General features: G+C 60.0%; 49 protein-coding genes. 26 read left to right on the forward strand and 23 right to left on the reverse strand.

From position 1 onward, the window contains the following. Window positions 1-13: 13 nt before the first annotated feature. From HX790_RS08415 to sctC, 4 genes are all read right to left on the reverse strand, one after another. Complete coding sequence (locus HX790_RS08415; protein ID WP_017134772.1) at window positions 14-1,033, reverse strand: quinone-dependent dihydroorotate dehydrogenase; 1,020 nt, start codon at window positions 1,031-1,033, stop codon at window positions 14-16. 85 nt (window positions 1,034-1,118) lie between these two features. Then, window positions 1,119-1,574, reverse strand: a complete 456-nt coding sequence (locus tag HX790_RS08420) for a transglycosylase SLT domain-containing protein (RefSeq protein ID WP_099548806.1) — start codon at window positions 1,572-1,574, stop codon at window positions 1,119-1,121. Further along, window positions 1,567-1,968 carry a winged helix-turn-helix domain-containing protein gene (locus HX790_RS08425; protein ID WP_017134770.1) on the reverse strand — a complete coding sequence of 134 codons (402 nt, stop codon included), beginning with the start codon at window positions 1,966-1,968 and terminating at the stop codon, window positions 1,567-1,569. The genes HX790_RS08420 and HX790_RS08425 overlap by 8 nt, the downstream gene beginning before the upstream one ends. 206 nt (window positions 1,969-2,174) lie before the next feature. After that, window positions 2,175-3,632, reverse strand: a complete 1,458-nt coding sequence (gene sctC / locus HX790_RS08430; protein ID WP_099548804.1) for a type III secretion system outer membrane ring subunit SctC — start codon at window positions 3,630-3,632, stop codon at window positions 2,175-2,177. 288 nt (window positions 3,633-3,920) lie between these two features. Here sctC and HX790_RS08435 point away from each other — a divergent pair, with 288 nt between their 5' ends. The 8 genes from HX790_RS08435 (at window position 3,921) to cobA (ending at window position 15,263) form a co-directional block, all read left to right on the forward strand. Continuing rightward, the gene (locus HX790_RS08435) at window positions 3,921-5,147 is read left to right on the forward strand and encodes a CmpA/NrtA family ABC transporter substrate-binding protein (RefSeq protein ID WP_099548803.1); all 1,227 of its coding nucleotides are present in this window, start codon (window positions 3,921-3,923) and stop codon (window positions 5,145-5,147) included. Window positions 5,148-5,160: 13 nt separating this feature from the next. Then, window positions 5,161-5,736, forward strand: coding sequence for an ANTAR domain-containing response regulator (locus tag HX790_RS08440; RefSeq protein WP_053257467.1), 576 nt, complete (start codon window positions 5,161-5,163; stop codon window positions 5,734-5,736). Between the two features lie 183 nt (window positions 5,737-5,919). After that, entirely contained in the window at window positions 5,920-7,131 is a 1,212-nt protein-coding gene (locus tag HX790_RS08445) for a NarK/NasA family nitrate transporter (protein WP_058422064.1), read from the forward strand. Continuing rightward, entirely contained in the window at window positions 7,131-8,801 is a 1,671-nt protein-coding gene (locus HX790_RS08450) for a bifunctional protein-serine/threonine kinase/phosphatase (RefSeq protein ID WP_176991505.1), read from the forward strand. The genes HX790_RS08445 and HX790_RS08450 overlap by 1 nt, the downstream gene beginning before the upstream one ends. A 232-nt stretch (window positions 8,802-9,033) precedes the next feature. After that, on the forward strand, window positions 9,034-11,487 hold the full coding sequence (nirB, locus tag HX790_RS08455) for a nitrite reductase large subunit NirB (RefSeq protein ID WP_017134765.1): 2,454 nt from the start codon (window positions 9,034-9,036) through the stop codon (window positions 11,485-11,487). Further along, complete coding sequence (nirD, locus tag HX790_RS08460) at window positions 11,484-11,801, forward strand: nitrite reductase small subunit NirD (RefSeq protein WP_017134764.1); 318 nt, start codon at window positions 11,484-11,486, stop codon at window positions 11,799-11,801. The genes nirB and nirD overlap by 4 nt, the downstream gene beginning before the upstream one ends. Continuing rightward, complete coding sequence (locus HX790_RS08465) at window positions 11,801-14,509, forward strand: nitrate reductase (RefSeq protein WP_176991428.1); 2,709 nt, start codon at window positions 11,801-11,803, stop codon at window positions 14,507-14,509. Before nirD ends, HX790_RS08465 begins: the two co-directional genes overlap by 1 nt. A 10-nt stretch (window positions 14,510-14,519) precedes the next feature. Beyond that, on the forward strand, window positions 14,520-15,263 hold the full coding sequence (gene cobA, locus HX790_RS08470) for a uroporphyrinogen-III C-methyltransferase (RefSeq protein ID WP_169984969.1): 744 nt from the start codon (window positions 14,520-14,522) through the stop codon (window positions 15,261-15,263). Between the two features lie 60 nt (window positions 15,264-15,323). Here the strand turns inward: cobA and HX790_RS08475 are convergent, their stop codons facing one another. From HX790_RS08475 to ppsA, 8 genes are all read right to left on the reverse strand, one after another. Next, window positions 15,324-16,304: an OmpA family protein gene (locus HX790_RS08475; protein WP_017134761.1), complete on the reverse strand. Its 981-nt coding sequence runs from the start codon at window positions 16,302-16,304 to the stop codon at window positions 15,324-15,326. Window positions 16,305-16,411: 107 nt separating this feature from the next. Beyond that, window positions 16,412-17,002, reverse strand: coding sequence for an RNA polymerase sigma factor SigX (gene sigX, locus HX790_RS08480; RefSeq protein WP_017134760.1), 591 nt, complete (start codon window positions 17,000-17,002; stop codon window positions 16,412-16,414). 87 nt (window positions 17,003-17,089) lie between these two features. Next, complete coding sequence (locus HX790_RS08485; protein ID WP_003193288.1) at window positions 17,090-17,914, reverse strand: mechanosensitive ion channel domain-containing protein; 825 nt, start codon at window positions 17,912-17,914, stop codon at window positions 17,090-17,092. Window positions 17,915-17,916: 2 nt separating this feature from the next. Further along, a complete protein-coding gene (locus tag HX790_RS08490; RefSeq protein ID WP_005790375.1) occupies window positions 17,917-18,162 on the reverse strand; it encodes a hypothetical protein in 246 nt (81 codons plus the stop codon). An 86-nt stretch (window positions 18,163-18,248) separates the two neighbouring features. Beyond that, a complete protein-coding gene (locus HX790_RS08495) occupies window positions 18,249-19,244 on the reverse strand; it encodes a zinc transporter ZntB (RefSeq protein ID WP_138814349.1) in 996 nt (331 codons plus the stop codon). A gap of 25 nt (window positions 19,245-19,269) precedes the next feature. Further along, on the reverse strand, window positions 19,270-19,758 hold the full coding sequence (rraA, locus tag HX790_RS08500) for a ribonuclease E activity regulator RraA (protein ID WP_169985266.1): 489 nt from the start codon (window positions 19,756-19,758) through the stop codon (window positions 19,270-19,272). 234 nt (window positions 19,759-19,992) lie between these two features. Next, window positions 19,993-20,982, reverse strand: coding sequence for an alpha/beta fold hydrolase (locus HX790_RS08505; RefSeq protein WP_017134757.1), 990 nt, complete (start codon window positions 20,980-20,982; stop codon window positions 19,993-19,995). 106 nt (window positions 20,983-21,088) lie between these two features. Continuing rightward, window positions 21,089-23,464 carry a phosphoenolpyruvate synthase gene (gene ppsA / locus HX790_RS08510; RefSeq protein ID WP_017134756.1) on the reverse strand — a complete coding sequence of 792 codons (2,376 nt, stop codon included), beginning with the start codon at window positions 23,462-23,464 and terminating at the stop codon, window positions 21,089-21,091. Window positions 23,465-23,642: 178 nt separating this feature from the next. Between ppsA and HX790_RS08515 the strand changes: the two genes are divergently transcribed. Then, window positions 23,643-24,461 (forward strand): pyruvate, water dikinase regulatory protein, encoded by an 819-nt coding sequence (locus HX790_RS08515; RefSeq protein ID WP_003193298.1) that lies wholly within the window; start codon window positions 23,643-23,645, stop codon window positions 24,459-24,461. A gap of 178 nt (window positions 24,462-24,639) precedes the next feature. On the opposite strand, the gene HX790_RS08520 is transcribed toward HX790_RS08515, so the two are convergent. Next, on the reverse strand, window positions 24,640-26,064 hold the full coding sequence (locus tag HX790_RS08520; protein ID WP_099548997.1) for a PLP-dependent aminotransferase family protein: 1,425 nt from the start codon (window positions 26,062-26,064) through the stop codon (window positions 24,640-24,642). Window positions 26,065-26,224: 160 nt separating this feature from the next. Here HX790_RS08520 and HX790_RS08525 point away from each other — a divergent pair, with 160 nt between their 5' ends. From HX790_RS08525 to HX790_RS08545, 5 genes are read left to right on the forward strand one after another with little or no spacing between them, the layout of a single operon-like run. Beyond that, complete coding sequence (locus tag HX790_RS08525; protein ID WP_017134754.1) at window positions 26,225-27,118, forward strand: DMT family transporter; 894 nt, start codon at window positions 26,225-26,227, stop codon at window positions 27,116-27,118. Between the two features lie 35 nt (window positions 27,119-27,153). After that, the gene (gene moeB / locus HX790_RS08530) at window positions 27,154-29,016 is read left to right on the forward strand and encodes a molybdopterin-synthase adenylyltransferase MoeB (protein ID WP_099548797.1); all 1,863 of its coding nucleotides are present in this window, start codon (window positions 27,154-27,156) and stop codon (window positions 29,014-29,016) included. Window positions 29,017-29,031: 15 nt separating this feature from the next. Beyond that, window positions 29,032-29,946 (forward strand): PLP-dependent cysteine synthase family protein, encoded by a 915-nt coding sequence (locus HX790_RS08535; protein WP_017134752.1) that lies wholly within the window; start codon window positions 29,032-29,034, stop codon window positions 29,944-29,946. A gap of 37 nt (window positions 29,947-29,983) precedes the next feature. Beyond that, window positions 29,984-30,976, forward strand: a complete 993-nt coding sequence (locus tag HX790_RS08540; protein WP_017134751.1) for a serine O-acetyltransferase — start codon at window positions 29,984-29,986, stop codon at window positions 30,974-30,976. A 2-nt stretch (window positions 30,977-30,978) separates the two neighbouring features. Beyond that, window positions 30,979-31,710, forward strand: a complete 732-nt coding sequence (locus tag HX790_RS08545; protein ID WP_017134750.1) for an alanyl-tRNA editing protein — start codon at window positions 30,979-30,981, stop codon at window positions 31,708-31,710. A 62-nt stretch (window positions 31,711-31,772) separates the two neighbouring features. Here HX790_RS08545 and HX790_RS08550 read toward each other — a convergent pair whose 3' ends face one another. Continuing rightward, entirely contained in the window at window positions 31,773-32,621 is an 849-nt protein-coding gene (locus HX790_RS08550; RefSeq protein WP_017134749.1) for a hypothetical protein, read from the reverse strand. A 390-nt stretch (window positions 32,622-33,011) separates the two neighbouring features. Between HX790_RS08550 and HX790_RS08555 the strand changes: the two genes are divergently transcribed. Together HX790_RS08555 and HX790_RS08560 are read left to right on the forward strand one after the other, a co-directional pair. Further along, window positions 33,012-34,757, forward strand: a complete 1,746-nt coding sequence (locus HX790_RS08555; protein ID WP_017134748.1) for an ABC transporter permease subunit — start codon at window positions 33,012-33,014, stop codon at window positions 34,755-34,757. Between the two features lie 14 nt (window positions 34,758-34,771). Further along, the gene (locus HX790_RS08560) at window positions 34,772-36,094 is read left to right on the forward strand and encodes an AAA-associated domain-containing protein (protein WP_017134747.1); all 1,323 of its coding nucleotides are present in this window, start codon (window positions 34,772-34,774) and stop codon (window positions 36,092-36,094) included. 144 nt (window positions 36,095-36,238) lie between these two features. On the opposite strand, the gene prpD is transcribed toward HX790_RS08560, so the two are convergent. From prpD to HX790_RS08590, 6 genes are all read right to left on the reverse strand, one after another. Further along, window positions 36,239-37,723 (reverse strand): 2-methylcitrate dehydratase, encoded by a 1,485-nt coding sequence (gene prpD / locus HX790_RS08565; RefSeq protein ID WP_017134746.1) that lies wholly within the window; start codon window positions 37,721-37,723, stop codon window positions 36,239-36,241. A 200-nt stretch (window positions 37,724-37,923) separates the two neighbouring features. Continuing rightward, window positions 37,924-39,114 (reverse strand): 2-methylaconitate cis-trans isomerase PrpF, encoded by a 1,191-nt coding sequence (gene prpF, locus HX790_RS08570; protein ID WP_017134745.1) that lies wholly within the window; start codon window positions 39,112-39,114, stop codon window positions 37,924-37,926. A gap of 10 nt (window positions 39,115-39,124) precedes the next feature. Continuing rightward, on the reverse strand, window positions 39,125-41,719 hold the full coding sequence (acnD, locus tag HX790_RS08575; RefSeq protein WP_169984982.1) for a Fe/S-dependent 2-methylisocitrate dehydratase AcnD: 2,595 nt from the start codon (window positions 41,717-41,719) through the stop codon (window positions 39,125-39,127). A 183-nt stretch (window positions 41,720-41,902) separates the two neighbouring features. Continuing rightward, window positions 41,903-43,030 carry a 2-methylcitrate synthase gene (prpC, locus tag HX790_RS08580; RefSeq protein WP_017134743.1) on the reverse strand — a complete coding sequence of 376 codons (1,128 nt, stop codon included), beginning with the start codon at window positions 43,028-43,030 and terminating at the stop codon, window positions 41,903-41,905. 42 nt (window positions 43,031-43,072) lie between these two features. Next, on the reverse strand, window positions 43,073-43,966 hold the full coding sequence (gene prpB / locus HX790_RS08585; RefSeq protein ID WP_017134742.1) for a methylisocitrate lyase: 894 nt from the start codon (window positions 43,964-43,966) through the stop codon (window positions 43,073-43,075). After that, a complete protein-coding gene (locus tag HX790_RS08590) occupies window positions 43,963-44,676 on the reverse strand; it encodes a GntR family transcriptional regulator (RefSeq protein ID WP_017134741.1) in 714 nt (237 codons plus the stop codon). The genes prpB and HX790_RS08590 overlap by 4 nt, the downstream gene beginning before the upstream one ends. Window positions 44,677-44,948: 272 nt before the next feature. Here HX790_RS08590 and HX790_RS08595 point away from each other — a divergent pair, with 272 nt between their 5' ends. The 6 genes from HX790_RS08595 (at window position 44,949) to HX790_RS08620 (ending at window position 50,414) form a co-directional block, all read left to right on the forward strand. Then, complete coding sequence (locus tag HX790_RS08595; protein ID WP_017134740.1) at window positions 44,949-45,482, forward strand: ATP-dependent zinc protease; 534 nt, start codon at window positions 44,949-44,951, stop codon at window positions 45,480-45,482. Window positions 45,483-45,487: 5 nt separating this feature from the next. Then, window positions 45,488-47,020, forward strand: a complete 1,533-nt coding sequence (locus HX790_RS08600; RefSeq protein ID WP_017134739.1) for an inactive transglutaminase family protein — start codon at window positions 45,488-45,490, stop codon at window positions 47,018-47,020. Then, window positions 47,020-48,006 (forward strand): alpha-L-glutamate ligase-like protein, encoded by a 987-nt coding sequence (locus tag HX790_RS08605; protein ID WP_017134738.1) that lies wholly within the window; start codon window positions 47,020-47,022, stop codon window positions 48,004-48,006. Before HX790_RS08600 ends, HX790_RS08605 begins: the two co-directional genes overlap by 1 nt. Before the next feature lie 179 nt (window positions 48,007-48,185). Continuing rightward, on the forward strand, window positions 48,186-49,529 hold the full coding sequence (gene pabB, locus HX790_RS08610; RefSeq protein ID WP_017134737.1) for an aminodeoxychorismate synthase component I: 1,344 nt from the start codon (window positions 48,186-48,188) through the stop codon (window positions 49,527-49,529). 226 nt (window positions 49,530-49,755) lie between these two features. Beyond that, entirely contained in the window at window positions 49,756-50,058 is a 303-nt protein-coding gene (locus HX790_RS08615) for a type II toxin-antitoxin system HigB family toxin (protein ID WP_017134736.1), read from the forward strand. Then, window positions 50,058-50,414, forward strand: coding sequence for a type II toxin-antitoxin system HigA family antitoxin (locus HX790_RS08620; protein ID WP_017134735.1), 357 nt, complete (start codon window positions 50,058-50,060; stop codon window positions 50,412-50,414). The genes HX790_RS08615 and HX790_RS08620 overlap by 1 nt, the downstream gene beginning before the upstream one ends. A gap of 109 nt (window positions 50,415-50,523) precedes the next feature. Here the strand turns inward: HX790_RS08620 and thrH are convergent, their stop codons facing one another. Further along, window positions 50,524-51,141 (reverse strand): bifunctional phosphoserine phosphatase/homoserine phosphotransferase ThrH, encoded by a 618-nt coding sequence (gene thrH / locus HX790_RS08625; protein WP_017134734.1) that lies wholly within the window; start codon window positions 51,139-51,141, stop codon window positions 50,524-50,526. A 151-nt stretch (window positions 51,142-51,292) separates the two neighbouring features. Here thrH and HX790_RS08630 point away from each other — a divergent pair, with 151 nt between their 5' ends. From HX790_RS08630 to HX790_RS08640, 3 genes are all read left to right on the forward strand, one after another. Then, window positions 51,293-52,027, forward strand: a complete 735-nt coding sequence (locus tag HX790_RS08630) for a phosphoadenylyl-sulfate reductase (protein WP_017134733.1) — start codon at window positions 51,293-51,295, stop codon at window positions 52,025-52,027. A gap of 467 nt (window positions 52,028-52,494) precedes the next feature. After that, complete coding sequence (locus HX790_RS08635) at window positions 52,495-54,024, forward strand: NCS1 family nucleobase:cation symporter-1 (protein WP_017134732.1); 1,530 nt, start codon at window positions 52,495-52,497, stop codon at window positions 54,022-54,024. A 13-nt stretch (window positions 54,025-54,037) separates the two neighbouring features. Beyond that, window positions 54,038-54,760, forward strand: coding sequence for an aspartate/glutamate racemase family protein (locus tag HX790_RS08640; protein ID WP_099548786.1), 723 nt, complete (start codon window positions 54,038-54,040; stop codon window positions 54,758-54,760). 201 nt (window positions 54,761-54,961) lie between these two features. Here the strand turns inward: HX790_RS08640 and HX790_RS08645 are convergent, their stop codons facing one another. Continuing rightward, on the reverse strand, window positions 54,962-55,885 hold the full coding sequence (locus HX790_RS08645) for a LysR family transcriptional regulator (RefSeq protein ID WP_099548785.1): 924 nt from the start codon (window positions 55,883-55,885) through the stop codon (window positions 54,962-54,964). Between the two features lie 105 nt (window positions 55,886-55,990). Between HX790_RS08645 and HX790_RS08650 the strand changes: the two genes are divergently transcribed. Next, window positions 55,991-56,737 carry a 3-oxoacyl-ACP reductase family protein gene (locus HX790_RS08650; RefSeq protein ID WP_099548784.1) on the forward strand — a complete coding sequence of 249 codons (747 nt, stop codon included), beginning with the start codon at window positions 55,991-55,993 and terminating at the stop codon, window positions 56,735-56,737. A gap of 90 nt (window positions 56,738-56,827) precedes the next feature. Here HX790_RS08650 and HX790_RS08655 read toward each other — a convergent pair whose 3' ends face one another. Then, the gene (locus HX790_RS08655) at window positions 56,828-57,517 is read right to left on the reverse strand and encodes an HAD-IA family hydrolase (RefSeq protein WP_169984992.1); all 690 of its coding nucleotides are present in this window, start codon (window positions 57,515-57,517) and stop codon (window positions 56,828-56,830) included. Window positions 57,518-57,671: the final 154 nt, after the last annotated feature.

Raw genomic sequence — 57,671 nt, forward strand, 5'->3', positions numbered from 1 at the left:
ATTGGCTGATCTATCAGCGCAAAGCCGCGATGGCATCCACCGACTCGCGAATCAACGCCGGGCCTTTGTAGATAAAGCCGGAATAGAGTTGCACCAGGCTGGCGCCGGCAGCGATCTTCTCGGCTGCGTGCTTGCCTTCGGTGATGCCGCCCACGGCGATGATCGGCAAGCGCCCCGCCAGTTCAGCGGCCAGTACCTTGACGATATGGGTGCTCTGGTCCCGCACCGGCGCGCCCGACAGGCCGCCCGCTTCGTCACCATGCGCCAGCCCTTCAACGCCGACGCGGCTTAAGGTGGTGTTGGTAGCGATCACCGCATCCATGCCCGAATCCACCAGGGCCTGGGCGACCAGCACGGTTTCTTCATCGCTCATGTCCGGGGCAATCTTGATGGCCAACGGCACGCGCTTGCCATGGCGCACGGCCAGGTCTTCCTGGCGCTGGCGCAAGGCTTCGAGCAATTGCTTGAGGGAATCACCAAACTGCAGGCTGCGCAGGCCTGGCGTGTTGGGCGAACTGACGTTGACCGTGACGTAGCTGGCGTGGGCGTAGACCTTGTCCAGGCAGGTCAGGTAATCATCCACGGCGCGCTCGACCGGCGTGTCGAAGTTCTTGCCGATATTGATGCCGAGAATGCCTTTGTACTTCGCGGCTTGAACCCGCGACAGCAAGTTATCAACGCCCAGGTTGTTGAAGCCCATGCGATTGATGATTGCCTCGGCTTCGGGCAAACGGAAGATACGCGGCTTCGGGTTACCCGGTTGTGGCCGTGGCGTCACGGTGCCGATCTCGACAAAGCCGAAACCCAGTTGCGCAAAACCGTCGATGGCCGCGCCGTTCTTGTCCAGACCCGCAGCCAGCCCGACCGGGTTGGGAAAATCGAGCCCCATCACCGAAACCGGCATTTTTGCCGGTGCCTTGCATACCAGACCATTGAGCCCCAGGCGGCCACCGGCACCGATCAAGTCCAGGGACAGATCGTGGGAGGTTTCCGGGGAGAGTTTGAACAACAGCTGGCGGGCCAGGGTATACATGGGCGGGCTAGACTCGGATGGCGGCGAAAGGTGGCGCGATTATAGCCGGGGTGGCACGCCGGGTGCGAGGCGTGCCGTCCATTCGTCACTGGCGATGTGCAACCAACGCTTCATACTGCGCCCAGATTTTTTCTGCATAACGCAGGCGCAATGCCTCACGCTCGGGTGCCGGCCCGGCATTATAGGACCCCACGGCTGTCCAGTTGTAACCGAAGCGCTGGATGAAGTCGGCCAGGATCGAAGCCCCCACCTCGATCGATAAACACGGCTCAGTCAGCAACCTTTCCTCGGTAATCCCCTGCTTGGCCAGACGAGGCAAGTGCATGCTGTTGATCTGCATCAGGCCAATGTCTCGCGAACCATCGCTATTACCCGGGTTCATCGCGCCCGCGCGTGCGCCCGACTCCACCACAGCAATGGCTTTCAACAGCTCCGGCTCAATGTCATACCGGCCGGCGACTTCCTCCCAACAACTGGCCCAGGCCGGGTAGCTGCCCATCAGCAGGCACAGCAGCAAGCCTTTGCGCAAACGCTTAATCATGGTTCACCTGGCCACAGGCCGAACAGATGCGAGGCACACACGCCTGCCCGGGCAGCCGTTGGGTGTGTTGCCGAACGGTGACAGCACAGGTAAAGCGATACCCCCTGCCATAGATCGTCTTGATAAAGCCTTTGTCTTCTCTCAAGTGCTTGCGCAATTCATAGATACAACGGGTGAGCGACTCTTCCGCAACCTCGCCACGGGACCAGGCCTGCTCGAGTAAACGGTCCTTGGTCATCAGCACACCACCGGATGCCAACAGCAACCGCAGCACCTGCCACTCCTTGGGTGGCAGCTGAATATCCACACCCTCACCCGTTAACCGGCCATCAACATGCAAGGTCCATCCGGCAAAAAACCACGAGGCTGCCAGTTCTTCATTCGCGAGGGTCATATTCACCTCTGTACCTGATCTACTGACATTGATTACCTTGTTTCCAGAAACGGTCGATACGCCAACCCCGCGACTATAGAAAGTCGGCCCCTGAACAACGCTAGGGAAAAGCCCATGTAATCGAGGCTTTGTGTGCGTATCGCGTAGGACTTTTCGCCATTACCGGCAACGAACACTCAGGAAAGCGTTGATAGGCGTTCAGAAAGTTATTGGATGTCAGAGGTTTCGCGGTTTTCGCGCACAAATGCGCGTTGCACACGCTCATATTGACTTTGCGTCAGCGGCGGCGGCCCGATAGCACCCGCCAGCATCCGCGGCTCTGCACCAACCGCCCGGGCCTGGATCACAAACAGCCGTACCTCGGCGCGCCGACCGGAACCCACGCCGCCCTCACGTTCAAACGCGCCCAGCCACAGTCGCTTGCCCTGAGGCACGCGCACCACCGTGTTGATTCCCACCCGCCCTACTGCCCCGACCGAGCCTGGCTCGAGTTTGCTGTCCAGTTGACGGCCATCCTCAAGGGTCAGCTGCATTTCAATCTGATTCGCTGCCGCAAAGCGTGGTAGCACGCTGGCTTCGGTGCCATACCCAACGGGCTCCCACTTGCCGCTGTCAGCACCAGGCTTGGGCAGGTAAAAAGTATGCTTGTCCTGGAAAACCGCTGGAACATTCTCTTGGGTAAGCAGCACGGGGAACGCGGTGATCCTGGCTTTGCGTCGCCGCTCAAGAACACCGAGCTGTGCCATCAAACGGCTGTCATCCAAGGGCTCCAGCACCCGCGTCACGGAGGCTCCGGTGCCGGTTTCCTGAGCCCAGGCCACGCCCATCTTGTCGAGTTCTCTACGGTCTACATCGATCTGCCACAGCGACACTTCGATTGGTCGCTTGGGCTTGTCCAACTCCGCCACCAGTTCCTCTATCACCTTGACCTGATCAGGCTTGCCCTTGATCAGCAAGCTGTTGGAGTCCGGGTAGGCCATCACCAACAGGCTCTTGTCAGCCAGCAAACCCGGAGGGCGCTGCCTGGCATCCTTCTGCTCGATAGCCAGCAGGTTCTCGATCATCGTGGCCATGCCCGGTACATTGACCTTGTCGTCACCCATGACGTACTGACGGTCTGCCACATGGGTGTTGAACACCTGCACCACACCGAAGGCCTGTTTACCGACACGCACTTCGGTGCGCGGCCTGTCCATCAGTTGGGCCAGGTGCAACACCTGGTTCACATAATTAGGTGGCCCGGACACATAGAACGTGCGCGCGCCGCTCTCTCTGAGCGGATAACGTGATTCATCAAGCCCCGAACGGCGCATGAACCCGCGCAACCTGTCGACCGGAATGTGCCGCAGCGCAACCGCCGAGCTTTTTGCTTCGCTGGCGTCATACAGGTAAAGCACCTGCCCGTCGCTGTACCAGATCAGGCCCTGCTGCTCGGCGACGGTCGCAAGGGTCTGCTGCGCAGCCTCCAGATCGAAGGTGCCGCAAATGCGTTTACGCGCCGCTTCGCGGCTGACAACGACCGGCACCCCCAAAGAATGCGACAACGCACTGAAAAAGGTATGCAGGCTTTCATCCCGGGCTTCGTAGCTTGCGCCCCAGGCGCAGGCATTGGCCCACAGCAATGCACCGCACAGCAGCCAGCGGCATAGCCAGGGAGAGCTCATCGGTGGTAGCTCATCAGGGTCGGTGAATCGATAGGCAACTTGGGTGTTCCTGGCAGTCGGGCGCAAAGAAGCGGCCATACTGAAAGGCACTCGAGTTTCAATCTTGATGGAAAGGTGACGGCAGGTTCCGTCCGCCTCCCCGTGGCATGTGCCTTGCTACGGACTCTGCATCAAAGCTCGCGCCAACGTCGGAGCAGGCTTACAGACAAAGGCGTCGTTACCCGGCAATGGCTTGTACTGCCATGCGAAGGAGCGATGCTTTTTTTTTGACAGAAAAGGTAGGTGTTGATGAACGACTCGGTCGGCAACAGCCCGGTGAACACCCCACTGGCGTGGGTCAACGGCAGTGACGCCCCGGAAAAGAGCAGCCTGGACCTGGGTTTCATGGCACTCACCGACTGCGCTTCATTGGTGGTCGCCGCCACCCAGGGATTTGCCCAACCCTACGGCCTGACGCTGAACCTCAAGCGCCAATCCTCCTGGGCCAGCCTGCGCGACAAACTGGTCAGCGGTGAACTGGACGCCGCCCACAGCCTGTACGGGTTGATCTATGCCGTACACCTGGGCATTGGCGGCGTGGCGCCCACCGACATGGCGGTACTGATGGGGCTCAACCAGAACGGCCAGAGCATCAACCTGTCCCACGGCCTGCAACAGCAGGGCGTGACCACTCCTGAGGCACTCGACCGCCACGTGCACCAAAGCCGAACAAAGCTGACGTTCGCCCAGACATTTCCCACAGGCACCCACGCCATGTGGCTGTATTACTGGCTGGCGAGCCAAGGCATTCACCCGTTGCAAGATGTAGACAGTGTGGTGGTGCCGCCACCGCAGATGATCGCGCACCTGCAAGCCGGGCGCATCGACGGTTTTTGTGTCGGTGAGCCTTGGTGCGCCAGCGCGGTCAAGCAAAACCAGGGGTTCACCCTGGCCACTACCCAGTCGATCTGGCCAAACCACCCAGAAAAAGTGCTCGGCTGCACCCAGGCGTTCGTCGATCACTACCCAAACACCGCCCGCGTACTGGTTATGGCGATCCTCGAGGCCAGCCGTTTTATCGAACAAAGCCAGGAAAACCGCCGCTCCACCGCACAACTGCTCAGCGCTCGCGAGTACCTCGATGCCCCGCTCGACTGCATCGAACCCCGCTTGCTGGGGGCTTATGACGACGGCCTCGGCAACCAGTGGCAAGACCCGCACGCCCTGCGCTTTTTTGCTGATGGCGAGGTGAACCTGCCGTACCTCTGCGATGGCATGTGGTTCATGACCCAGTTTCGACGTTGGGGCCTGCTGCGCGAAGACCCGGACTACCTGGGCGTGGCTCGCCAGGTGCAGCAACTGGACCTGTATCGCCAGGCCGCGACTGCCGTTGGCGTCCCGGCCAACGCCCAAGACATGCGCAGCAGCCTGTTGATCGACGGCAAGATCTGGGACGGCTCCGACCCCGCCGCCTACGCCCGCAGCTTCCGCCTGCATGCCCTGGCGGACCTTACCAGCCGCCAGGCACTGCGCTGACAGGACCACGACTATGTTACGAATCCTGTTGATCAACGACACCCCGCGCAAGGTCGGGCGCCTCAAAGCCGCTTTGACCGAGGCCGGTTTCGAGGTGATCGATGAGTCCGGCTTGACCATCGACTTGCCGGCGCGCGTCGAAACGGTGCGCCCGGACGTGATCCTGATCGATACCGAGTCACCCGGTCGCGATGTGATGGAGCAAGTGGTGCTGGTCAGCCGCGACCAGCCGCGACCCATCGTGATGTTCACCGATGAGCACGACCCCAATGTGATGCGCCAGGCGATCAAGTCAGGGGTCAGCGCCTACATCGTCGAAGGCATTCAGGCCCAGCGCCTGCAGCCGATTCTCGACGTGGCCATGGCCCGCTTTGAAAGCGACCAGGCCTTGCGCGCCCAGCTCCAGGCCCGTGACCAACAGTTGGCCGAGCGCAAGCGCATCGAGTTGGCCAAGGGCATGCTGATGAAAATGAAGCACTGCAATGAGGAAGAGGCCTACACCCTGATGCGCCGCCAGGCCATGAGCCGCCAGCAGAAATTGATCCAGGTGGCCGAGCAGATCATCGCCATGAGTGAGCTGCTCGGCTGAACTGGCGCAGCTCTTGCTAAGCACTTATTACAGGTAGCCAACGGCGGTTGCCCCTTTTACGACAAAGACGTCGCCCATCCGGTTTGCACTCGCGAACTCGATGGCGGCGTTTTTTTTCGTTTTGGCCCCGGCGATTGGGGCCAACAGGCCTTCTGACAAGACCCCCAACCGTTGAGGTGCGTGATGAAATCAAGCTTCTGGAAATCCGGGCACACCCCGACCCTGTTTGCCGCGTTCCTGTATTTCGACCTGAGCTTCATGGTCTGGTACCTGCTGGGGCCACTGGCGGTGCAGATTGCCGCCGACCTGCACCTGACCACCCAGCAACGCGGCCTGGTGGTGGCCACGCCAATCCTGGCAGGCGCGGTGCTGCGCTTTTTGATGGGCATGCTGGCCGACAAGCTGTCACCCAAGACCGCCGGGCTGATCGGCCAGGTGATTGTGATCGCCGCCCTGTTCGGCGCCTGGAAACTCGGCATCCATAGCTACGAGCAAGCGCTGTTGCTGGGCGTGTTCCTGGGCATGGCCGGTGCATCCTTTGCAGTCGCCCTGCCCTTGGCCTCCCAGTGGTATCCGGCTGAGCACCAAGGCAAGGCCATGGGTATCGCCGGCGCCGGCAACTCCGGCACCGTGTTTGCCGCCTTGCTGGCGCCGGTACTGGCCGCCGCATTTGGCTGGAGCAATGTGTTCGGCTTCGCGCTGATCCCGCTGGTGCTGACACTGATCGTGTTCGCGTGGCTCGCGCGTAATGCGCCCGAGCGCCCGAAAGCCAAGTCCATGGCCGACTATTTCAAAGCCCTGGGCGACCGCGACAGCTGGTGGTTCATGTTCTTCTACAGCGTGACGTTCGGCGGCTTTATCGGCCTGGCCAGCGCCCTGCCCGGCTACTTCAACGACCAGTACGGCCTGAGCCCGGTGACCGCCGGCTACTACACCGCCGCCTGTGTGTTTGGCGGCAGCTTGATGCGCCCATTGGGCGGCGCGCTGGCCGACCGCTTCGGTGGGATTCGCACCCTGCTCGGCATGTACGGCGTGGCAGCGATTTGCATCGCCGCCGTGGGTTTCAACCTGCCAAGTTCCTACGCCGCACTGGCGCTTTTCGTCTGCACCATGCTCGGCCTCGGTGCAGGTAATGGCGCGGTGTTCCAACTGGTGCCCCAGCGTTTTCGCCGCGAAATAGGCGTGATGACCGGCCTGATCGGCATGGCGGGCGGCATTGGCGGCTTTGCCCTGGCGGCAGGCATGGGCGCGATCAAACAGAGCACCGGCAGTTATCAGCTGGCCTTGTGGTTATTTGCCAGCCTTGGCGTGTTGGCCTGGTTCGGCCTGCACGGCGTCAAGCGTCGCTGGAGAACCACGTGGGGCTCGGCCGCCGTGACCGCCGCACGCGTCTGATGAGCCTGCAACTGAGCGTCGCCCAGGCCAGCGCCATCGGCCCGCGGGCAGAAAACCAGGACGCCCTGCGGGTGGTCACGCCCATGCCGGAACTGGCCGCAAGCAAGGGTTACCTGTGCGCCATCGCCGATGGCGTCAGCCAATGCGCCGACGGTGGCCTGGCCGCCCGTTCAACCTTGCAGGCGCTGGCCCTGGACTACTACGCCACGCCGCAAACCTGGGGCGTGGCCCAGGCACTGGAGCGACTGTTACTGGCACAGAACCGCTGGTTGCAGGCCAACGGTGGTGGCCAGCCGCTGCTGACCACCCTCAGCGCCCTGGTATTTCGCGGCCAGCGCTTCACCCTGGCGCATGTGGGGGATTGCCGGGTGTATCGCTGGCTGGACGGCGAGTTGCAGCGCATCACGCAAGACCATGTGTGGGAACAACCGGGCATGCAGCATGTGCTCAAGCGCGCCCTCGGCCTGGATCAGCACCTGGTGCTGGACTTTCTCGACGGTGAACTGCGCGAAGGCGAGTGCTTCCTGCTGCTCAGCGATGGCGTGTGGGCCACGTTGGGCGACCACAGCATCAGCGCGATCCTGCGCGAACAAACCAATCTCGATGTGGCGGTGAACACGCTCGTCAGTGCCGCACACCTGGCCGCCAGCCAGGACAATGCCAGCGCGCTGCTGGTGCGTATCGACCAGCTAGGCGCCGCGACCCTGGGCGATGCGCTGGTGCAGTTGCAGCAATGGCCGCTGCCACCGCCCCTGAAGGCCGGGCAACGCTTTGAAGGCTGGCAGGTTGAAAGCCTGCTGGCGCAAAGCCGACAGTCATTGCTGTACCGCGTGCGCGATGCCCAGCAACAAGCTTGGCTGTTGAAAACCTTGCCGCTCAACCGCGACGATGACAACGACGCCGGCCAAGCCTTGCTGTCGGAAGAATGGTTTCTGCGACGAGTGGCCGGGCGCGCGTTTCCTGAAGTGCATGCGGCCAGTGGGCGTCAGCATTTGTACTACGTGATGCGTGAATATTCGGGGCAGACCCTCGCGCAGCTGTTCCAGCAACGAGGCCCGCTGCCCTTGGCGCAATGGCAGTCCATTGCCGAGCGTTTGCTGCGGGCAGTGGGCCTTCTGCATCGACGGCAGATCCTGCACCGTGACATCAAGCCGGAAAACCTGCTGCTGGGCGATGATGGCGAATTACGCGTGCTGGATTTCGGCCTGGCCTACTGCCCGGGGCTTTCCGAGGACCGCGCCCATTTGCTGCCCGGCACCCCAAGTTTTATCGCGCCCGAAGCCTTCAGTGGCGAACGTCCTACGCCGCAACAGGATTTATACAGTATCGGTGTCACGCTCTATTACCTGCTGACCGGGCATTACCCCTACGGTGAAATCGAAGCTTTCCAGCGGCCACGTTTCACCCAGCCCGTCAGCGCCAGTCGTTACCGCCCCGATTTACCGGACTGGTTGCCGTTGAGCCTGGAACGCGCTGTGGCCGCACAGCCCGCAGAACGTTATGAAACCGCCGAGGAATGGTTGCTGGTGCTGGAACAGGCCGACCGCCGTGAATTGAGCGTACGACCCAAACCGTTGCTGGAGCGCGAGCCGCTCAAGGTCTGGCAAACCCTGGCGACCGTCTCGCTGCTGGTCAATCTGGTGCTGCTGTACTGGCTGCTGCACCACTAGGGGGCGAATTCCCACGCAATATCGATGGGAATCCCAATAAAACGGGCGTCCGGCGACTTGGCACAACCGCTGCATTAGCTTCATCAACAACTCACATATAGCCGCCCCTTCAACGTCGAAGGGTCGAGCTTCCCGAGAGAACGGGACCGGACAAAGGTGTCCTCGCCAGGTAACTGGTGGGGGCGCCTTTTTTTGTTTGCGCACGATTTGTCGAGCCATTGCGGAGAACGACATGAAGAAACTCAAACTGGTGATGATCGGCAACGGCATGGCCGGGGTTCGCACCCTTGAAGAATTGCTCAAGCTGAGCAGCGACCTGTACGACATCACGGTGTTTGGCGCCGAGCCCCACACCAACTACAACCGCATCCTGCTGTCACCGGTGCTGGCCGGCGAGCAGACCTTCGAAGAGATCGTGCTCAACGACCTCGACTGGTACCTGGACAACCACATCAAGCTGTTGCTCAACCGCAAAGTGGTGCAGATCGACCGCGTAAGACGCATCGTCATCGCTGAGGACGGCAGCGAGGCCGAGTACGACCGTCTGTTGATTGCCACCGGCTCGACGCCTTTTATCCTGCCAATCCCCGGCAATACCTTGCAGGGTGTGATCGGCTACCGCGACATCGCCGACACCCAGGCCATGATCGACACCGCCAGGACCCACAAGCACGCGGTGGTCATCGGCGGCGGCCTGCTCGGCCTGGAAGCCGCCAACGGCCTGATGTTGCGTGGCATGCACGTGACCGTGGTGCACATCGGCGAATGGCTGCTGGAACGCCAGCTGGACAAGACCAGCGGCCAGTTGCTGCAAACCGAACTGGAAAGCCGTGGCCTGGTGTTTCGCCTGTGCGAGCAAACCCAGGCCCTGCACGACGCCGGCAATGGTCGTGTCGGCTCGGTGCAGTTCAAGAATGGCGACATCATCCCCGCCGACTTGGTGGTGATGGCCGCCGGCATCCGCCCCAACACCGAACTGGCAGAGAAATCCGGCATCCCCTGCAACCGAGGGATTCTGGTCAATGACACTCTGCAAACCTACGACCCGCGCATCTATGCCATCGGCGAGTGCGCCAGCCACCGTGGGATCGCCTACGGCCTGGTGGCGCCGCTGTTCGAACAGGCCAAGGTCTGCGCCAATCACCTGGCCCAGTTGGGCTTTGCCACTTACAAAGGCTCGGTGACCTCGACCAAGCTGAAGGTCACCGGTATCGACCTGTTTTCCGCCGGGGATTTCATGGGTGGCGAAGGCACTGAGACCATCACCCTCTCCGACCCGATTGGCGGCGTGTACAAGAAGCTGGTGATCAAGGACGACATCCTGGTTGGCGCGTGCCTGTACGGCGATACCGCCGACGGTGGTTGGTATTTCCGCCAGATCCGTGAGAACCACGCGATTGGCGAGATTCGTGATCACCTGATGTTTGGCGAAAATGCTTTAGGCGATGTCGGCCACCAAGGCCAGGACAAAGCCATGAGCATGGCAGACAACGCTGAAGTCTGCGGCTGCAACGGCGTGTGCAAAGGCACCATCGTCAAGGCGATTCAGGAACACGGGTTGTTCAGCGTTGACGATGTGAAGAAGCACACCAAAGCCGCCAGCTCCTGCGGATCCTGCGCCGGGCTGGTGGAACAGATCCTGATCAACACCGTGGGCGGCGCCGCCGACGTCAAACCCAAAAGCGAAAAAGCCATCTGCGGCTGCAGCGACCTCAACCATGGGCAAATCCGCCAGGCGATCCGCGACCAGCACCTGCTGACCATCGCCGGCACCATGAGCTACCTGAACTGGCGCACCCCCAACGGCTGCGCGACCTGCCGCCCGGCCCTGAACTATTACCTGATCTCCACCTGGCCCGGCGAGGCCAAGGACGACCCGCAATCGCGCCTGATCAACGAACGCGCCCACGCCAATATTCAGAAAGACGGCACCTACTCCGTAGTCCCACGGATGTGGGGCGGCGTGACCAATCCGTCGGAGTTGCGGCGCATTGCCGATGTGGCCGACAAGTACAACGTGCCAATGGTCAAGGTCACCGGTGGCCAGCGTATCGACCTGCTGGGCATCAAGAAACAGGATTTGCCCGGTGTGTGGAAGGACCTCGACATGCCCTCCGGCCACGCCTATGGCAAATCCATCCGCACCGTGAAGACCTGCGTAGGCAGCGAGTTCTGTCGCTTTGGCACGCAGAACTCCACGCAGTTGGGTATCGAGTTGGAGCACGACCTGTTCAATATGTGGTCGCCGCACAAGGTCAAGCTGGCGGTGTCCGGTTGCCCACGCAATTGCTCGGAAGCGGGCATCAAGGACGTCGGCATTATCGGCGTCGACTCCGGGTGGGAGATGTACATCGGCGGCAACGGCGGGATCAAGACCGAAGTCGCGGAGTTTTTCGTCAAGCTGAAAACTGCCGAAGAGGTGCGTGAATACAACGGCGCGTTCCTGCAGCTGTATCGCGAAGAGGCTTTCTACCTCGAGCGCACCGTGCATTACCTGCAACGGGTAGGCATGGAGCACATCAAGAAAGCCGTTCTGGAAGACCCGGCCCGGCGCCAGGCCCTCAACGAGCGCCTGCAATTCTCGCTGTCATTCGAACAAGACCCGTGGAAAGAACGCCTGGAACAGCCGCTGCTGAAAAAGGAATTCGAGGTCATCCCCGTCAAACAGCTGGAGGTGTCGGCATGAACTGGCTGGATATCTGCGCCCTCGATGAAATCAACGCCCTGGGCTCGCGCATCATCAATGGGCCAAAAGGCGATATTGCGATTTTTCGTACCAGTGACGATGAGGTTTTCGCTCTTGATGACCGCTGCCCACACAAAGGCGGGCCACTGTCCCAAGGCTTGATCTACGGCAAGCGCGTGGCCTGCCCGCTGCACAATTGGCAGATCGACCTGGCGTCGGGTGAAGCCCAGGCGCCGGACATCGGCTGCGCCCATCATCACCCCGCCCGCGTAGAAAACGGCCGGGTGATGCTGGCCCTGCGGGACGCCGGTTGATGAACCGCCAGACCACCGCGTCCACCTGCTGTTACTGCGGCGTGGGTTGCGGCGTGCTGATCGAGCATGACGGCGTGCAGATCCTGGGTGTGCAAGGCGACCCGAACCACCCGGCCAACTTCGGCAAGTTGTGCAGCAAGGGTTCGAGCCTGCACCTGACCGGCGACCTGACCGCCCGTGCCTTGTACCCGGAACTGCGCCTGGGCAAAGGCCTGTCCCGCGCCCGCACCGACTGGGACACCGCCCTGGACCACGCGGCCAACGTGTTCGCCGACACCCTTGCCGAACATGGACCGGACAGCGTGGCGTTTTACATCTCTGGCCAGTTGCTGACCGAGGACTACTACAGCTTCAACAAGCTGGCCCGCGCGCTGGTGGGCACCAACAATATCGATAGCAATTCGCGGCTGTGCATGTCTTCGGCAGTGGTCGGCTACAAGCGCAGCCTGGGCGCCGATGCGCCGCCGTGCAGCTATGAAGACCTGGAGGCAAGTGATTGCGTGATGATCGTCGGCAGCAACATGGCCTACGCCCATCCGGTATTGTTCCGACGTCTTGAGGAAGCCAAGGCGCGGCGCCCGCAGATGAAAGTGCTGGTGATCGACCCACGGCGCACAGACACTTGCGATTTGGCCGACCTGCACCTGGCGATCCTGCCGGGCACCGATGTGGCGCTGTTCCATGGGATCTTGCACCTGTTGCTGTGGGAAGACTGGATCGACCGCGACTTTATCCAGGCGCATACCGATGGGTTGCTCGAGTTGAAGCGACTGGTGCATGACTACACGCCGCAGATGGTCACGCAGTTGTGCGGCATCAGCGTCGAGCAGTTGCGCGTGTGTGCAGAGTGGGTCGGCACCTCCGGCAGTTTTCTCTCGCTGTGGTGCATGGGGCTCAACCAGTCCACCGCCGGCAGCGCCAAAAACAGTGCGCTGATCAACCTGCACCTGGCCACCGGCACCATTGGTCGGCCGGGTTGCGGGCCGTTTTCCCTGACCGGCCAACCGAATGCCATGGGCGGGCGCGAAACCGGCAGTTTGTCGAACCTGCTGCCGGGGCATCGCGAGGCGGCCAACCCTGAGCACAGGGCTGAAGTCGCGGCCTATTGGGGCGTTGAATCGTTGCCGGCGCCTAGCGGGCTGACGGCTATCGAACTGTTCGAACAGATCCAGGCCGGCAAGATCAAGGCCGTGTGGATTGCCTGTACCAACCCCGCGCAATCCTTGCCGGACCAGAACAGCGTGCGTGCGGCATTAGCGGCCTGCCCGTTCGTGGTGTTGCAGGAGGCTTTTCGCACCACCGAAACCGCCGCCTACGCCGACCTGCTGTTACCCGCCGCCAGTTGGGGCGAGAAAGAAGGCACGGTAACCAATTCCGAACGGCGGATTTCCCACGTACGCCGCGCCATCGACCCACCCGGGGAAGCACGGCCGGACTGGGCGATTACCGTGGATTTCGCACAGCGCCTTGAGCGACGCTTGCGTCCGGGGTTGCCGAGTTTGTTCGCCTTCGAGCAACCGGCGCAGATCTTTGATGAGTACAAGATGTTGACCCGTAACCGCGACCTTGACCTGTCGGGAATCAGCCATGCTCTGCTCGATCAGCTCGGCCCGCAGCAATGGCCATTTCCCGCGGGCGCACAAGCGGGCACGCCGCGCCTGTACACCGAGGGTGTGTTCCCGACAGACAGCGGCCGCGCGCACTTTATCGCCGACCCTTACCGCGCCGCCAAAGAACAACGTGACGCGCGCTTCCCACTGACCCTGATCACCGGGCGCCTGCGCGATCAATGGCACGGCATGAGCCGCACCGGCACAGCCGCGCAGTTGTTCGGGCACGTCAATGAAGCACTGCTGAGCCTGCACCCGGATGAGCTGCGTCGGCACCGTTTCAAAGAGGGCGATCTGGTCAGCCTGAAAAGCCGTCGTGGCAGCGTGATTATCGCCGTCAGCAGCGATGACAGCGTGCGCCCGGGCCAGGCATTCCTGCCGATGCATTGGGGTGATCGCTTTCTCAAGGGCGGTGTTAATGCCCTTACCCAGCCGGCGTTCGACCCCTTGTCGAAACAGCCCGAACTCAAACACAGCGGCGTGCGCCTGGAGCCAGTGCAACTGCCGTGGCAGCTGTTCGCGCTGATCGAAGGAAATGTGCAGCAACACTTTGACGCCCTACGCCCGCTGTGTGAGGGCTTTGCCTACGTCAGCTTGAGCCTGGCCGGGCGTGAACGGCCGGCTCTTCTGGTGCGCGCAGCCCATACCGAGGCGCCCGACTTGCAACTGTTAACCCGTATCGACGAACTGCTGGGCCTCAATGACGGCCCGGTCATGGCCTATGACGATCCGCGGCGTTCGATTGGCAAGCGGGTAAAAATCGAAAAAGGCCGCATCACCGCGCTGCGCCTGGCCGGCGAAACCCTGGCACGGCATTGGTTGCAGCGTTTGTGGCTGGAAGGCCGTGCCGACGATCAACTACGGCGCTGGCTGCTGGCGCCACTCAGTGCACCACCGGGCGGCGCGGCAGCCAGCAGTAAAATTTTGTGCAACTGCAAGAACGTCAGTGAAAGCGCGGTATGCGCCGGTATCGGCCGTGGCCTGGACCTGGCCGGGCTTAAGCAGGAACTGGGCTGCGGCACGCAGTGCGGCTCTTGTGTACCGGAAATCAAACGTCTTTTGGCCAGCACGTCGCTGCCAATCGCAATCAGTGTGTGAGGGGATAAACATGAGCGCAAAAGTCTGGCTGGTAGGCGCAGGCCCCGGTGATCCGGAGTTGTTAACCCTCAAGGCGGTACGCGCCCTGCACGCAGCCGATGTGGTGCTGATCGATGATTTGGTCAACCCGAGGGTGCTGGAGCACTGCCCGGACGCTCGGGTGATAACCGTGGGCAAGCGCGGCGGCTGCCGTTCGACACCCCAGGATTTTATCCACCGCCTGATGCTGCGCTATGCGCGCCAAGGCAAATGCGTGGTGCGACTTAAGGGCGGCGACCCGTGTATTTTCGGCCGGGGCGGCGAAGAAGCGCTGTGGTTGCGTGAACGCGGGGTTGAGGTGGAATTGGTCAACGGGATTACCGCGGGCCTGGCAGGTGCAACGAACTGCGATATTCCCCTGACGCTGCGCGGGGTCAGCCGCGGTGTGACGCTGGTCACTGCGCATACCCAGGACGACAGCAGCCTGAACTGGCGTGCCTTGGCCGAGGGCGGTACGACATTGGTGGTGTATATGGGCGTAGCGAAGCTGGAGGAGATTCGTCAGCAATTGCTGGAGGGCGCAATGGCAGCGGATATGCCGGTGGCGATGATCGAGAACGCCTCATTGCCTCAGCAACGCGAGTGCCGCAGCACTCTGGCGCACATGCATACCGATGCACAGGTATTTGCTCTGAAAAGCCCTGCAATCCTGGTGATCGGCAGTGTTGCTGGCGCAGGGCAAGCCGCCTCTATTACTGTGTCAGCCAGCGCCTGAGGTAAATTTCAGGCAAAAAAAAGCCCGGCCTAAGCCGGGCTTTTTTCTACCACTCAGTAATTACTGAGCTTGAGCTTCAACCGACGCTTCTACGCGACGGTTAACAGCGCGACCAGCTTCAGTTGCGTTGTCAGCAACTGGGCGGGATTCGCCGTAACCTACCGCGGTGATGCGGCTAGGAGCAACGCCGTCTTTAACCAGGACTTGCTTAACAGCGTCAGCACGACGCTGGGACAGCTTCTGGTTGTAAGCGTCTGGACCGATGGAGTCAGTGTGACCAGCAACTTCTACGTTGGTAGCTGGGTACTGAGCCATGAAGTCGGCCAGGTTTTTCACGTCGCCGTAGCTGTTAGGCTTAACAACCGACTTGTCGAAGTCGAACTTAACGTCCAGCTCAACACGAACAACCTGAGCAACTGGAGCTTCTGGCTCTGGAGTTGGCTCTGGAGCTGGTGCTGGGGTAGGAGCTGGAGCAGCTGCGCCAGCGTTACCGCCGAAGTTCACACCCAGGCCGACCAGTGCGGAGTAGTCCCACTTGCCGTTGTCCAGTGCGTAGTCAGCTTCAACACCGGCACGAGCGTACACGTTGTTGGTGAAGTAGTACTTCACGCCAGCGCCGGCGATAGCCAGGGTGGACTGGTCGCGACCGCTGTGGCCGTCAGCTTTGACGTTGCCACGGCTTTGGTGGCCGAAACCGCCTTCTACGTATGGACGCAGGCTGTCAACGCCAGCCTGGCCGAAGTGGTACTGAGCAGTCAGGCTGCTAGTGTCGCCACCGATCTTCTGGCTGCCAGTACCGTCGTTCGAACGGGTGTGGTTGGTTTTGTCGTAGGACAGGTTCAACGACAGGTCGTCGGTCAGGAAGTAACCAATGCGAGCGCCTGGGTTGAAGCCGTCTTCGATGTGCTTAACGCTATCGTTGTACTGCTTCTTGTAGAACAGCTCGCCTTCAACTGCGCCTTGGCCTTGTGCCAGTGCGCCGAAAGAAGTAGCGGCAATAATAGAACCAATGGCAAAGCCCAAGGTGTTTTTCAGTTTCATCCGTTAAATCCCCATCTGGTGATTGTAAAGCAGTCCCACAAACCGGGGGACAACTCGGCGACAAGTCTAACAGAACTTGCCTACACGTAAGAGATATTTGCCACGCACTAAGTTTCAGTCTCGCCCGCAAATTTCTCACGTAATTTATCAAGAGCACGCTTGTAACGCATTTTTGTAGCACTCAAACCCATGTGCATGATGTCAGCAATTTCCTGAAACTCCAGCTCTGCGACAAATCGTAGCACCAGAATTTCCCGGTCAATCGGATTCACATGCACCAACCAGCGATCAAGTCCTGCCTTTTCCTCGGGTACCGGCGCCTTTTCTTCAGACGCTTCCTCAAGGGGGTCCAGACTTAAAGCGTCCATCAAGCGACGCTTTCGCCGTTCCTTACGATACTGCGTGATGCACTCGTTGTACGTGATGCTATAGAGCCATGTCTTGAACTTCGATTTGCCCTCGAAGTTCTTCAGGCCGTACAGCACCTTGAGCATCACTTCCTGACAGACATCATCCGCATCTCTATCGTTCCCTAAATACCTTGAACAAACGTTGAACAGAGTGCGTTGATACCTGCGCATCAATTCTTCGTACGCGCGTGTTACGTGAAACAGCTCCGTGTGCGAGCGCGCGACCAACTCCTCATCAGAGAGCTCACGGGGGTCATAGCGCGTGGACAGCGTTTGGGCTTTATTCAAAACAAGTCGTGCCGACAGTCAGGTCAATGTCCGCTACAGCCCGGTCTCCCGGGTTTGCGGCGGCGTACATTAGCAGGATTTGCCGGGTTAGCGGCTACTGACCTGCTGCTCGAGGAGAATCCGATTGGACAGCGATACCAGCTCACCGTCATCGGTCAGCACCGTCGTCTTGACCGTGCCGATCTCCTCGATTTGCCCTTCGACCTCGCCCACACGCACCTGTTGCCCAACCTGATACAGCTCACGCACATAGATTCCCGCAAGAATCTGACCGGCAATTTCCCGGCTTCCCAAACCCATGGCCAGCGCAACTGCCAGACCAACGGTAATCAAAACAATCACAATCACGTGGTTTAGAAGGTCAGTTTTGACCTCCAGCTGGCTGATCGCGACGGAAATACTGATGATGATCACCAGCCCCTGGGCAATTCGCCCCAGGCCCGCAGCATAGTCCAACCCCACGCCTTCAGCAGCACCGCGCACCAGCCCGTTGGCCAGTTGCGCCAGTAAAACACCTACCAGCAACACCAGCGCGCCGCCGAAAACCTTCGGCAAATACAGCGCCAGCATGTCGAGCGTAGCTGAAACTCGCTCAAGTCCAAGGGATTGAGCCGCAGAAACCAGAAAAATAAGCAGAACGAACCAATAAACGATCTTACCGATGAGGGTTGAGATCGGCACTTGCAGCCCTGCACGGCCTAGCAGCTTGGTCAGGCCGGTGCCCGCCATCAAGCGATCCAGCCCCAATTTTGCGAGCAATTTGGACAGCAGGGTGTCGAGCAACTTGGCCACGACAAAGCCCAGCAACACCAAAACCAGAGCACCAAACAGGTTGGGAATGAAATTCGCCACCTTGGTCCACAATGCGGTCATCGCGGTGACCAGGCTCTGGGTCCAGAGATCAAGTTCCATATTCAATCAGCCTTATCAGCAGTGCGAGCAAGAGGTTTACGACGCGAAACCGGCGATACGTGGGCCGAACCATTGTTCAGGGCCATCATCAACGCCGGCAACCAACGACCCAGCAGACCGAACAGGTCACCCGCCCCTACCTGACGGTTGGCGGTTTTCAACACGCGGCCCAGGCATGCATCGTCATCACGGTTGGATGGCGACGCATTGAGCATGTCACGCAAAGACTGTTCGAACGGATCGTGCATAAAGACCTCTCGCAAGTGAGTTAAAAGACGAGGGTTAAATTCTTTGGGTCACATGTGCCCCTGCCTGTGTTCAGGTCATATTCAGGTCAAACCCAGCGCAATCGTCGAAATAGCCACCATTGCCCCAGTGCTACCGAGACCATCAACAAGCAGGCAATCACGAATCCATAGGGGCTGGCAGAGAACGGAATCCCGCCCACATTTATACCCAGCAAACCGGTCAGAAAACTCATCGGCAGGAAGATCCCGGTGATGATCCCGAAGCGGTACATGGTGCGATTCATGCGTACGCTCAAGCGCCGGTCTTCGGCCTCAAGTACCAGCCCCACGCGCTCCCGGGTCAGTTCGAGCTCTTCCAGGTAGCGCGTCAGGCTGTTGTTCAATTCGTTCCAGTAGTCAGCATCGTCATCACAAAACCACGCTAATTTGATCCGCGTCAGTTGGGCAAAAATATCCCGCTGCGGCGCCAGGAAACGCTTCAATCCGGCAGCCCGTCGACGGATCTGCAAGACGTTGCCGTGCTCCGGAGTATACCGTTCGTCGGCATCGAGTTTTTCTTCCTCTAAATCGACGACTTCGGACAGGTCGGTGACCAGATCCTGCACTTTATTGGTCAGGTACTGCGCCATATAAAGGATGAGTTCAGAAGCGGTTTTTGGCCCTTTGCCCTCAGCCAGTTGCACCAGCAGCTCATCGGTAGCCCGCAATGGGCGCAAGCGCAGGGAAATCACGCGACTGGCTGCCGCGAAAATACGCACCGAGACCATGTCTTCCGGCTCGGCGCCAGGGTTGAGGTTGACTCCGCGCAGAAACAACAGCAATTCGCTGTCCGGCAGCGGCAACAGGCGCGGTCGGGTGTTTTCCTCCAGCAACAAGTCGCAGGCAAATTCGCTCAAACCGCTGGATTTACGCAACCAGGTCTGGGTCTGTGGATGGCTGCGATCCCAATGCAGCCACAGGCTTTCCTGGGGCTGCAGCTGCAAATCATCGAGCTCAGTCCGGGCAATCGAACGCGCACCGCCTTTACCGTCCAGCACCAGGGCATGCACCAGCCCCCATTGCGCGTTTTCTTCCTCGAACATCCTCACCCCTTTCGGCTACTGCGGTTTATTCAGGCATTTTCAGCGGGCTTGGCGAAACGATCACGCCATTATTGTCGGCGTAGACGTACTCACCAGGGCGGAATGTCACGCCGGCAAACGTCACCACCACGTTCAGGTCGCCAATGCCGCGCTTGTCGGTCTTCATGGGGTGAGGCGCCAACGCCTGCACACCCAGGTCTGTCTGGGCGAGGACGTCGACATCACGCACGCAACCGTAGATCACCAACCCTTCCCAACCATTTTTTGCAGCTTTCTCGGCGATCATGTCGCCCAGCAGCGCGCGACGCAGGGAACCGCCGCCATCGACCACCAGCACTTTGCCGGCGCCTGGTTGGTCGGCCTGTTCCTTGACCAGCGAATTGTCTTCGAAGCACTTGATGGTGACGATTTCACCGCCAAAGGAGTCTCGGCCACCGAAATTACTGAACATCGGCTCAACTACCTGCACCAGCTCCGGGTAGGCGTCGCACAGATCGGGCGTCACGTAATGAATCATCGGGAAACTCCTGTCATCAAGGAAGAGGTCGAACATCCCACGGTGTACATCAGAAAAACGCGTCACAACGGCTGAAGTTTAAGCGCTCACCCCTCAGCGGCGGCCATGATCAGACCCACGCCATCGCAACGCAATAGCGACTGCGCGACTGAATATGACCAGAAGCGTTTGACGCGTCATATCTTAGCCGCAACCTCTCTGGAGTGAAACGCCCTTGGCAGAGCGGTTATGCTAAACCGTTGCAGCTACTTGGGGCTCTGCTGCGAATAAAGGTGTCAGTGGATCTTTCAGCCATTGCGCCATCAACGGCCACACTTCGGCCTGCGCGGCCTTGCTGACCAGCATCTCGACGTGCCCGAAATCCCCGCTGAAGCCTTGCTTGCGCCCCAGGCACAGGTATTGGCGGTGTTCAGAGCCAACTTGTTCGAACAACTTGCGACAAGCCCAGTCCGGGTCCTGTTGATCGCCAGCAGCGCTGACCGCCAGCAGCGGCACGTCGACATCGGCCAGGCCTTTCCACCAGTCCTGCTTGCCATCGCCAAAACGACCGAACAGGCCGTTCCAGCGCATGGCTTCGATCATCACGCCCGCCGGCTCGTCCTCGGGGCCGCGTTTGAGCCGTACACCGGATACTTCACCAAAGCGTTTCAAGAGCAAACGGCCGGTCCACTCCAGCGGCGGAATCTTCAACGGCCAGTGGGTGCGGCTGACCTGGCAGCCAAACAGGGCTACCGACGCCACGGCTGGCGCGCCAAGGTGCTGACCGCCCAAAGCCGCTGCCAAGGCAGTGCCGCCCAGGGAGTGGCCGATCCAGTGCGGGATTTGTGCGCTTTGCTCACGGACAAACGCGCCGATCGCCGGCAAATCGTAACGCGCATAATCGGCGACGCGGTTTCTGGCGTAATCCTGATTGCGCTTGGACAGGCCATGGCCGCGCATTTCCGGGATCCACACATCAAACCCCTGACGCGCCAGGTAAGCGCCCAGGCCGATACCTTTGGGCGAATACCAGAAGCGCCGATTGGAAAAACTGCCGTGCAATAAAATTACCGGCGTGCCCCGGTTTTCCGGGACATCTGCCAGGCCCAAACGGGTCACAGCCAGCTCAACGGTGCCGTCGGGGCTGTTGCCGGGTTTGAGGCGGTACACATCTTCACTCAGGTCGCCACGACGTTCAGCGCTGATCAAGGCGACGGGAAATAGGTTGCTGCTGCTTTGCATAATGCTCTTGCACAAAAAAGGGCGGCGTCCGGATGGAATTCCGCCCTGTACAGATAAGAATGCCGGTCACCCAGGCTGGGTGACCGGCACTTTTGACGTCACGCCCTTAAGCGGACGCTTGGCCTTCCGCCAGGAAGAACCAGGTTTCCAGCACGGAGTCGGGGTTCAGCGAGACGCTTTCGATACCCTGCTCCATCAGCCATTTGGCCAGGTCCGGGTGGTCGGAAGGGCCTTGGCCGCAGATACCGATGTACTTGCCGGCCTTGTTGCAGGCCTGAATGGCGTTGGCCAGCAGCTTCTTGACCGCAGGGTTACGCTCATCAAACAGGTGCGCGATGATCCCCGAGTCACGGTCCAGGCCCAGGGTCAACTGGGTCAGGTCGTTGGACCCGATGGAGAAGCCGTCGAAGAACTCCAGGAACTCCTCGGCCAGGATGGCGTTGGACGGCAGTTCGCACATCATGATCACGCGCAGGCCATTCTCGCCGCGGGACAAGCCGTTTTCAGCCAGCAGGTCGACGACTTGGCTCGCTTCGCCCAGGGTCCGTACAAACGGCACCATGATCTCGACGTTGGTCAGGCCCATCTCGTTGCGCACGCGCTTGAGGGCACGGCATTCGAGTTCGAAGCAGTCACGGAAGGCTTCGCTGATGTAACGCGAAGCACCACGAAAGCCCAGCATCGGGTTTTCTTCTTCGGGCTCGTAGAGCTTGCCGCCGATCAGGTTGGCGTACTCGTTGGACTTGAAGTCCGACAGGCGCACGATGACCTTTTTCGGGTAGAACGCCGCCGCCAGTGTGCTGATGCCTTCCACCAGCTTCTCGACGTAGAAACCCACTGGATCGTTGTAGCCGGCGATGCGCTTGTCGACGCTTTCCTTGATTTCCAGCGGCAGGCCGTCGTAATTCAACAGCGCCTTAGGGTGTACGCCGATCATGCGGTTGATGATGAACTCGAGGCGGGCCAAGCCCACACCGGCGTTCGGCAACTGCGCGAAATCGAACGCACGGTCGGGGTTGCCGACGTTCATCATGATCTTGAACGGCAGGTCCGGCATCGCATCGATGGAGTTTTGCTTGATATCGAAGCCCAGTTCACCTTCAAAGATGAAGCCAGTGTCGCCTTCGGCACAGGACACGGTCACACCCTGGCCGTCTTTCAACAGTTGGGTGGCGTTGCCGCAACCGACGACTGCGGGAATCCCCAACTCACGGGCAATGATCGCCGCGTGGCAGGTACGCCCGCCACGGTTGGTGACGATGGCGCTGGCGCGCTTCATCACGGGTTCCCAGTCCGGGTCGGTCATGTCGGAGACTAGCACGTCACCGGGCTGGACTTTGTCCATTTCAGACACGTCCTTGATGATCCGCACTTTGCCGGCGCCGATGCGCTGGCCGATGGCACGGCCTTCCACCAGCACAGTGCCGGTTTCTTTCAACAGGTAGCGTTCCATCACGTTGGCCGAAGTGCGGCTCTTCACGGTTTCCGGACGCGCTTGCACGATGTACAGCTTGCCGTCATCACCGTCCTTGGCCCACTCGATGTCCATCGGGCACTTGTAGTGCTTTTCGATAATCATCGCTTGTTTGGCCAGTTCGCTGACTTCAGCGTCGGTCAGGCAGAAACGCGCGCGTTCGGCCTTGTCGACTTCAACGGTTTTCACCGAGCGACCGGCCTTGGCCTCGTCGCCGTAGATCATCTTGATGGCCTTGCTGCCCAGGTTGCGGCGCAAGATGGCCGGGCGGCCGGCCTCAAGGGTGTGTTTGTGGACGTAGAACTCGTCCGGGTTAACCGCGCCTTGTACGACGGTTTCGCCCAGGCCGTAGGCGCCGGTGATAAACACCACATCACGGAAACCGGATTCGGTGTCCAGGGTGAACATCACGCCGGCGGTGCCGGTTTCCGAACGCACCATGCGCTGCACACCGGCAGACAAGGCCACCAGCTTGTGGTCGAAACCCTGGTGTACGCGGTAGGAAATAGCGCGGTCATTGAACAGCGAGGCAAACACTTCCTTGGCGGCGCGGATCACGTTTTCGACGCCGCGGATGTTCAGGAAAGTTTCCTGCTGGCCAGCAAAAGAGGCGTCCGGCAAGTCTTCGGCGGTGGCCGAGGAGCGCACGGCAACTGCCATGTCCGGGTTGCCGGCCGACAGTACTGCGAACGCGGTACGGATTTCTTCGTTGAGCTTCTCGGGGAACTCGGCGTCCATGATCCATTGGCGGATCTGGCTGCCGGTTTTCGCCAGGGCATTGACGTCATCGACGTCCAGGGCGTCCAGCGCGGCGTGGATCTGGGCGTTGAGGCCGCTCAGCTCGAGGAAATCGCGGTAAGCCTGGGCCGTGGTGGCGAAACCACCGGGCACCGACACACCAGCGCCTGCAAGATTACTGATCATCTCGCCGAGGGATGCGTTCTTGCCCCCCACATGCTCTACATCATGGACGCCGAGCTTATCGAGGGAAACTACGTACTCTACCAAGGTGATCTCTCCACTTTCTGTGTTGGAAAAGCTCAGGACGCCGGCGGCTCAGTAGGAGCAAACGCCAGCGCTTGTGGCCTGGACCTGGAAAATAAGTGAGAATGCGGCCCACTGCGGGACGGCAAAATCGCGCCTATCATATCCAAGATTCGCCATCAGCTTAAGGCCCAGGGCTCAAATGAAACGATCTGCTTTCTTTATCTCCGACGGCACCGGCATCACAGCCGAAACATTGGGTCAGAGCCTGCTCGCGCAGTTCGAAAACATTACCTTCGCCAAATTCACGCGGCCTTACATAGACAGCGTGGATAAAGCGCGGGCCATGGTACAACAAATCAATCTGGCGGCTGAAAAAGACGGTTTTCGCCCGATCATTTTCGACACCATCGTCAATCAAGACATTCGTGAGATCCTGGCAACCTCCAATGGTTTCATGATCGACATCTTCTCTACGTTCCTGGCGCCATTGGAACAGGAGCTGAGTGAACATTCCTCCTACTCCGTGGGCAAGTCCCATTCCATTGGCCACAATTCCAACTATATGGAGCGTATCGAGGCGGTGAATTTCGCCCTCGACAACGATGATGGCGCCCGCACCCACTACTATGACAAGGCTGACTTGATCCTGGTGGGCGTGTCTCGCTGCGGCAAGACCCCGACCTGCCTGTACATGGCCATGCAATTCGGTATCCGCGCAGCCAACTACCCGCTCACCGAAGACGACATGGAGCACCTGACGCTGCCTGCCGCCCTGCGTGCGCATTCGCACAAGCTGTTCGGCCTCACCATCGACCCGGACCGTCTTACCGCCATCCGCAACGAGCGCAAGCCCAACAGCCGCTACTCCAGCTATGCCCAGTGCGAGTTCGAGGTGCGCGAAGTGGAAAATCTATTCCGTCGCGAGAATATTGCGCACATCAATTCCACGCATTTTTCGGTGGAAGAGATTTCGGCGAAGATTCTGGTGGAAAAAGGTGTGGAGCGCCGCTTCAAATAGTGGGTGCCTGCACGGGCGCCATCGCAGGCAAGCCAGCTCCCACAAGGGAATGCATTCCAAATGGGGGAGATTCTGGTGGAGACCTGAACTGGCCCCAGCAAGCCAGCTCCCACAGGGGAATGCATTCCAAATGTGGGAGCTGGCTTGCCTGCGATGAACGATAACGCGGTAAACCTGCCTACAGCTGAAACCTGTCACCGCCCTGCCCCAGCGCGGTGGCCAGCGCATCAAAGCCCTCACGCAGCAACTGATCATCGCCTGACGTATTACAAATACTCGCCCGAATAAACTGCGGCACCGCCGTCTGCCCTACGGCAAATGCCTCAGCGGTGGCGATCAGGTAATTATTCTGCTTGAGCTCCGCCTCGATTTCCGACGCACGCCAGGGCTCCGGCACTTCAATCCAGAAGTGCGGGCTGTTGAGGTGAGTGCGGTATTCCAGCCCCACCAGCAGATCACGCACCAGAGCCTTGCGCCGGCTGATTTCGTTGATTTGCTGGCGCAGCAGGTATTCCGCCGTGCCGTTTTCGATCCATTGCGTCGCCAGCTCCAGCGTCACCGGCGTAGCCATCCAGCAGGTCGAGCGCAAGGCCGCCGAAATCCGGCTGACCAATGCCGGTGGCGCATGCACATACCCCACACGCAGCCCGGCAGACACCGCCTTGCTCAGGCTGCTGATCAAAATCGTACGCTCGGGCGCGAAAAAGCTCAGCGGTGGCGGGCGATCTTCCACCAACACACCGTGGGCTTCGTCTTCCAGAATCAACAGATTATGCTCGCGGCACACCTTGGCCAGCGCTTCCCGGCGTGCGACCGACAGCACGGCCGTGGTCGGGTTCTGGATCGTCGGGGTGCAGTACAGCGCCGAAACCCGGTGATTACGACAGACTTCATCCAGCGCACCCGGCAGCACGCCTTCGTCATCCATCTCCAGTCCGATCAGCCGTACACCGAGCATACGTGCGGCGGTGATAAGCCCTGGGTAAGTCAGTTGCTCAGTGACCACCGTATCCCCCGCCCGCAGCAACGCCATCATGGCGCAGAGCAGGCCATGCTGGCCGCCGTTGACGCAGATGACCTGCTCGGGAATCGGATGAAAATCGCGCTGCACCAGCCATTGCGCACCGGCCTCGCGGTAGCGCGGCAAACCGGCATCCGGCGTATAGGCGCTGATGTCCTGGAGGAATTTGGCGTTGGTCGACAAGGTTTGGAAGCTCTGGGCCAGAAACACCGTCTCTTGCCCGGGAATGTGCATGTTGCGGCTCATGTCGAAGTACTGGCGCGGCTCTTCGCTGACGTTACGAAAGCCTTCATCACGCTGGCGCTCCATCCCACGCTTGCGCACGAAGGTGCCGTCACCGACACGCGCCACCACTAACCCCAGGCGTTCCAGCTCGCCGTAGGCTCGGCTGATGGTGCCGATGGTCACGCCAAGGTTATCGGAAAGAACCCGATGGGGCGGCAGTTTGCGCCCCGGCTCAATCAAGCCTTCAAGGATGCCCCGCTCCATCACATCGGACAGGCGTTTGTACTTGACGCCCTGACCGCTGGACAACCCCTCACGCATAATTGACACCATGTCAATATTTGTTTTGACAGCCATCATTCGCCCTAATAGTGTGCTTTTACGGGTTCAATCACCGGATGAAACAACTTAATACACAGTCAATATAGAGTTCAATTCCGGCTCAGGGAAGCAATAAACGATGCCAATGTCCGCCGTTCTTGAAAACACTACAAAAACAAAAAATCAGAAACAGTGGTTGGCCGGTCTGGTCACCAGCGTGATGTTTCTCATCGTGTGCCTGAGTTGGGGCACCACCTGGCTGGGCATCAAGATCGCCGTCGAAAGCGTGCCGCCGCTGACGTCCGCCGGGCTGCGCTTTCTGATCGCATTCCCGCTGTTCCTGTGTTTTGCCCTGGTGCGCCGCGAGCCGATACTGTTCCCGCGCGAAAGCCGCTGGTTCTTCGTATTTGTGACCCTGTCGTACTTCAGCGTTCCCTATTACTTGCTCAACTACGGCGAGATGCACGTGTCGTCCGGCCTCACCGCGCTGCTGTTCAGCTGCATGCCGGTGTTCATCCTGATTTTTTCCGCGCTGTTTTTGCGCGAGCGCATCTACTTTTCCCAGGTGGTCGGCATCGGCATCGGTTTCGGCAGCCTCTACATGATCATCAAGAGCCAGGGCCTGCACCTGGACCACGCCGAATTCTTCGGCGTGCTGGCAATTCTGACCGCCGCGATCATGCATGCCTTGTGCTACGTCATCACCAAGCAAAAAGGCAGCGCCATCAGCGTGATTACCTACAACACATTGCCCATCGGCATCGCCGGGTTGATGCTGTTCGTGGCCGGCCTGTGGTTTGAAACACCGACGTTCGAAAACATCACCCTGCGTTCATGGAGTGCCTTGTTCTACTTGGGATTGGTCGCGTCGGTGGGCGGGTTTATCGTGTACTTCATGTTGCTCAAACGTTTGAGCCCGATCATTTTGTCATTCGTGTTCATCATCTTCCCGGTGTTCGCGGTGATCATCGGCGCCTGGTACGAGGGCGTGGAAATTTCCCGTGACCTGATGCTGTACTCGGCCATCCTGCTGGCCGGCTTTGCGATCACCAAGTTGCCAGTTGAAAAACTCCTGGCCAAGAAAAATTGACCCTTAAACCACAACTACAACAACGCGAGAGAAACATGGAAGTCCTCCGCCCCACCGCTCTGGAACAGATCTATGCCCATGCCAGCCGCAGCTACCCGGAAGAATGCTGCGGTTTTGTCTTCGCCGATGGCAGTGTGTACCTGGGCAACAATATCCAGAATGAGCTGCACCACAAGAACCCCGAGATGTACCCGCGCAGCGCGGCCAATGGCTATACCTTTTCGGTGGCCGACACCCTGCTGATGAACAAGGCGTTTCGCAGCGACAACCCGGTGGTGGTGATCTACCACTCCCACCCGGACGTCGGCGCCTATTTCAGTGATGAAGACCAGGACAAGGCACTGTTCCTGGGTGAGCCGATCCACCCCGTCAGCTACCTGGTGGTGGACGTGCGCCAGGGCCAGGCCCTGGGCTCAAAGCTGTTTGCCTGGGATGGCAAGCAATTCGCCCTTAAACCCTTCAACGACCTGCACACGGAGTTGTCCATGAACGCTGTCTCTTTCCCCGATATTCTGGTTCGCGTGGCCAAGCTGCCGGAATCGACCCTTGAGGGCACTGGATCGACATTGCGCGAAGTCATTGAAAGCCTCTGCAGCAGCCACCCACAGCTGCGCACGCACCTGTTTCATGAAAAGAACAACCAGCTCAAGGAACACTTCCTGTTCACCGCCGAGGAAGAACTGATCGGCGCCGATGAGCAGTTGCCGGAAAAAGCCAAAATCGAAGTGCTGCTGGCCACCTCCGGTGGCATGGACGTCGACCAACTGAGCAACGAAGAAGTGCAGCGCTACGTACGCCACATCACCCTGCCCGGCGTCGGCCGGGAAGGCCAGTTGAACCTGAAAAAAGCCAAGGTACTGATCATCGGCACCGGCGGCCTGGGTTCGCCCATCAGCCTGTACCTCGCGGCAGCCGGCATCGGCACCCTGGGCCTGGTGGATTTCGATGTGGTCGAGAGCAGCAACCTGCAACGCCAGATCGTGCATGGCAACAGCACCCTGGGCATGCCCAAGGTCGAGTCGGCCAAGCGGCGGCTGCAAGACCTCAACAGCCATATCCAGATCAACGCCCACGACACCGCTCTCAACGCCGACAATGCGTTGGAGCTGGTCGGCGCTTATGACCTGGTGATCGACGGCACTGACAACTTCGACACCCGCTACCTAGTCAACGATGCCTGCGTGCAACTGGGCAAGCCGTTGGTGTACGGCGCCATCTACCGCTTCGATGGGCAGATCAGCGTGCTCAACTACAAAGGCGGGCCGTGCTACCGCTGCCTGTTTCCTTCAGCACCGCCGGCCGAGTTGGCACCCAATTGCAGCGCCGGGGGCGTGATCGGTGTGCTGCCGGGTGTGGTCGGGATGATCCAGGCCACCGAAGCGATTAAATTACTCATCGGCATCGGCGAACCGCTGTCGGGCCGCCTGATGCGCTTCGACGCGCTGGCCATGAAGTTCAGCGAGATCCGCTTCAAACGCCGTGCCGACTGCCCATGCTGCTCAGACCTGCGCCACAGCGAAAGCGTCGCGCCAGCCGTTTGCGCGGACGCCCTCCCGAGCCAGCCCGCGCTGGCCGAGGAGCGCTACATCAAACCACGCGTGCTCAAGCAACTGCTCGAACACCCACGCAGCGCCGACGTGCTGCTGGATGTGCGCGACGCCAGCGAGCTGGAGGTGTGCAAATTGCCGGGCGTGGTGCATATCCCCCTGGCCGAACTGGATGGGCAGTTGGACAGCCTCAGCCGCGACAATACCCATTACCTGATCTGCTACGCCGGAACCCGCGCCGAGCAAGCGGCCGGCACCCTGCTGGCCGCCGGCTTCGCCAATACCAAAGTCCTGCAGGGCGGCATGAAACATTGGGTTCGCGACGTCGAACCCGACATGCCTTTGTACTGATCCGGGGGCTGAGCGATGTTGCATAACTCCATTCTCGACGTGATCGGCCATACGCCGATCGTGCGCCTGGCGCAGTTTTCCGAAGACCTCGGCATCGAGGTCTACGCCAAGCTCGAATCCCTCAACCCTGGCGGCAGCCACAAGGCGCGTATTGCCCTGGGCATGATCCTCGACGCAGAACGCCGAGGCGTGCTGATTCGCAACTGCGGGCAAACCATCATCGAGCCCAGCGGCGGCAATACCGGCATTGGCCTGGTGATGGCCGGCAATGTGCTGGGCTACAAAGTGGTGCTGGTGATCCCTGACAACTACAGCCCCGAAAAACAGAAACTGCTGCGTTTATACGGCGCCAAGGTGGTGCTGTCGGACAGCCGTCTGGGCAACAACTCCCACGGCGAAAAGTGCATGGAACTGCAGTTGGAAAACCCCAACTTCGTGATGCTCAACCAGCAGCGTAATGGCGCCAACCCGCAGACTCACCGCGACACCACCGCACCGGAAATCCTCCGCGCGTTCGGCGAGCAGCGGGTGGACTACTTCGTCAGCGGCATCGGCACCGGTGGCCATATCACCGGCATCGGCGAAACCCTCAAGGCAGCCTGGCCCGCGATGCGCATCATGGGTGTGGAACCGGAAGAGTGCGACCTGCTCAAGGACCAGCACGCGCCGCACCATATTCAGGGCCTGTCGATCGGCTTGATCCCGAGCATTCTTAACGTGGGTGTACTGGACGGCATGCTCAAGGTCTCACGCCTGGCGTGCCTCGACATGATGAAACGCATCATGCGCACCGACGCCATCAGCTTGGGTTTGTCTTCGGCCGCCAACATGGTTGCCATTGCCCAACTCGCTCCCGAACTCCCGCCTGAAACGGTGGTGTTGACCATGGTCTACGACAATGCCGATAGCTACCTGCCCAATTTCGAATAATCGGTTTTTCAACCATCCAGACTGTGGGGGTGCCTCCATGGGGGGCTTTATCGACATGCAACAGCTGCACGATGAGTTGCTCACTCACCTCATCCAGACCCTGACGCCTGCGCAGATGAAGCAGTTGGAGCCGCATTTGGCGCCATTGATCCAGAACGCCGCCCAGGCCGTGGCAGAGGACTTGATTGCCTATGCCTATCGCGACCCGGCGTCCCGTGGGCGTGGCGAACTGATCCTGGAATCCTACGCGTCGTTCAAGGCAGTGCTGTTCTACCGGCTGGCACACTTGGTGTGGAATTTTCCCGACCCGGCCAACGGTGTGTTTTCACGCATGGCTCTCAAGCTCAGCAACCAGGGCAAAATCCTCTCCGGCGCCGAAATCCACCCCGCAGCCCGCATTGGCCGGCGCTTTGTGCTGGATCACGGCTTCGGCACCGTGATCGGCGAAACCTGCGAGATCGGTAACGATTGCTACATCCTCTGCGGCGTGACCCTCGGCGCCCGAGGCATTGCCAATAATCCGGACGGCAAACGCCACCCGCGCCTGGGCAATAACGTCGAGGTCGGCTCCGGCGCCCGTGTGCTGGGCTATGTGCTGATTGGCGACAACGTGTTTATCAGCCCTTCGTGTGTGATCACCCAGGATGTGCCGGCGGGCACCAAGGTCAAGGTGGTCAACCAGATCCAATTACAAAAGAATGCCGAATCGGATCACAGCAATTACCTGGGGGCTTTCGCGCTGGATGAGCGTTTGCATGTGGTTGGCGAAGTCAGCGCCAGCCACAAGGTCACGGTGCTGGATGCCGACTTTCACCCTTTGCAGGGGCTGCTGCTGGAGCCCACGGTGAAGGAGCGCCATCACTTGCAGTTTCGTCTGCGTCGCCTGGATACCGGCGACCATCTGCCACGCTTGCCGCTGAACCTGAAAGTCTGTGGCCCCGAATTTGAGATCACCCTGCTCTCCCCGCCTGGCTTGAGCGCAATGGTGCGTCACCTGCTGCAAGCCAGCCCACTGATCGTCGGAGGTTGAACATGTCCGTGCATACCATGGAAACCCTGGCGCTGTTTGACAGCGCGCCCTACCAGAACGCCTTCAGCGCCCGGGTGATTGCCGTCAGTGAACAAGGCATTGCCCTGGAACACACGCTGTTCTACCCCACCGGCGGTGGGCAACCGGGCGACACCGGGCACCTGACCCTGGCCGACGGCACGCGGGTCAACGTGACCGGCACCGTGCGCGACCCGGTGTTGCGCTCGATCATCTGGCACCAGGTTGAACACTGCCCCGAGCAATTGACGGCGGGCGTGCAGGTGGATGCCGGCCTGGATTGGGAACGGCGCTACCAGCACATGAAGATGCACACCTGCCTGCACCTGCTGTGCTCGATCATTGATGCGCCCGTCACCGGCTGCAGCATCAGCGCAGACAAAGGCCGCCTGGATTTCGATTTACCGGAAATGACCCTCGACAAGGACAGCATCACCCGCGACCTTAATGCCTTGATCGAACAAGCCCATGCCGTGAAGACCCTGTCGATGCCCGCCTCGGAATACTCGACCCTGCTGCAGATCACCCGCACCCAGGCGGTGGCGCCACCGGTCATCCAGGGCTCGGTGCGGGTAATAGAAATCGCCGGGATCGATATCCAGCCGTGCGGTGGCACCCACGTGATCAATACCGAAGAAATCGGCCGGGTGTTCTGCGAAAAAATCGAGAAGAAGAGCAAGCATAACCGCCGGGTGATCCTGCGGTTTGAGGGCTAAAGTACGCGAGTCGGCCAAGCGTGGGCGCTGGAGACCCACGCTTGCCGAAGTGAAGCCAAGCCTTACTGCTTCGCCTCATCAAGGTGCTTTTTCAACACTTGAACCTGTTCCTCAAGCAATGAAATTTGTGTGCTGTAGTAGGACTTCATCTCAGCAATACCCGCTTCGATACTAGCGTTGTCCACCCTGAATTGATCAGCGGTGGGCAGTGCCTGCGTGGGTGACTCGTTGGTCGGATCTGCCGGCTCATCGCTGGTGGTCATAATGGACTTATCCGCTGGCGCCGTTGGCGCCTGGGTTTCAGGTTTGGTCATCGTCTTGACGTGCTCAGTCATACTTTTAAGCTCCTTGCCCAACGCTTCAAAGGCCTCTTTCATCTGCTGCATGAGCTCGCCGATATCATCGCGCAACTGCGTATTTAGCTTGAGCGCCTCCTCAAGCTCTTGATCCTGGGCAACTTCAGTTGTCCGAGCGTCTTGAACAACCTGCTTAACCGACTCTTGAGGTGTTTGAGGCAGTTCTACGGGGGCCTCGTCGGTGTCTTTGCATGGAGCACTCAGTTGCTCACGCAGTTCGACAATATCGTTTTTAAGATTGACGATTTTCTCCTGGCACTCGGTGATAAACGCCTTGAAGTCGATCAGGAGCTGGTTATTTTTACCCAACAACTCCAGGGTCTCAGCCTGTGGGCCGACCTTATGCAATTGCGGCTGGTTAACGAGGGTGTTGTGGCTCGAAAACTGACCGCGTTGCTCTGCCGTCACGGGCGGCCGAGGAGCTGCAGCATCGCCCTGTGTGTCGACACCCGTTGAGGTATCGGCCATGTTTTTCTGACGAAGGGGCTGCGAATATTGCGACGCCTCGTAGCCCGTTGGGGAGTTCGTTTGTGGCCGGGTATTTACGCTATTCATAGGGTGCTTTCTCAAATCCAGACAGTGCTGAGTTGTGGGTTGGCAGAGACTTGCTGCGGCAAGTGATCTGACCCATTGATTGGCATTTATCTGAAAGCGGTTCCCGGGATACAGGATGTGTGGGTAGCTAATTATGTCGGCAGCTCAATCAGTCTTTTCCTGAAGGTTGATCAACGCAGGCAAAACCGGTGCCCAAGCCGCAGTTCGTACAGGAAACTGACAGCAAATTTATGTGCTTGTAACATTCAGAAACGTACAATCCCGCCAGCAATGCATCGTTGCCCCTGACTCACGAAAACAGCGCCTGTCCTTCCCGGTGGGGCATTCGTGCAGCAGCTAAGCTCACTCCCATTACGCCCCTGAACCTGAACGCTGCAGGACTGAATGCCTATGAACAAAGTGTTCCGCGATTACCTGCCGGCATCCACCCTGCGCTTACTGCCCAACCGCTGGGACCTGGTCGCGCTGCCGCTGGTGATCGGCTTTCTGCTGTTTTTCTCCCTTACCGCGCGGGAAACCTGGGCGCCCATCGCCACGTTGCAAAGTGAAGTCATCTCCCTCGACCCGGCCAACCTGCCGGAATACGCGATGCGCACCACGATGCGCATGCTCGCGGCCATGGTCGCGGCGCTGGTTTTTACCCTGCTGTACGGCACCCTGGCCGCCAAAAGCCGACGTGCTGAAAAGCTGCTGGTGCCGGTGCTCGATATCCTGCAATCGGTGCCAGTGCTCGGCTACATCTCATTCACGGTGACGTTCTTCCTGCTGCTGTTCCCTGGGCGCGTGCTCGGCGCCGAACTCGCGGCGATCTTTGCGATCTTCACCAGCCAGGCCTGGAACATGACGTTCAGCTTCTATCAGTCGCTGCGCATGCTGCCCCACGATTTGGTAGAGGTGTCGACCAACCTGCGGCTTTCCGGCTGGCAGAAATTCTGGAAGCTCGATGTGCCGTTCGCCATGCCGGGGCTGGTGTGGAACATGATGATGAGCATGTCCGGCGGCTGGTTCTTCGTGGTCGCCTCCGAAGCCATCACCGTCGGCGACAAGACCATCACCCTGCCGGGCGTAGGTTCGTACCTGGCCTTGGCGATCGCCCAGAAAGACCTGCACGCCGTGGGTTACGTGATTTTGGCGATGATTGTGGTGATCCTGCTGTACGACCAGTTGCTGTTCCGACCGTTGGTGGCCTGGGCTGACAAGTTCCGCATGGAAACCACCGCGTCCCAGGGCGCTGCGCCACAATCCTGGCTGCTGAACCTGATCCAGCGCACGCGCATCGTGCAACGCAGTCTGCGCCCTATTACCCGCGCCTTCAGCCGGATCGGCAACAAACGCTTCAGCCTGGCGGGCGGTGCGCTCAAGGCGTTGCCGGCAGAAACACCGGCGGCGTCAAAAGTGATCGACTGGGTGTGGGGCACGTTGATTGCGTTGCTGGCCGCGTATGCGCTGTACCACATCGTGCAATACGTCGGCACCGAAGTGACCTTCGCCGAAGTCGGCCACGTGTTTGTACTGGGCCTGATCACCTTGCTACGCGTGGCCGGGCTGATTCTGATCGCCTCGCTGATCTGGGTGCCTTTAGGCGTAATGATCGGCTTGCGCCCTGCACTGGCGGAAAAAATCCAGCCGCTGGCACAGTTTCTCGCGGCTTTCCCGGCGAACCTGCTGTTCCCGGTGTTTGTGATCGTGATCCTGCACTACAACCTCAACCCGGATATCTGGCTGAGCCCGCTGATCGTGCTGGGCACCCAGTGGTACATCCTGTTCAACGTGATTGCCGGCGCCAGTGCCTTCCCCAATGACTTCAAGGAAGCCGCCGCCAACTTCCGCATCCGTGGCTGGCTGTGGTGGCGCAAGGTGATGCTGCCGGGGATCTTCCCCTATTACGTCACCGGCGCCATTACCGCCTCGGGCGGTGCCTGGAACGCCAGCATCGTGTCCGAGTACGTGTCCTGGGGCCAGGACAATGTGGTCGCCCATGGGCTGGGCGCCTACATCGCGCAAACCACCGCGGCCGGCGACTTCCCGAAAATTGCCCTGGGCGTGGTGGTGATGTCGATCTTCGTGGTGGCGTTCAACCGCGCAGTCTGGCGGCCGATGTACGCCATCGCTGAAAACAAACTTCGTCTGAATTGATGGGATTCGCCGTGATGACTACCTACACCGAAAACACTGCCGATACCCCGCAAATCTACTCGCTGAAAAACGTCAACCGGGTGTTCGGCAAAGGTAAAGACGAGCTGCAAGTGCTCAGCGGCGTCGACCTGAGCCTGCACGAGGGTGAGATCGTCGGCATGCTTGGCCGTTCCGGCTCGGGTAAATCCACCTTGCTGCGCATCATCGCCGGGCTGATCCAGCCATCATCCGGCGAAGTTCGCTACAACGGCGCGCCGCTCAACGGCCCGGCCGAAGGTGTGGCCATGGTGTTCCAGACCTTTGCCCTGTTCCCCTGGCTTACCGTGCTGGAAAACGTCGAAGCCGGCCTGCAAGCCTTGCAAGTCGAGCGCAAGGAAACCCGCCGGCGCGCCTTGGCCGCCATCGACTTGATCGGCCTCGACGGGTTTGAAAACGCTTACCCGCGCGAACTCTCCGGCGGCATGCGCCAGCGCGTGGGGTTTGCCCGTGGCCTGGTGGTCAACCCGACGCTGTTGCTGATGGACGAGCCCTTCTCAGCCCTTGACGTGCTCACCGCCGAGACGTTGCGCACTGACTTGCTCGACCTGTGGAGCGGCAAACAGCTGCCGATCAAGTCGATCCTGATCGTGACCCACAACATCGAAGAAGCGGTGCTGATGTGCGACCGTATTCTGGTGCTGTCATCCAACCCCGGCCGCGTGGTCGCCGAGATCAAGGTGCCGTTCGCGCACCCGCGCAACCGCCTGGACCCGACGTTCCGGCAAATGGTCGACGACATCTACGCACTGATGACCGACCGACGCAGCGCCGATGCCAGCCGTGGCATACCCGAGCTGAAAATGGGCAGCCTGCTGCCGGAGGTATCCACCAACCTGATGGCCGGCCTGATCGAAACCCTGGCCGCCGAGCCTTACAACGGCCACGCCGGCTTGCCGACCGTGGCCGAACGGCGCTTGCTGGAAGTCGATGACCTGTTCCCGGTGGCCGAGATGCTCGAGCATTTGGGTTTCGCTGAACTCAAGGGCGCGGACATCACCCTCACCGACGCCGGCAAGCTGTTCGCCGACTACGGCACGCAAGAGCGCAAAACCCTGTTCGCCGAGCACTTGATCAAACACGTGCCTCTGGCCGCGCGGATTCATCAGGTATTGCTTGAACGCAGCGGGCACCGTGCGCCACGGGTGCGTTTTGAGCAGGAGCTGGAAGACTCGATGACCGAAGCCTTTGTGGAGAAAACCCTGGAAAGCGTGGTGGCGTGGGGGCGTTATGCGGAGATTTTCTCCTATGACGACCATACCGAGACATTCAGCCTGGATGATGTGGAAGGCAGTATGTAATGGACCTAATGGGAGCTGGCTTTTGTGGGAGCTGGCTTGCCTGCGATGCAGGCGACTCGGTGTTTCTGAAGTACCGAGGTGATGCTATCGCAGGCAAGCCAGCTCCCACACAAGCTAGCTCCCCCGTTAGTTTTTTGGTGTTTGTCAGATCACAAACAGGTCCACAAACCGATTCACCGGCGTAGCCTCAAGCCGCGCCTGATCCTTGCACAACGCAAAAATCTCGCCACTGCGCTGCGCGGTAAACCGCGTGGCCAGGTTGGCTTTGAACTTGTCTTCCAGCAATGGAATGCCATCCACCCGACGGCGGCGATGCCCAATCGGGTATTCCACCGCGACTTGTTCAGTGTGGGTGCCATCCTTGAAAAACACCTGCACGGCATTGGCGATAGAGCGCTTGTCGGCCTCCAGGTATTCGCGGCTGTAGCGCAAGTCCTCAACGACTTCCATCTTTTCGCGCAGCTCATCGATGATCGGGTGCGCCGCGTGGAATTCATCCTCGTACTGCTCGGCCACCAGATTACCGAACGCCAACGGCACCGCAGTCATGTACTGCAGGCAGTGGTCGCGGTCGGCGGCGTTAGCCAGCTTCCCGACTTTGGAAATGATGCGAATCGCCGACTCGTGGGTGGTGATCACAATGCGTTCGATTTCATGCAGACGATCCTTGACCAACGGGTGCAAGGTCACCGCCGCTTCACAGGCTGTTTGCGCGTGAAACTCGGCCGGGAAGCTGATCTTGAACAGCACGTTTTCCATCACATAGGTGCCATACGGCTGGGACAGGCTGAACGCACGCTTGTCCTCAGGCTTAAGCGCCAGGTCTTTATTGGTGTGGCTGAACAGCACGTCATAAAAACCCCATTGCGGCGCGCTCAGCACACCGGGGATGCCCATCTCGCCGCGCAGCGCGATATCCGCCAGGCGTACGCCACGGCTCGATGCATCCCCGGCCGCCCAGGATTTGCGCGAGCCGGCATTCGGCGCATGGCGATAGGTGCGCAGCGCCTGTCCATCGACAAACGCGTGGGACAACGCCGACAGCAGCTGTTCACGGTTGGCGCCCATCAGCTTGGCGGTGACCGCCGTGGAGGCGACTTTCACCAGTAATACATGGTCGAGGCCAACGCGGTTGAAGGAGTTTTCCAGGGCAATCACGCCCTGGATTTCGTGGGCCATGATCATCGCTTCCAGCACCGCACGCACGGTCAGTGGCGCATCGCCGTTGGCCACGCGTTTTTGCGACAGGTGATCGGCCACGGCGAGGATGCCGCCGAGGTTATCCGAAGGGTGGCCCCATTCGGCGGCGAGCCAAGTGTCGTTGTAGTCGAGCCAGCGCACGATGCAGCCGATGTCCCAGGCGGCTTTGACCGGGTCCAGACGCAATGAAGTGCCCGGCACACGCGCGCCGAACGGCACGACGGTGCCTTCCACCAGCGGCCCCAGGTGCTTGGTGCACTCGGGGAAGCGCAGGGCCAGCAGGCCGCAACCGAGGGTGTCCATCAGGCAATTGCGTGCAGTGTCCAACGCGTCGCGGGAATCGATGCGGTAATTGAGGACGTAGTCGGCAATGTCCTGCAGGACCTGGTCGTAGTCGGGGCGGTTATTCTGGTCGACGTTGGCGCTCATGGCAGTACTCCAAAGTGGGTTGGGGTTAGTCCTCGGGCTTACGGTTATTGGAAAGCAGATCTTGGGTGTCTGCCTTGAAATAGAGAATCACCTGTGGGAGCCGGGCTTGCCCGCGATGGCATCACCTCGGTTCATCTGAAACACAGAGGTGATGCCATCGCAGGCAAGCCAGCTCCCACACAAGCCAGCTCCCGCAAGGGTTAGAACGCGTCGCCGGGCACGCGCACGAAGCCTTCCATCAACACCCGTGCGCTGCGGCTCATGATGGCTTTTTTCACCACCCATTCGCCGTTCACCTGGGTGGCTTCGGCACCGACGCGCAAGGTGCCGGACGGGTGCCCGAACCGCACCGCGTTGCGCTCGACACCACCGGCCGCGAGGTTGACTAGGGTGCCGGAAATCGCCGCCGCCGTGCCAATCGCCACCGCCGCCGTGCCCATCATCGCGTGGTGCAACTTGCCCATGGACAGTGCGCGCACCAGCAAATCCACATCACCGGCCTTGATTGCCTTGCCACTGGAGGCCACGTAATCCAAAGGTTTTGCCACAAACGCGACCTTCGGCGTGTGCTGGCGCTGGGCGGCTTCGTCCAAGTGTTTGATCAGGCCCATGCGCAACGCGCCATAGGCCCGCACGGTCTCGAACATTGCCAGGGCCTTCGGGTCGCTGTTGATCGCGCCTTGCAGCTCGGTGCCGGTGTAGCCGAGGTCTTGGGCGTTGATGAAAATCGTCGGGATACCGGCGTTGATCAGCGTCGCCTTGAAGGTGCCGACACCCGGTACTTCCAGGTCGTCGATCAGGTTGCCGGTGGGAAACATCGAGCCACCGCCGCCCTCTTCTTCCGCTGCCGGGTCCATGAACTCCAGCTGCACTTCGGCAGCCGGGAAGGTCACGCCGTCGAGCTCAAAGTCGCCGGTTTCCTGCACCGCGCCGTCGGTGATCGGCACGTGAGCGATGATGGTCTTGCCGATATTGGCCTGCCACACCCGCACCACCGCCACACCGTTATGCGGCACGCGGGCCGGGTCAACCAGGCCGGCGCTGATGGCAAACGAACCCACCGCCGCCGACAGGTTGCCGCAGTTGCCGCTCCAGTCGACAAACGGCTTGTCGATGGAGACCTGGCCAAACAGGTAATCCACGTCGTGATCGGCCCGGGTGCTTTTGGCCAGGATCACGGTTTTGCTGGTGCTGGAGGTTGCACCGCCCATGCCGTCGATTTGCTTGTCGTAGGGATCGGGGCTGCCGATGACCCGCAACAGCAAGGCATCGCGAGCAGCACCCGGCACCTGCGCCGACTCGGGCAGGTCCTTGAGGCTGAAAAACACGCCCTTGCTGGTGCCGCCACGCATGTAGGTGGCGGGGATCTTGATTTGCGCTGCGTGTGCCATGGTTATCCCCTTAAGCCGTCGCCGCCGATTCCAGGAAGTCCTGGGCAAAACGTTGCAACACGCCGCCCGCCTCGTAGATCGACACTTCTTCGGCGGTGTCCAGGCGGCACGTCACCGGCACTTCGACACGTTCGCCATTCTTGCGGTTGATCACCAGCGTCAGTTGCGCACGCGGGGTGCGTTGGCCGACCACGTCATAGGTTTCGCTGCCGTCGATCTTCAGTGTGTGGCGGTCGGTGCCCGGCAAAAATTCCAGCGGCAACACGCCCATGCCCACCAGGTTGGTACGGTGGATGCGCTCGAACCCTTCGGCGGCAATCGCCTCCACACCGGCCAGGCGTACGCCCTTGGCCGCCCAGTCGCGGGACGAGCCCTGGCCGTAGTCGGCGCCGGCAATGATGATCAGCGGCTGCTTGCGCTCCATGTAGGTTTCGATGGCTTCCCACATTCGCGTGACCTGGCCTTCGGGCTCGATACGCGCCAGGGAACCCTGCTTGACCTTGCCGTTTTCCACGACCATTTCGTTGAACAGCTTCGGGTTGGCGAAGGTTGCGCGCTGCGCGGTCAAGTGGTCGCCGCGATGGGTCGCGTAAGAGTTGAAGTCGACTTCCGGCAGGCCCATTTTCGCCAGGTATTCGCCGGCGGCGCTGTCGAGCATGATCGCGTTGGACGGCGACAGGTGGTCGGTGGTGATGTTGTCCGGCAGTACCGCCAGCGGGCGCATGCCCTTGAGCGGCCGCGCACCCGCCAACGCACCTTCCCAGTAGGGCGGGCGGCGGATGTAGGTGCTTTGCGGGCGCCAGTCGTACAGCGGCGCGACTTTGGGGCCGGTGTCTTCGTGGATCGCGAACATCGGGATGTAGACGGCGCGGAACTGCTCCGGTTTGACCGACGCCTTGACCACAGCGTCGATTTCTTCGTCGCTTGGCCAGATGTCTTTCAGGCGGATTTCCTTGCCGTCGGCATCCAGGCCCAGCACATCCTTTTCGATGTCGAAGCGGATGGTACCGGCAATCGCATAGGCCACCACCAACGGCGGCGAAGCCAGGAACGCTTGCTTGGCATACGGGTGAATACGCCCGTCGAAGTTGCGGTTACCCGACAGCACGGCAGTGGCGTACAGGTCGCGGTCGATGATTTCTTGCTGGATCACCGGGTCGAGTGCGCCGGACATGCCATTGCAAGTGGTGCAGGCAAACGCCACCACGCCGAAGCCGAGTTTTTCCAGCTCATGGCCAAGGCCGGCTTCTTCCAGGTACATGGCCACGGTTTTCGAGCCCGGCGCCAGCGAGGATTTGACCCACGGTTTGCGCGTCAGCCCCAGCTGGTTGGCATTACGTGCCAGCAAGCCTGCGGCAATCACGTTGCGCGGGTTGCTGGTGTTGGTGCAACTGGTAATGGCGGCGATGATCACCGCGCCGTCGGGCATTTGCCCCGGCACTTCATCCCACTGACCGGAGATGCCTTGGGACGCCAGATCGCTGGTGGCAACACGCGCATGCGGGTTGCTCGGGCCGGCCATGTTGCGCACGACACTGGACAGGTCGAAGGTCAATCCACGCTCGTATTGCGCGCCCTTGAGGTCATCGGCCCACAGGCCGGTGTGGCGGGCGTATTGCTCGACCAACGTGACTTGTTCGTCTTCGCGGCCAGTGAGTTTCAGGTAGGCGATGGTTTGCTGGTCGATGTAGAACATCGCGGCGGTAGCGCCGTATTCCGGGGCCATGTTGGAGATGGTCGCGCGGTCGCCCAGGGTGAGTGCCGAAGCGCCTTCGCCGAAAAACTCCAGCCACGCACCCACGACTTTCTGTTTGCGCAGGAACTCGGTCAGCGCCAGCACCATGTCGGTGGCGGTGATGCCCGGTTGCAGCTTGCCCGTCAGTTCCACGCCGACGCTTTCCGGCAGGCGCATCCACGAGGCGCGGCCGAGCATCACGCTCTCGGCTTCAAGGCCACCGACGCCGATGGCGATCACGCCCAAGGCGTCTACGTGCGGGGTATGGCTGTCGGTGCCGACACAGGTATCGGGGAAGGCCACACCGTCACGCACCTGGATCACCGGAGACATTTTCTCCAGGTTGATCTGGTGCATGATGCCGTTGCCCGGCGGGATCACGTCGACGTTCTTGAAGGCCTTTTTGGTCCACTCGATAAAGTGAAAACGGTCTTCGTTGCGACGGTCTTCGATGGCGCGGTTTTTCTCGAACGCCTGCGGGTCAAAACCACCGGCTTCGACGGCCAGCGAGTGGTCGACGATCAGTTGGGTCGGCACCACCGGGTTGACCTGCGCCGGGTCACCGCCTTGCAGGGCGATGGCATCGCGCAGGCCGGCAAGGTCGACCAGCGCGGTTTGGCCGAGGATGTCGTGGCACACCACGCGCGCCGGGAACCACGGGAAATCCAGGTCGCGTTTGCGTTCGATCAGTTGGCTCAGGGAAGCGTTGAGGGTGGCCGGGTCGCAGCGGCGCACCAGGTTTTCGGCGAGCACGCGCGAGGTGTACGGCAAGGTGGCATAGGCGCCGGGCGTGATTGCCTCGACAGCCGCGCGGGCGTCGAAGAAATCCAGGCGGCTGCCGGGCAGCGGTTTGCGAAATTCTGTGTTCATCGTCAGGACTCGGTCACGGTAGGTTCACAAGGCGAACTGTCGACACTGGCCTGGCTCTCTGTGGGAGCTGGCTTGCCTGCGATGGCATCACTGCGGTGTGACAGGTACACCAGGGTGATGCGATCGCAGGCAAGCCAGCTCCCACAGAAAAGCACATAGGCCAATGTGCCTGGTTCATGCCACTCAGCGACGTTCGATTGGCACGAACTTGCGCTGCTCAACGCCGATGTACTCGGCACTTGGACGGATGATGCGGTTGTTGGCGCGCTGCTCGAACACATGCGCAGCCCAGCCGGTCAGCCGCGAGCACACGAAGATCGGCGTGAACAGCTTGGTCGGGATGCCCATGAAGTGGTACGCCGAGGCATGGTAGAAGTCAGCATTGGGGAACAGCTTTTTCTGTTCCCACATGGTCTTGTCGATGGCTTCGGAGACCGGGAACAACACTTTATCGCCGACCTCATCCGCGAGTTTTTTCGCCCAGCCCTTGATCACTTCATTACGCGGGTCGCTGTCTTTGTAGATCGCGTGGCCAAAGCCCATGATCTTGTCTTTGCGCGCCAGCATGCCGAGGGTGCCTTCGACGGCTTCTTCGGCCGAACCGAAACGCTCGATCATCTCCATCGCGGCTTCGTTGGCGCCGCCATGCAACGGACCGCGCAGCGAGCCAATGGCGGCGGTCACGCAGGAATACAGATCGGACAGGGTTGAAGCACACACACGGGCGGTGAAGGTCGAGGCGTTGAATTCGTGCTCGGCGTAGAGGATCAGTGACACGTTCATGACTTTTTCATGCAACGCGCTGGGCTTCTTGCCATGCAGCAGGTGCAGGAAGTGGCCGCCGATGCTTGGCTCGTCGGTCACGCAGTCAATCTTTTTGCCGTCGTGGCTGAAGCGATACCAGTAGCACATGATTGCCGGGAAAGCGGCGAGCAGGCGGTCGGTGACATCGTGCTGCGCGCTGAAGTCTTTCTCGGGTTCGATATTGCCCAGGAACGAGCAACCGGTGCGCATCACGTCCATCGGGTGGGCGTCGGCAGGAATGCGTTCCAGCACTTCTTTAAGCGCTTGCGGCAGGTCGCGCAGTTTGCTGAGTTTGGCGCTGTAAGCGGCCAATTCGGTTTTGCTCGGCAACTCGCCGTAGAGCAGCAGGTAGGCGACCTCTTCAAATTGCGCATCGGCGGCCAGTTCACGCACGTCATAGCCGCGATAGGTCAAGCCGGCACCGGCCTGGCCGACGGTAGACAGTGCGGTCTGCCCGGCCACCTGGCCACGCAGGCCGGCACCACTCAGTACTTTTGCTTCAGCCATGGTTCTTCTCCAATTTTGTAGTTATTCAGGGAGGCGCGTTCGTTACTTTTTCGCGGCGAACAGCGCGTCGAGCTTCTGCTCGAAGGTGTGGTAGTCGATGCGATCGTAAAGCTCCATGCGGGTTTGCATGGTGTCGATGACGTTCTGTTGCGTACCGTCGCGACGAATCGCGGTGTAGACGTTCTCGGCGGCCTTGTTCATGGCGCGGAAAGCCGAGAGCGGGTACAGCACGATGGAAACATCGGCAGATTTCAGTTGATCGACTGTGTAGAGAGGGGTTGCACCGAACTCGGTGATGTTGGCCAGGATCGGGGCCTTTACCTTTGAGGCGAAGAGCTTGTACATCTCCAGCTCAGTGATGGCTTCCGGGAACACCATGTCGGCACCGGCTTCGATGCAGGCGGCGGCACGCTCCAGGGCCGACTCCAAGCCTTCAACCGCCAGCGCGTCGGTGCGCGCCATGATCACGAAGCTGTCATCGGTGCGCGCGTCTACGGCGGCCTTGATGCGGTCGACCATTTCCTGCTGGGACACGATTTCTTTGTTCGGGCGATGCCCGCAACGCTTGGCGCCGACCTGGTCTTCGATATGGATGGCGGCGGCGCCGAACTTGATCATCGACTTGACGGTGCGCGCCACGTTAAAGGCCGAGGAGCCGAAACCGGTGTCGACGTCGACCAGCAGCGGCAGGTCGCACACGTCGGTGATGCGGCGTACGTCGGTGAGTACGTCGTCCAGGCCGGTGATGCCCAAGTCCGGCACGCCCAGGGAACCGGCAGCTACGCCGCCGCCTGACAGATAAATCGCCTTGAAACCGGCACGCTTGGCCAGCAGCGCGTGGTTGGCATTGATTGCGCCAACCACCTGCAAGGGCTGTTCGCTGGCAACGGCGTCACGAAAACGCTGGCCTGGAGTGGTTTTATTGTTGGAACTCATGACTCACCTCGTGATGAAGGAGCGCCGTCCGGGAAATGACGGGCAATATTGCGTTTGGAAGCGCCGATATGGCGGCGCATCAACAACTCGGCCAGTTCACCGTCGCGATCGGCAATCGCGTCAAGAATGCGGTGATGCTCGGCAAAAGCCTGGCGTGGACGATTCGGGGTGGCGGAGAACTGGATGCGGTACATGCGCACCAATTGGTACAGCTCGCCGCAGAGCATTTGGGTAAGGGTGCGGTTACCGGCGCCTTGAATTATCCGGTAATGAAAATCGAAGTCGCCCTCCTGCTGGTAGTAGCCCAGGCCCGCCTGAAACGCTTCGTCGCGCTCATGGGTGTGCAACACCTGGCGCAGCTCTTCGATTTCGGCGTCGGTCATGCGCTCGGCGGCCAGGCGGCAGGCCATGCCTTCCAGGGACTCGCGGATTTCATACAGTTCGATCAGCTCGGCATGGCTCAAGGACACCACTCTTGCGCCCACATGAGGCACACGCACCAGCAGGCGCTGGCCTTCGAGGCGGTGGATAGCCTCACGCAACGGGCCACGGCTGATGCCATAGGTGCGCGCCAGTTCCGGTTCGGAGATCTTGCTGCCGGGAGCGATTTCACCCTTGACGATGGCGGCCTGGATACGCCGGAAGACGTTCTCTGACATGGTCTGGGAATCGTCTTGCGACACCACCGGCGTTTCCAGCTGATCCAGCATATTGTCGACACCTTTAAAAGCAATGTCGCAAAAACTAGCCAATCAAGCCCTATTAGTCAAAGAATAAATCCATATTGTCGACAATCGTCTAATAACCCTTGCCGCACCTTCGCTGGGCATGGCCGCCTGCCAGCGCTGGCGCCAGAAAAGCATCATGTTAGAATGCCCGCCGCTTTTGCCTGACATCACTTGATGAAACGGCGCACGAGGGAGTTTGCGCAGCAATGCCAGTCGCCTTGAATTGAACATCGCACTGCACCGCGTCAGGATCTATGAGACTCAAGCCCTTCCTTCTTATTTGCCTACTGTGCATACCTGGCCTTGGCGTTGCCGCCGAGAAGACCGTGTATGGCCTGAATGAATACGCCAAATTGGCCGGCATCGACCTGGAAGTCGCCGCCAAACTCGACACCGGCGCCAAGACTGCCTCGTTGAGCGCCCGCGATATCAAGCGTTTCAAGCGCGACGGCGAATCCTGGGTACGCTTTTATCTCGCCATCGACACCGCCCACTCCCACCCCATCGAACGCCCCCTGGCCCGCGTCAGCAAGATCAAGCGCCGCGCCGGTGACTACGACCCCGATGAGGACAAGAACTACACCGCCCGCCCAGTGATCTCCCTGGATATCTGCATGGGCACCGCTTTACGCAGCATCGAAGTGAACTTGACTGACCGCAGCGCCTTCCAATACCCGCTGCTGATCGGCTCCGAAGCGTTGAAACGCTTTGATGCGCTGGTCGACCCCAGTCTTAAATACGCAGCGGGCAAACCCGCCTGCGCCGCCGACGCTCATACCGCCGAGTAAACCGAATGCGCTCTCTGACCCTGCACCTGAGAATCCTGATCACCATCCTGGTGGTGTTGGGTATTTCGGTCACCGCCTATCAGATTTTCGTGCTGGGAATTCCCGTCACCGAAGACGCCACCGACGACCTGTGGAACATCGACGCCAAGGTCGAGTTCGTCGCCAACCCCAAGGACCCGGTGAAGATCTCGATGTTCGTGCCGCCCCTGAGCCGCGACTTCGTCAGTCTCAATGAAAGCTTTATTTCCAATAACTACGGCGTGAGCGTCAACCGCACCGACGGCAACCGCAAGGTCACCTGGTCGGCGCGCCGAGCCAAAGGTAAGCAGACCCTGTATTACCGCCTGGTGCTGACCAAGCGCTACAGCGGTGAAAAGGTCAAGGTCAAAGGCCCGACCTTCCGTGACAGCATCGCTGTGGAAGGCCCGGAAAAAATCGCCGCCGAAGCCCTGCTGGCGCCGATCCGCCAGCATTCGGCCGACGTCGAGACCTTTATCACCGAGGCGATCAAGCGCACCAACAACCTCAACGACGACAATGTAAAGCTATTGCTGGCGGGCGACCCGTCCACGCCACACAAAGCCAAGATCGTCGAACTGTTGCTGTCCATCGCCCATGTGCCGGTGGAAAAAGTCCACACCATCCGGCTAGTCGCCGACCAGCCGCAAACTCCGGAACTGTGGTTGCGCAGCTTCAACGGCAATGACTGGCTGTACTTCAACCCGGAAACCGGCGAGCAAGGCCTGCCGTCCGACCGGCTGCTGTGGTGGACCGGCGATGAAAACCTGATCACGGTGGATGGCGGCAAGAAGGCCGCAGTAACCTTCAGCCTCAACAACAGCGAGATGAACGCGATTCGCCTGGCCAAGCTGACGGACGAAAACACCGACGCCAATTTCCTCGAATACTCGTTGTACGGCCTGCCGCTGCAAACCCAGCAAACCTTCATGATCATGGTAATGATCCCCATCGGCGTGCTGGTGATTCTGATCCTGCGCAACCTGATCGGCCTGCAAACCCTGGGCACCTTCACCCCGGTACTGATCGCCCTGGCGTTTCGCGAGACGCAATTGGGCTTCGGCATTGCGCTGTTTACTATCATCACCGCGCTGGGCCTGTCGCTCAGATCGTACCTGGAACACTTGAAGCTGCAGATGCTGCCGAGGCTCTCGGTGGTGCTGACCTTTGTGGTGGTGCTGATTGCGGCCATCAGCCTGTTCAGCCACAAGCTGGGCCTGGAACGCGGGTTGTCGGTAGCACTGTTCCCGATGGTGATTCTGACCATGACCATCGAGCGCCTGTCGATCACCTGGGAAGAACGTGGCGCCAACCATGCGTTGAAAGTGGCCGTGGGCACACTGTTCGCCGCCGCCCTGGCGCACATCATCATGAGCGTGCCGGAGCTGGTCTACTTTGTGTTCACCTTCCCGGCCATCCTGTTGATCCTGGTGGGTTTCATGCTGGCCATGGGTCGCTATCGCGGCTATCGCCTGACCGAGCTGGTGCGTTTCAAGGCCTTCCTCAAGGCTGATTCGTAATGTTCGGCTTCTGGAAAACCTGGAAGGCCCTCGAAGCGCGAGGGATCATGGGCATCAACCGGCGTAACGCCGACTACGTGCTCAAGTACAACAAGCGCAGCCTGTACCCGATCGTGGATGACAAGATCATCACCAAGGAACGGGCGATTGCGGCGGGCATCCATGTGCCCGAGATGTACGGGATCATTTCCACCGAGAAGGAAATCGACAAGCTCGACGAGATCATCGGCGGGCGCAGCGACTTCGTGATCAAACCGGCCCAGGGTGCCGGCGGTGATGGCATCCTGGTGGTAGCCGACCGGTTTGAAGGGCGCTACCGCACGGTGTCCGGCAAGATCATCAGCCATGAAGAAATCGAGCACCAGATCTCCAGCATCCTCACCGGTTTGTACTCCCTGGGCGGCCACCGCGACCGCGCACTGATCGAATACCGCGTGGTGCCCGACCAGATCTTCAAGAGCATCAGCTACGAAGGCGTGCCGGATATCCGCATTATCGTGCTGATGGGCTACCCGGTGATGGCCATGCTGCGTCTGCCGACCCGCCAGTCCGGCGGCAAGGCCAACCTGCACCAGGGCGCGATTGGCGTGGGTGTGGACCTCGCCACCGGCCTGACACTGCGCGGCACCTGGCTGAACAACATCATCACCAAACACCCCGACACCACCAACGCGGTGGATGGCGTGCAGCTGCCCAACTGGGACGGGTTCATGAAGCTCGCGGCCGGCTGCTATGAGCTGTGCGGGCTGGGCTATATCGGCGTGGACATGGTGCTGGACCAGGAAAAAGGTCCGTTGATCCTGGAGCTGAATGCGCGACCGGGGCTGAATATCCAGATCGCTAACGACTGCGGTTTGACGTTGCGTACCCATGCGGTTGAAGCGCGACTGGACGAACTCAAAGCGGCTGGCGTGACCGAAACTGCGGAAGAACGGGTGAAGTTTGTGCAGGAAATGTTTGGGCATATTCCTGCGGTAGAAGGCTGATGGCCTCATCGCAGGCAAGCCAGCTCCCACACGCGATCAACCAGTGGGCGCTGGCTTGCCTGCGATAGCTTTCTGACAAGCAACACCTCTATCCAGCTATCACCGACATCCCCTCTAGGACCAAACCCTTCAGGGGACTACAATCGCCACCCCCACGCCAACAGCTGATCCACCCTGCAATGTCGACCTGCTCCGTACACCCGATGCCCTACCGGGCCAACCCCGCCGACTACTTTGCGGCGATTCGTCATGCCCCTGGCGCAGTGCTGCTCGACAGTGGCCGCCCGGCTGCCGAACGCGGGCGTTATGACTTGCTCAGCGCCTGGCCGCGAGCGACATTGACGGTTGCGCCTGACGAAAGTGGCGGTGATTTCCTGCAACGCTTGCGGACCAACCTGACGCAGTTGGGCGAAGCGGATCTGCCTGCAGGTTATGCGCTGCCGTTTGCTGGCGGCCTGATTGGCTACTTGAGTTATGACTTTGGCCGGCACTTGGAGCAAATGCCTGATTGGGCTGTGGATGACCTGCACCTGCCGGATGCGCGCTTCGGGCTGTATGCCTGGGCGCTGATCAGCGATCACCAGGCACAGACCAGCCAGTTGGTCTTTCACCCCACGTTGGCCGACAGCGAACGGCTGCGGTTGGTCAACCTGTTCGGGCAACCTGCTGCTGAATCATCTGACACCTTCAAGCTCAACGGTCCCATGGCACCGGAGCTCACGCCCGAGGCCTACCGACAGGCCATCGCGCGTATTCAGGACTACATCCAGGCGGGCGACTGCTACCAGGTCAACTTTGCGCAACGTTTTCGCGCGCCCTGTAGCGGCGATCCCTGGGTGGCGTATTGCGCGTTGCGCGAGGCCTGCCCTACCCCGTTTTCCGGGTTTCAGAGCCTGCCCGATGACGGCGCGGTACTCAGTTTGTCGCCGGAACGATTCGTGCAGATCAGCAAACGCCAGGTCGAAACCCGCCCAATCAAAGGCACCCGCCCGCGGGGTTTGACGCCTGAAGAAGACGCCGCCAACGCCGCCGAACTTCTGGCCAGCGCCAAGGATCGCGCCGAAAACCTGATGATCGTCGACCTGCTGCGCAACGATCTCGGCCGCACTTGCCGCACCGGCTCGGTGAAAGTGCCGGAGTTGTTCAGCCTGGAAAGTTATCCCAATGTGCACCATTTGGTGAGCAGCGTGACGGGGGTGCTGGCCGACGACAAAGACGCCCTCGACCTGATCGCCGGCAGCTTCCCTGGCGGCTCCATCACCGGCGCGCCGAAGATTCGCGCAATGCAGATCATCGATGAGCTGGAGCCGACCCGACGCGGGTTGTACTGCGGCTCGCTGGTGTATCTGGATGTACGCGGCGAGATGGACAGCTCCATCGCCATCCGCAGTTTGCTGGTCAAGGATGGGCACGTGAACTGCTGGGGCGGTGGCGGGATCGTGGCGGATTCGGAGTGGGAGGCGGAGTATCAAGAGTCGCTGACCAAGGTGCGGGTCTTGTTACACACTTTGGAAAACCTGTAGCACCCCGCCTTTCCTGGCGCTCGTACGCGGCGCCCAGCGACAGAAAAAACTGAATCAGAACGGCTGTGGACGCAGTATGAGCGGGCGGATAGCGTCCGGCTCAGACCGTCCACCCGCCACCTGTGAAGGATCACATGAAGCGAATGCCTACTCGTCAGAAATTATTTCCGGGATTGCATCTCACACGAACCCCACCTAATATCTCCCAAATTGGGAGGGCGCAGCGATGCGGATAATCGCCCTCTCTACCTTAAGGACATTCTGGGAAAGCCATCGCGCTCATACCGATGCCAAAACACCGCTGGTCGAACTGTATCGCCATATGGAGAGGACCACTTACACAACGCCACAGGCACTCAAGGCAGAGCTTGGAACGGCGAGCATTCTCAAGGGCGGCAGAGTTGTTTTCAACGTGGGCGGCAACAAGTATCGAGTGATCATGGCGATCGACTATCAACGACAGCTGGGGTTCGTGCGTTTCGTGGGAACCCATATGCAGTACGACCAGATAAACGCGGAGACCGTGTGATGAACATCAAACCTATTCATTCCCAGGAAGACCTGACCGCTGCGCTTGTGCGTGTGGAGCAGCTCTGGGGCGCGGACATTGGCTCGCCAGAGGGTGACGAGCTGGAAATTCTTGCCGTGCTTATTGAGAAATACGAGGCGGAACACTTTCCCATGCCGCCTTCGGACCCAGTGGAGGCGATCAGATTTCGCATGGAGCAATTAGGCATGACTGCCCGTGATCTGGAGCCCTTTATCGGCACCAGTGGGCGGGTGTCAGAGGTGCTGAACCACAAGCGCAAGCTGAGCCTGTCGATGATCAAGCGGCTGCATGAAGGCTTGAGCATTCCATATGAGCGGTTACTGGCCGGGGTTTAGGCAGTGGCCGCACGGGCCTCATCGCAGGCAAGCCAACTCCCACAGGTTGACCGCATTCAGTGTGGGAGCTGGCTTGCCTGCGATGGGGCCATCAACAGCACTGAGTCACTTACAGGCTCAACTGCCGATTCGACGCTTTGATGAACGCTTTCTTCAAGTCCTCAAAGGTATGCACCGCCGGGAACTGCGGGAACTCGCGAATCACGTTTTCTGGCGCATGGAACAGAATCCCACGGTCAGCTTCACCCAGCATCGTGGTGTCGTTGTAGGAATCGCCAGCGGCGATCACGCGGTAGTAAAGGGTCTTGAACGCCAGCACGGATTGGCGCTTAGGGTCTTTCTGACGCAGTTGATAGCTCACCACTCGATCATTTTCATCAGTGATCAGGCGGTGGCACAACAAGGTCGGGAAACCCAACTGGCGCATCAACGGCTGGGAGAATTCGTAGAAGGTGTCCGACAGAATCACCACCTGGAAGCGTTCGCGCAACCAGTTGACGAACTCGATGGCGCCGTCCAGCGGCTTGAGGGTCGCGATTACTTCCTGGATATCGGCGAGTTTGAGGCCATGCTCGTCAAGAATGCGCAGACGCTGCTTCATCAACACGTCGTAATCGGGAATGTCACGGGTGGTTGCCCGCAGGGATTCAATACCGGTTTTTTCGGCGAAGGCGATCCAGATTTCCGGAACCAGTACCCCTTCCAGGTCGAGACAGGCAATTTCCACAAGACACTCCTATTGGATGTTGTTAGTTGAGCGAGCAAAAGGACTGCCGAACTCTAGCGATTCAAGCGCGGCGCCGCAACGCAGAGCGGATTTTGATACCATCACTCCCCTATAGAGCGCTCAGCGCCACTGACCTGTAGGAACCGTCCTGATGAACCAAGCCTTCGACGTCGCTGAACTCGCCGCGACTTATGCCAACAAATCCGCTCAGGACATTCTCAAGCTGGCATTCAGCCAGTTTGGTGATGACCTGTGGATTTCCTTCAGCGGTGCCGAGGATGTGGTGCTGGTCGATATGGCTTGGAAGCTGAACAAGAACGTCAAGGTGTTCAGCCTCGACACCGGCCGTCTGCACCCGGAGACCTACCGGTTTATCGAGCAGGTGCGCGACTTCTACAAAATCGACATCGAGCTGATCTCGCCGGACCAGAGCAAGCTGGAACCCTTCGTCAAGGAAAAGGGCCTGTTCAGCTTCTATAAAGACGGCCATGGTGAATGCTGCGGCGTGCGCAAGATCGAACCGCTGCGGCGCAAACTGTCCGGCGTAAACGCCTGGGCCACCGGCCAACGGCGCGACCAGAGCCCCGGCACCCGCAGCCAGGTGGCGGCGCTGGAGATCGATACAGCGTTCTCCACCCCGGAGCGCACCCTGTACAAATTCAACCCGCTGGCGCAGATGACCAGCGAGGAAGTCTGGGGCTATATCCGCATGCTGGAGCTGCCCTACAACAGCCTGCATGAGCGCGGTTTTATCAGCATCGGCTGCGAGCCCTGCACCCGCCCGGTATTGCCTAACCAGCATGAGCGCGAAGGCCGCTGGTGGTGGGAAGAAGCCACGCAGAAGGAATGCGGGCTGCATGCCGGGAATATCATCAGCAAGGCTTGAGGGCTGACGCGGTAAAAATGTGGGAGCGGGCTTGCCCGCGATTGCGGTGGATCAGTCACTTATAAGTCGGCTGAGAGGCCGCCTTCGCGGGCAAGCCCGCTCCCACATTTTGTTTTGGGCAGCCCCTAGAAATGTACACACTAATGTAACCATAAGTGCCATTTATGTGTGCAATCCGTATTCTCCCGCACCAAAACGTAACACTCATTTCCTAACGCTGCTTCCCTCTAAAATAAAGCGCCTCCGCACAAAAAATAAATACCTGTTCAATCGGTCAATTTATATTGCTTTTAATTCAGCAATTTATTTAACAAACCTATAAAAACGAAATTAGCACTGATTTTCATAGACCCAAAACTGGCACGCATGTGGCTTAAGGTGAATTGCTCTTTGTATACAATAAATACAAAACATACATACACTTTGCCATCTGCAGCGTTCCTGCACATGCGCCGGAGCCTGCCGGAATGCGTACAAGCCTCTCGAATGACATCGCACTGGATCTGCCCTCCTCCGCCCTGAATCTCGAGGCCGCAAGCCCCGGCCCATTGGTACTCAGCCCGCGCCTGCATAACAAGGACCTGGCTCCCACCAAAGCCGAAGGCCGACGCTGGGGGCGCTACAGCATCTTCGCGTTGTGGACCAACGACGTGCACAACATCGCCAACTATTCGTTTGCCATCGGCTTGTATGCGCTGGGCCTCGGCGGCTGGCAGATTCTGCTGTCCCTGGGGATCGGCGCAGCGCTGGTGTATTTCTTCATGAACTTGTCGGGGTTTATGGGCCAGAAAACCGGCGTGCCGTTTCCGGTGATCAGCCGTATCAGTTTCGGCATCCATGGTGCGCAGATCCCGGCGCTGATCCGTGCGGTGATTGCGATCGCCTGGTTTGGTATCCAGACCTACCTGGCCTCGGTGGTTTTCCGTGTGTTGCTGTCGGCAATTCATCCAGGATTTGCCGACTATGACCACAACTCGATTCTCGGCCTGTCGACCTTGGGTTGGGCGTGTTTCATCACGATCTGGTTTGTGCAACTGGCGATCCTGGCGTACGGCATGGAAATGGTGCGCCGCTATGAAGCCTTCGCCGGGCCGGTGATTCTGGTGACCGTGGCTTCGCTGGCCGGTTGGATGTACTTCCAGGTCGGCGGCAATATTGCCTGGTCGATCCGCGAGCCTTTGAGCGGTGGCGAGATGTGGCGCAACATCTTTGCCGGTGGCGCGCTGTGGCTGAGCATCTATGGCACGCTGATCCTCAATTTTTGCGATTTCGCGCGCTCCTCGCCGTGCCGCAAGACCATCCTGGTCGGTAACTTCTGGGGTTTGCCGGTAAATATTCTGGTGTTTGCCGCGATCACCGTGTTGCTCTGCGGCGGGCAGTTCCAGCTCAATGGCCGGGTGATCGAAAGCCCGACCGAAATCATTGCGGCCATCCCCAATACCTTCTTCCTCGTGCTCGGCTGCCTGGCGTTCCTGATCGTTACCGTGGCGGTGAACATCATGGCCAACTTTGTCGCGCCAGCCTTTGTGCTCAGCAACCTGGCGCCCAAGTACCTGAACTTCCGGCGGGCCGGGCTGATCAGCGCCACCGTGGCGGTGCTGATCCTGCCGTGGAACCTCTACAACAGCCCGCTGGTGATCGTGTATTTCCTCTCCGGGCTGGGTGCGCTGCTGGGGCCGTTGTATGGGGTGATCATGGTCGATTATTGGCTGATCCGTAAAAGCCAGGTGGATGTACTGCAGCTGTATAGCGAAGACCCGAATGGCGTTTATTACTACAGCCGTGGGGTCAATTTACGCGCGGTCGCGGCGTTTATTCCTGCGGCAATCATCGCCATTCTGCTGGCACTGTTACCCGGTTTTGCCAGCGTCGCACCGTTTTCCTGGCTGTTTGGCGCCGGTATTGCAGGGCTGTTGTACTTGCTGATCGCCAAGCGCCAAACGTTCTACGCCGATGTCAGCGGCGAAAGCATTGCAGTCGATAACGCCAGTCATTAATCAAGGACATTCCATGCGCATCCTCGTGGTCAACGTCAACACCACCGCGTCAATCACCGACACCATCGCCCAGCAGGCGCGGGCTGTGGCTTCACCAGGCACCGAAATCGTCGGGCTTACCCCGTACTTTGGCGCCGAATCGGTGGAAGGCAACTTTGAAAGCTACCTGGCCGCCATCGCCGTGATGGACCGGGTGATGGCCTACGACCAACCGTTTGATGCGGTGATCCAGGCCGGCTACGGCGAACATGGCCGTGAAGGTTTGCAGGAATTGCTCAACGTGCCGGTGGTGGACATCACAGAAGCGGCGGCCAGCACGGCGATGTTTCTGGGCCATGCCTATTCGGTGGTCACCACCCTGGACCGCACCGTGCCGTTGATCGAAGACCGCCTGAAACTCGCAGGTCTCTATCAACGCTGCGCCTCGGTGCGCGCCAGCGGCATGGCGGTGCTGGAGCTGGAAGAAGACCCGCTGGCCGCCATGGAAGCCATCGTGCGCGAGGCGGAGCTGGCCATTCGCGACGACAAGGCCGAAGTGATCTGCCTGGGCTGCGGCGGCATGGCCGGGCTGGATGAGCAGATTCGCCAGCGTACCGGCGTGCCGGTGGTGGACGGCGTCACGGCGGCGGTCACCATTGCCGAATCGCTGGTGCGCCTGGGGTTGTCGACGTCGAAAATCAGGACTTATGCAACACCACGGCCGAAGAAGGTGATCGGCTGGCCAGGCCACCGCTGAAGGCATCCATATTCTCCTGTGGCGAGCAGGCTTGCCCTGCGTTGGGCTGCGCAGCGGCCCCAGTAAACACACTGAAGTTCCTTCTGAAAGTACTCAGCGCCTGGATTTGGGGCTGCTTCGCAGCCCAACGCAGGGCAAGCCTGCTCGCCACAACGGGCGCCTTACTACAGACGATGGCCGCGACTCGGTAGATGGTAGTGATCAAATCGCGCTGAACGCTTGCCCCAGTTTCTGCTCGGTAAACTGCTCGATGATGAAATCCACAAACGCCCGGGTCTTGCCGGGCAGTAGTTTGTGTTCGGCGTAGTAGATGGAGATGTTGCCGTCGTCGACATACCAATCGGGCAGTACGCGTACCAACTTACCGCTCGCCAGCCAAGGCACGGCAAACGGCATGCTCACCAGCGCAATGCCCAACCCCTGGTCTGCCGCGACGCAGGCCGCCTGGGAATCGCTCATGGTCATGCGCGCCTTGAGGTTCAACGGGCCGTGCTCGCCGTGGCGACCGGTCAGTTGCCAGGAACGCACACGGCCGGTTTGTGGCGAACGAATCAGGATGCCATCGCAGTGCTCAAGGTCTGCCGGCTGCACAACCTCCGCATGTGCCGTCAGGTAATCGGGCGAGGCCACCAGCACTCGATGCGCCGGCGCGAGCTTGCGTGCGACCACCCCCTGAGGCAGCTCAAACCCACCGCCCAGTGCGGCGTCAAAGCCCTGCCCAATCAGATCGACCTGACGGTTATCAAAATGCCAGTCGGGGCTGATACCCGGGAAGCGCTTCAGAAACTCGCCCAGCAACGGCACGATGTACAAACACCCCACCACCGTGCCCATGCTGACTTTCAAGGTGCCCACCGGCCGCCCTTCGGCGCTGGCCAAGTTAGCCACGGCATTCTGGATGGTGGTGAGGCTGGCGCTGACTTCTTCGAGAAACAGCTTGCCGGCTTCCGTCAGCGTCAGCCGCCGGGTGCTACGCTGAAACAGCCGAACACCCAGGCGTGCTTCCAGCTTCGCGACGCTTTTACCGACTGCCGCCGGGGTCAAACTCAGATGCCGGGCGGCTTCGGCAAAGCTGCCACCTTCGGCGCTGCGCACAAAACATTCGATACTGCCAAAGCTCTCCATATCGACCACTCTAAACTTTTGGTTTACACAGACTATAGCAATCACGGTCTACCGGCTTGGGTGGGTGAGGCCGATACTCGGTCCATCAACTACTTGGAGAACGACATGACCACACACAATCTCAGCGGCAAAGTTGCATTGATCCAGGGCGGTTCCCGCGGTATTGGCGCCGCCATCGTCAAACGTCTGGCAGCGCAAGGTGCAGCCGTTGCTTTTACCTACGTCAGCTCTGCCGCCAAGGCCGAGGCACTGCAAAACAGCGTGATCAGCGCAGGCGGCAAAGCCTTGGCCATTCAGGCCGACAGTGCCGATGCCACGGCGATTCGCAACGCCGTCAACGCCACCGTCGAAGCCTTTGGGCGCCTGGATATCCTGGTGAACAACGCCGGTGTGCTGGCCATCGCGCCACTGGAAGATTTCAAGCTGGAAGACTTCGACCAGACCCTGACGATCAATGTGCGCAGTGTATTTATCGCCACTCAGGAAGCGGCCAAACACATGGGTGAAGGCGGCCGCGTGATCAATATCGGCAGCACCAATGCCGAGCGCATGCCGTTTGGCGGTGGCGGGCCGTATGCGATGAGCAAGGCGGCGCTGGTGGGGCTGACCAAGGGCCTGGCACGGGATCTGGGACCGCGTGGCATCACCATTAACAATGTGCAGCCTGGGCCGGTGGATACCGATATGAACCCGGCAGACAGTGAGTTTGCAGCGAGTTTGATGGGGTTGATGGCGGTTGGGCGGTATGGGCAGGTCGAAGAGATTGCCAGCTTCGTGGCGTATCTGGCCGGTCCGGAGGCGGGCTACATCACGGGTGCGAGCTTGACCATTGATGGTGGTTTCAGCGCATAACCAAATGTGGGAGCTGGCTTGCCTGCGATGGCGATCTTGAGGACGCTATCGCAGGCAAGCCAGCTCCCACATTTTTTTGACCGTGTTGGGTCAGGACATTGGTGGCAAGCCGTAGGCCGCCAGGTCGAAGTCCGCCAGCTTGCGGATGATCTGGTCGGCATGCTGGTACTTGCTGTCGGCCATGGCTTCATCGGGCACGGCGATGGCGGTCATGTGGGCAGCCTTGGCGGCGGTCACGCCAAACGGCGAGTCTTCAAACACCAGGCAATCCTCGGGCGCGACACCCAAGCGGCGGGCGGCAGTGAGGAAGATATCCGGCGCGGGCTTGGCGGCACCCACTTCTGGGTCATCGGCGGTGACGATCGTGCCGAACAAGCCAAACCACTCACGGTGCAAGGTGGTCTTGTGGCCAAACGAATTGCGCGACGAACTGGTGCCCACGGCAATCGGGATGTTGTGCGCCTTCAAATGTCGCACCAGCGCTTCGGCACCCGGCATGCCCAAGGCCTTGGGGAAACGCTCGCTCATCAGCGGTTCGCGAATCAGCAGAAACTCTGCCGGGGTGATCGGCAAGTCCAGCGCCTTCACCACATATTCAGCCAGGTCCTGAGCGCCCCGGCCGATGATGTGCTGCTTGATGCCCCAGTCGTAGGTGCGGCCGTAGCGTTCGGCGATAATCTGTGTGACTTCGGTGTAGATACCTTCAGTGTCCAGCAACAACCCGTCCATATCGAAAATCACGGCCTTGATCGGACCGACTGGAGTACGCGGTACATTCATCGCAACAGCACCTTGGGGAAGGACTAAAAGGTTTCAGCACAATAGCGGCCTACAGCGTAGGTAAGCAACCTTGGCGGCCCTCCACCCTGCGGCGCTATTCAAGGTGCCCACAATGCGCTGTACTTGTATGACTTCAACCGCAGCAACACACCGA

It is taken from the genome of Pseudomonas sp. IPO3747 (assembly GCF_013385245.1).
Lineage (GTDB): Bacteria > Pseudomonadota > Gammaproteobacteria > Pseudomonadales > Pseudomonadaceae > Aquipseudomonas > Aquipseudomonas edaphica.

Excerpts from the sequence above, each read along its gene's own strand:
- HX790_RS08415 (WP_017134772.1), bottom strand. The coding sequence starts at position 1,033 with ATGTATACCCTGGCCCGCCAGCTGTTGTTCAAACTCTCCCCGGAAACC.
- HX790_RS08420 (WP_099548806.1), bottom strand. The coding sequence starts at position 1,574 with ATGATTAAGCGTTTGCGCAAAGGCTTGCTGCTGTGCCTGCTGATGGGC.
- HX790_RS08425 (WP_017134770.1), bottom strand. The coding sequence starts at position 1,968 with ATGACCCTCGCGAATGAAGAACTGGCAGCCTCGTGGTTTTTTGCCGGA.
- sctC (WP_099548804.1), bottom strand. The coding sequence starts at position 3,632 with ATGAGCTCTCCCTGGCTATGCCGCTGGCTGCTGTGCGGTGCATTGCTG.
- HX790_RS08435 (WP_099548803.1), top strand. The coding sequence starts at position 3,921 with ATGAACGACTCGGTCGGCAACAGCCCGGTGAACACCCCACTGGCGTGG.
- HX790_RS08440 (WP_053257467.1), top strand. The coding sequence starts at position 5,161 with ATGTTACGAATCCTGTTGATCAACGACACCCCGCGCAAGGTCGGGCGC.
- HX790_RS08445 (WP_058422064.1), top strand. The coding sequence starts at position 5,920 with ATGAAATCAAGCTTCTGGAAATCCGGGCACACCCCGACCCTGTTTGCC.
- HX790_RS08450 (WP_176991505.1), top strand. The coding sequence starts at position 7,131 with ATGAGCCTGCAACTGAGCGTCGCCCAGGCCAGCGCCATCGGCCCGCGG.
- nirB (WP_017134765.1), top strand. The coding sequence starts at position 9,034 with ATGAAGAAACTCAAACTGGTGATGATCGGCAACGGCATGGCCGGGGTT.
- nirD (WP_017134764.1), top strand. The coding sequence starts at position 11,484 with ATGAACTGGCTGGATATCTGCGCCCTCGATGAAATCAACGCCCTGGGC.
- HX790_RS08465 (WP_176991428.1), top strand. The coding sequence starts at position 11,801 with ATGAACCGCCAGACCACCGCGTCCACCTGCTGTTACTGCGGCGTGGGT.
- cobA (WP_169984969.1), top strand. The coding sequence starts at position 14,520 with ATGAGCGCAAAAGTCTGGCTGGTAGGCGCAGGCCCCGGTGATCCGGAG.
- HX790_RS08475 (WP_017134761.1), bottom strand. The coding sequence starts at position 16,304 with ATGAAACTGAAAAACACCTTGGGCTTTGCCATTGGTTCTATTATTGCC.
- HX790_RS08485 (WP_003193288.1), bottom strand. The coding sequence starts at position 17,914 with ATGGAACTTGATCTCTGGACCCAGAGCCTGGTCACCGCGATGACCGCA.
- HX790_RS08490 (WP_005790375.1), bottom strand. The coding sequence starts at position 18,162 with ATGCACGATCCGTTCGAACAGTCTTTGCGTGACATGCTCAATGCGTCG.
- HX790_RS08495 (WP_138814349.1), bottom strand. The coding sequence starts at position 19,244 with ATGTTCGAGGAAGAAAACGCGCAATGGGGGCTGGTGCATGCCCTGGTG.
- HX790_RS08505 (WP_017134757.1), bottom strand. The coding sequence starts at position 20,982 with ATGCAAAGCAGCAGCAACCTATTTCCCGTCGCCTTGATCAGCGCTGAA.
- HX790_RS08515 (WP_003193298.1), top strand. The coding sequence starts at position 23,643 with ATGAAACGATCTGCTTTCTTTATCTCCGACGGCACCGGCATCACAGCC.
- HX790_RS08520 (WP_099548997.1), bottom strand. The coding sequence starts at position 26,064 with ATGGCTGTCAAAACAAATATTGACATGGTGTCAATTATGCGTGAGGGG.
- moeB (WP_099548797.1), top strand. The coding sequence starts at position 27,154 with ATGGAAGTCCTCCGCCCCACCGCTCTGGAACAGATCTATGCCCATGCC.
- HX790_RS08535 (WP_017134752.1), top strand. The coding sequence starts at position 29,032 with ATGTTGCATAACTCCATTCTCGACGTGATCGGCCATACGCCGATCGTG.
- HX790_RS08540 (WP_017134751.1), top strand. The coding sequence starts at position 29,984 with ATGGGGGGCTTTATCGACATGCAACAGCTGCACGATGAGTTGCTCACT.
- HX790_RS08545 (WP_017134750.1), top strand. The coding sequence starts at position 30,979 with ATGTCCGTGCATACCATGGAAACCCTGGCGCTGTTTGACAGCGCGCCC.
- HX790_RS08550 (WP_017134749.1), bottom strand. The coding sequence starts at position 32,621 with ATGAATAGCGTAAATACCCGGCCACAAACGAACTCCCCAACGGGCTAC.
- HX790_RS08555 (WP_017134748.1), top strand. The coding sequence starts at position 33,012 with ATGAACAAAGTGTTCCGCGATTACCTGCCGGCATCCACCCTGCGCTTA.
- HX790_RS08560 (WP_017134747.1), top strand. The coding sequence starts at position 34,772 with ATGACTACCTACACCGAAAACACTGCCGATACCCCGCAAATCTACTCG.
- prpD (WP_017134746.1), bottom strand. The coding sequence starts at position 37,723 with ATGAGCGCCAACGTCGACCAGAATAACCGCCCCGACTACGACCAGGTC.
- prpF (WP_017134745.1), bottom strand. The coding sequence starts at position 39,114 with ATGGCACACGCAGCGCAAATCAAGATCCCCGCCACCTACATGCGTGGC.
- acnD (WP_169984982.1), bottom strand. The coding sequence starts at position 41,719 with ATGAACACAGAATTTCGCAAACCGCTGCCCGGCAGCCGCCTGGATTTC.
- prpC (WP_017134743.1), bottom strand. The coding sequence starts at position 43,030 with ATGGCTGAAGCAAAAGTACTGAGTGGTGCCGGCCTGCGTGGCCAGGTG.
- prpB (WP_017134742.1), bottom strand. The coding sequence starts at position 43,966 with ATGAGTTCCAACAATAAAACCACTCCAGGCCAGCGTTTTCGTGACGCC.
- HX790_RS08590 (WP_017134741.1), bottom strand. The coding sequence starts at position 44,676 with ATGCTGGATCAGCTGGAAACGCCGGTGGTGTCGCAAGACGATTCCCAG.
- HX790_RS08595 (WP_017134740.1), top strand. The coding sequence starts at position 44,949 with ATGAGACTCAAGCCCTTCCTTCTTATTTGCCTACTGTGCATACCTGGC.
- HX790_RS08600 (WP_017134739.1), top strand. The coding sequence starts at position 45,488 with ATGCGCTCTCTGACCCTGCACCTGAGAATCCTGATCACCATCCTGGTG.
- HX790_RS08605 (WP_017134738.1), top strand. The coding sequence starts at position 47,020 with ATGTTCGGCTTCTGGAAAACCTGGAAGGCCCTCGAAGCGCGAGGGATC.
- pabB (WP_017134737.1), top strand. The coding sequence starts at position 48,186 with ATGTCGACCTGCTCCGTACACCCGATGCCCTACCGGGCCAACCCCGCC.
- HX790_RS08615 (WP_017134736.1), top strand. The coding sequence starts at position 49,756 with ATGCGGATAATCGCCCTCTCTACCTTAAGGACATTCTGGGAAAGCCAT.
- HX790_RS08620 (WP_017134735.1), top strand. The coding sequence starts at position 50,058 with ATGAACATCAAACCTATTCATTCCCAGGAAGACCTGACCGCTGCGCTT.
- HX790_RS08630 (WP_017134733.1), top strand. The coding sequence starts at position 51,293 with ATGAACCAAGCCTTCGACGTCGCTGAACTCGCCGCGACTTATGCCAAC.
- HX790_RS08635 (WP_017134732.1), top strand. The coding sequence starts at position 52,495 with ATGCGTACAAGCCTCTCGAATGACATCGCACTGGATCTGCCCTCCTCC.
- HX790_RS08640 (WP_099548786.1), top strand. The coding sequence starts at position 54,038 with ATGCGCATCCTCGTGGTCAACGTCAACACCACCGCGTCAATCACCGAC.
- HX790_RS08645 (WP_099548785.1), bottom strand. The coding sequence starts at position 55,885 with ATGGAGAGCTTTGGCAGTATCGAATGTTTTGTGCGCAGCGCCGAAGGT.
- HX790_RS08650 (WP_099548784.1), top strand. The coding sequence starts at position 55,991 with ATGACCACACACAATCTCAGCGGCAAAGTTGCATTGATCCAGGGCGGT.
- HX790_RS08655 (WP_169984992.1), bottom strand. The coding sequence starts at position 57,517 with ATGAATGTACCGCGTACTCCAGTCGGTCCGATCAAGGCCGTGATTTTC.